This is a genomic window from Pseudomonas sp. TE3910 (assembly GCF_056279025.1).
The window spans coordinates 4,675,439-4,733,109 of record NZ_JBWBQN010000001.1 but is presented as its reverse complement, the minus strand read 5'-3'; the positions used below and the strand labels follow the sequence as shown (position 1 = coordinate 4,733,109).

The window sequence follows — 57,671 nt, the reverse complement described above, 5'->3', positions numbered from 1 at the left end:
GAGGTAACCGAGCAGGAAGTCGATGTTCAGGCTGCGCTCGTGCGCTTCGTCGACAATGATCGTGTCATAGCGTTCGAGAAAACGGTCGTGCTGGGTTTCGGCCAGCAGGATACCGTCCGTCATCAGCTTGACCAGGGTGTTGGCATCGCTCTGGTCTTCGAAGCGCACCTGATAGCCCACCAGCGCTCCCAGTGGCGTCCCCAACTCTTCGGCAACCCGCGTCGCAACACTGCGGGCGGCAATCCGCCGTGGCTGGGTGTGGGCGATCAGGCCATGCTGGCCGCGGCCCAGCTCCAGGCAGATCTTCGGCAATTGGGTGGTCTTGCCCGACCCCGTCTCGCCGGCAATGATCAGTACCTGATGCTCGGCCAGGACCTTCTTGATCTCATCGCGCTTGGCGGCAATCGGCAGGCTGTCGTCGTAGCGAATCAACGGCACGCTTTGCTTGCGCGCCGTCACCCGGGCAAAGGACGCCTGCACCTTCTCGACCCACTGGGCGAGTTTGGCTTCATCAGGGTGCTTGCGCAGTTCGTGCAATTGCCGACGCAGTCGATGACGCTCGGCGATCATGGCGTGATCAAGGTTTCTCAACAGTTGATCGATAGCGGGATTCTGGTCAGTCATGGAGTCTTTTTAGTCATGCAGGTGAGCCTGCTGTCGCATGATCGGCATATGATCGGCATAGGTAAGGGCTGCGATTGTCGCAGATTTGCCCCCGCTCGGCACGGATACAGGGTCTCACGGCTTTGTTTAGTCGATACATACCTGAAGGTATATAAACACTGATTTAATGAACCTTATCGGCCATGGGAGTATCGGTGCATGACTTCACCCGTGCGCTCGCCCTGCCCTGTATCGCCGCCTTCGTGCTCGAAGGTCAGGGCTCGTTCCGGTGAAAATCCGCTGTTTCACATCATTCTCGCCTTCTGGGCCTTGTGGCATTGCCGCCATGCTCGCCCACCAGACACCCTCGCATTGATCTGACTCCCTACATCGTCAATCACTGGCTGACCTGCCCTGCAGTCGGCACTGTGCGCCTATGGGCGCAAGCGAGACACTCATGCACTTTGCTCACCCCGAGCAGGCCCAGGCATTCCTGGCCGCCAACCCCGATATCGAAATGATCGAGCTGTTCATCCTCGACGCCAACGGCGTGCCGCGCGGCAAGCTGCTGCACCGCGAGGAACTGCTGGCGGTTTATGAGAGCGGTCGCCCGCTGCCCAGCACTATTCTGGGCCTGACCCTTAACGGCGAAGATGTCGAAAACTCCGGACTGGTCTGGGACGTCGGCGATATCGACTGCCGCGCCTACCCGCTTGAAGGCAGCCTGGTGCGCCTGCCATGGCGACAGATCCCTACTGCCGCAGTGCAGGTCAGCATGCACCCGACTGAAGGGCAACCGGCCGCCATCGCCGACCCTCGGCACGTGTTGATCAATGTGATCGACGCGCTCAAAGCCGACGGCTACTACCCAGTCATGGCCTGTGAGCTGGAGTTCTACCTGCTCGACCAGCAACGCGACGCAGCGGGCCGCCCACAACCGGCACGTGACGCCGATGGCGGACGACCGCGAGGCACCCAGGTCTACGGTCTGCGTGAGCTCGAACAGATCGAACCCTTTCTGGCGGACCTGTATGCGGCATGCAAGGCCCAGGGTATTCCCGCACGCACGGCGATTTCCGAGTACGCCCCCGGGCAGGTGGAAATCACCCTGGAGCACGGCGATGCGCTCGAAGCCATGGACCAGGCAGTGCGTTACAAGCGCCTGGTCAAAGGCGTCGCACACAAGCACGGCATGCAAGCCTGCTTCATGGCCAAACCGTTCGATCACCTGGCCGGTACCGGCATGCACATGCACGTCAGCCTCGCCGACCGCGCGGGCAACAACCTCTATGCCAGCGAAGACAAGGCAGGCACACCCCTGCTGCGCCAATCGGTCGCCGGCATGCTCGATGTGCTGCTCGACTCGCTGCTGATGTTCTGCCCCAACGCCAACTCCTATCGGCGCTTCCAGGCCAACAGCTATGCACCGCTGGCGCCGACCTGGGGCGTGGACAATCGCACGGTGAGCCTGCGCGTACCAGGCGGCCCAGCCCACACCCGGCATATCGAGCACCGCATTTGCGGTGCCGACGCCAACCCTTATCTGGCTGCAGCTGCCATTCTCGCCGGCCTGCATCACGGCATTCGCCAGCAACTCGACCCGGGCGCACCGGTTGAAGGTAACGGCTATGCCCAGGCCAAGACACTGCTGCCAACCGACTGGCTGACGTCACTCAATGCCCTGCAAGGTTCGTCTTGGGCGCACGAAGCCTTCGGCGGGGCGTTTCTCGGTGTCTACATGGCAGTCAAACGCGCCGAATACCGACAGTTCATGGCCGAAGTCGGCGAACAGGACTGGCGCTGGTACCTGACCCAAGCCTGACCGCTCACTCTTTTAGTAAGGATTACCCCATGAACGCAGCACTTAACCACGGCCCCGCCCCGCGTAGCGCCTCCTATTACAGCGCCAGCCTCAATGACTTCACCGAGTACCCACGCCTGAACGGCAACGTGAGCGTCGATGTGGTGATCATCGGTGGCGGCTTCACCGGTGTCGCCAGCGCCGTGGAGCTGGCCGAACGCGGCCTGAAAGTCGCCATCGTCGAAACCCATCGGATCGGCTGGGGTGCCAGCGGGCGCAATGGCGGCCAGGTCACCGGCAGCCTGTCGGGCGATGAAGCGATGCGCAAGCAGATGCGTGCGCGCCTCGGCGATGAGGTCGACGATTTCATCTGGCACCTGCGCTGGCGCGGTCACCAGATCATCGAACAGCGGGTAGCGCGCTACAACATTGCCTGTGACCTCAAGCGAGGCCACCTGCATGCGGCGATGAAACCGTCGCATCTGGACGAACTTCAGGCGTCCTATGATGAAGCGCTAACCCGCGGCATGGGTGATCAGGTCGAGTTGCTGGACCGCCAAGGTGTGCGCGAACACCTGGACAGCCCCTTGTACATCGGGGCACTGAAAAACCGCCGCAACCTGCATGTGCACCCACTCAACCTGTGCCTGGGTGAAGCCCGTGCCGCTCAGCAACTGGGCGCGCTGATCTTCGAGAACTCCGAAGTGCTGGACATCGTCCATGGCCCTCGCCCAGCCGTGGTCACTGCCCATGGGCGGATCGATGCACGTCAGGTGCTGCTAGCAGGCGACGTGTACCACAAACTGGAAAAACGCCAGCTCAAAGGCAAGATCTTTCCCGCCATGGGCGGCATCGTCACGACCGCCCCGCTGGGTGAGTTGGCGCACCAGATCAACCCACAGGACCTCGCGGTCTACGACTGTCGCTTCGTACTCGACTACTACCGCATGACCGCCGATGGTCGCCTGCTGTTCGGCGGTGGCGCCAACTACTCCGGACGTGATTCACGGGATATTGCCGGGGAACTGCGCCCATGCATTGAGCGCACCTTTCCGGCCCTCAAGGGCATACCGATCGAGTTTCAATGGAGTTGTGCCATGGGCATCGTGGTCAACCGCATCCCGCAATTGGGCAAGCTGTCGGAGCACGTCTGGTACTGCCAGGGCTACTCCGGCCATGGCATCGCCACCAGCCATATCATGGGCGAGATCATGGCTGAGGCCATGACCGGGACGCTGGAAAAATTCGATACCTTTGCCGGTTGCAAACACATCAAGGTGCCAATGGGCGATGTGCTGGGCAATCCGTTATTGGCGGCCGGCATGTGGTACTACCAGATGCTTGAAAAGCTGCGCTAAACCCATTGCGGGCCAAGGCCGGCTCCCATGGAGCCGGCACAAGTGCCTCAGGCAATCTTCTTCAGACCCAGTTTCTTCAGTTCTTCATCGCGCAGTTCGCGGCGCAGGATCTTGCCAACGTTGGTGGTCGGCAGTGCATCACGAAACTCAATGAAGCGCGGCACCTTGTAACCTGTGACGTTGGCGCGCATGTGCTCCATCACCTGCTCCTTGGTCAGCGTGACGCCGGGGCGGGCAACGATGAAGAGCTTGATCACTTCACCAGACTTCTCATCCGGCACGCCGATTGCCGCGCACTGCAATACACCCGGCAGCGCAGCCAGCACATCCTCAAGTTCGTTCGGATAGACGTTGAAGCCAGACACGAGAATCATGTCCTTCTTGCGGTCGACGATGCGCATGTAACCGTCTGCCTGAATCACGGCAATGTCGCCGGTCTTGAGCCAGCCATCGGCATCGAGGATCTCGGCCGTCGCATCCTCGCGCTGCCAGTAGCCCTTCATCACTTGCGGGCCTTTGATGCACAACTCACCCACTTCGCCCAGTGCCAGCTCATGCCCGTCATCATCGATCACCTTGCAGAGTGTCGAGGGCACCGGAATGCCAATGGTGCCTATCTGGTTGCGTTCGGCCGGGTTGACGGCGGCTACCGGGCTGGTTTCGGTCATGCCGTAGCCTTCACAAATGGCACAGCCTGTGACGTCTCTCCAGCGTTCGGCAACCGACATCTGCAACGCCATGCCTCCCGACAGGGTGATCTTCAGCGCCGAGAAATCCAGCTTGCGGAAATCGGCGTTGTTGCACAGGGCCACGAACAGGGTGTTCAAGCCGACAAAGCCGCTGAACTTCCACTTCGACAGCTCCTTGACCATGGCCGGCAAATCACGCGGGTTGCTGATCAGGATGTTGTGGCTGCCAATCAGCATCATCGCCATGCAATGGAAGGTGAAGGCATAGATGTGATAAAGCGGCAGCGGCGTAATCAGGATCTCGCAGCCTTCATTGAGGTTGGAGCCCATCAGCGCCCTGCACTGCAGCATGTTGGCCACCAGGTTGCGGTGGGTGAGCATCGCCCCTTTGGCCACCCCGGTGGTGCCGCCGGTGTACTGCAATACCGCCACATCGGAACTGGCCGGATTGGCTTCCTTGATCGGCTGACCACGGCCCTTGTTCAAGACATCATTGAACTTGACCGCCTTGGGCAGGTGATACGCCGGCACCATCTTTTTCACGTACTTGATGACGCTGTTGATCAGCAAACGCTTGAGCGGTGGCAACAGATCGGCAACTTCGGTGACAATGACGTGTTTGACTTGGGTCTTGGGCACAACCTTTTCCGCCAGGTGCGCCATGTTGGCCAAACAGACCAGCGCCTTGGCGCCGGAATCATTGAACTGATGTTCCATTTCCCGTGCGGTATACAACGGGTTGGTATTGACCACGATCAGGCCGGCCCGCATGGCACCGAACACTGCAACGGGGTACTGCAATACATTTGGCAACTGCACCGCGATACGATCGCCGGGCTGCAAGTCAGTGTGCTGTTGCAACCAGGCGGCAAATGCCCCGGAAAGTTCGTACAACTCGCCGTAGGTCAAGGTTTTGCCCAGGTTGCTAAAGGCCGGTTTATCAGCGAAACGTTGGCAGGACTGCTTCAATACCGCCTGGATATTCGGGTACTCATCCGGATTGATCTGCGCGGCAATCCCGGTTGGGTACTTATCCTTCCAAAAGTTCTCGATCATGGAAGCCCACTCCTCCAGCACCAGCGAATTCTTCACCGCAGTCGATGCGATTATTATTGATATTAAGTTCCGGTTTATTGCAAACCGAATGCTCAGAAGCGCGCCGAGAGTAGCAGCTTTGCCAAGGCCCGCCTAGGGCTAAAGCAGCCTAAACAGTCACAAAAATGACTTATAGACCATCAATAGTCACTTTTAGAGTAATTAGTCTACAGCTGGGGTTTTGTTCCCGTCACATCGTCGGCAGCGCATCTCGCGCAATAGGCTGCATTGCCGACGATGCGCATCACGTCACGCGATGTCACGCAGCTCGCGGCGCAGGATCTTGCCCACCGCCGTCATGGGCAACGATTCGCGCAGCACGATGTGCTTGGGCACTTTATAACCGGTGAAGTTGGCCTTGCAGTAGGCCTTGAGCTCTTCCAGGCTGATGCCCGGTTCACGTGGCACCACGAACAGCTTCACCGCTTCGCCAGAGCGCTCGTCCGGCACACCAATGGCTGCGCAGTTGGCCACCTTCGGGTGCGCCATGACCACATCTTCGATTTCATTCGGGTACACATTGAATCCCGAGACAATGATCATGTCTTTCTTGCGATCGACAATCCGGGTGAAGCCATCCGGATCAATGACCGCGATATCACCCGTCTTCAACCACCCTTCGGCATCCAGCGTCTCGGCAGTAGCCTCTGGACGCTGCCAATAGCCTTTCATGACCTGCGGCCCCTTGATACACAGCTCGCCACGCTCCCCCAAGGGCATTTCATGCCCCTCGTCGTCGATAACCTTGAAGGCCGTACCCGGCACCGGAATACCCACCGTCCCCAGACGGGCCTGCTGACCATACGGGTTGGTACTGGCCACCGGTGAGGTTTCGGTCAAGCCGTAGCCTTCGACGATACGGCAGCCCGTCAGGCTCTCCCAGCGCTCCGCCGTGGCCTTGACCAGGGCCGTACCACCCGAGTTAGTGACCTTCAATGCAGAAAAATCGAGCGTCTTGAACGCCGGGTGCTCCATCAGTGCAACGAACAGCGTGTTAAGCCCCAGCAGACCGGTGAAACGCCACTTCTTCAGCTCGTTGATAAAACCGCCAATATCTCGCGGATTGGTGATCAATACGTTGTGGTTGCCCGTTACCATCATGCACATGCAATTCGCGGTAAACGCATAGATGTGATAGAGCGGCAACGGCGCGATCATCACTTCCTGGCCATCCTTGATCATCTTCTGGCCGTCCGGGCCAAGCTGGGAAAAACACGCCAGCACCTGCAGCATGTTCGCCACCAGGTTGCCATGGGTCAGCATCGCGCCCTTGGCCAGGCCCGTGGTACCACCGGTGTATTGCAGCACCGCGACGTCGTCCAGGCCCAACGACACAGGCCTCAAGGCATGCCCCTGCCCCAGCTTCAACGCGCGCTTGAAGGGCACCGCTTGTGGCAAGTGGTAGCTTGGAACCATTTTCTTGACCGTGGCGACAACCGTGTTGACCAGCCAGCCTTTGACCGTTGGCAAGAGGTCGCCCATCTTCGCTTCGATCAAGTATTCGATCGCTGTGTCGGGCAGAACCTCCTGAACCAATTTGCCGAACATGTTCAGGTAGACCAAGGCTCGGGCACCCGAGTCCTTGAACTGATGACGCATTTCGCGGGCGGTGTACAGCGGATTGGTATTGACCACGATCAGCCCCGCACGCAGGGCACCAAATACTGCAATGGGATACTGCAGTACGTTGGGCATCTGCACCGCGATGCGATCACCGGGGACCAGGTCGGTATGCTGTTGCAAGTAGGCAGCAAAGGCTGCCGAGTGACGATCAAGCTCGGCGTAGGTCAACGTCACCCCAAGGTTGCTAAATGCCGGGCGGTCGGCAAATCGCTTGCATGAGCGGTCGAACACTTCAATGACCGACCTGTAGGCGCTCAGGTCAATCTGCGAGGGAACCCCCGCAGGGCGTTTATCATTCCAGAAATCAGCTTGCATTTATTCTTGTCCTCATACCTGAGCCGTTCCGGACCGTTTCGTCTCCAGACAACGGTGCTTTGCCGACGTTAGCAGGTATGCCTCGGACGGCAAACACGCCAAAGACGGCATATCTGACAAGCTCTGTAACTAAGGATGTGAATCCTGTTGCCAGTGGCCAGTCCCCCTCCCGACTGAGATATACACTGAGCAGATCACGCGATATGCGCAAAAGGAGCCGCCATGCACCATGACGCCTTCTGGCTGCCGGCCAGCGATCATTGCAGCCTCTATGTCTATCAGTGGCTGCCAACCGGCCCGGTCAAGGCCGTAGTACTGCTGGCCCATGGCATGGCCGAGCATGCAGGCCGCTACCAGCGACTGGGCGAAGCGCTGAGTGCCGCTGGCTACGCCCTTTACGCCCATGACCAACGCGGTCACGGTCGAACGGCAGAGCTGGGTACGCGAGGTCTGTTCTCACAACATGAGGGCTGGAGCAAGGTGGTCAATGACCTGGGGCTGCTCAATCAATACATTGGCCAACAATACCCCGGTACACCGGTGTTTCTGCTCGGCCACAGCATGGGCAGCTACATTGCCCAAGCCTATCTGCTGCACCACAGTGCGAGCCTGCAAGGGGCGATTCTCAGCGGTTCCAACTTCCAGCCACCGGCGCTGTACCGAGCGGCCTGCCTGATCGCTCGGTTCGAAGCCTGGCGCCAGGGGCCCGTGGGCCGCAGCGCACTGATCGAGTGGTTGTCATTCGGTACCTTCAACAAAGCCTTCAAACCTAACCGCACAGCGTTCGACTGGCTTAGCCGCGACCCTGTAGAGGTCGACAAGTACCTCTCCGACCCCTTGTGCGGCTTTCGCTGCAGCAATCGCCTGTGGATCGATCTGCTCATGGGGCTGGAGCAGATCAGCCAGCCGAGCAACCTCGCACAGATCGATCCGAACCTGCCAATCCTGATCATTGGCGGCGAATGTGATCCAGTCAGTGCCGGCAAGCGTCTCAAGGATCTGGCTGGTGCATTGCGTCTGGCCGGCAACCAGCACGTGCAGCTGCAACTGTATCCGCAAGCCCGGCATGAGCTGTTCAACGAAACCAACCGCGACGAAGTTACGGCTACAGTTATTGACTGGCTCGAGCGGGCCCTGGCCCTTGGCCGCCCCCCTCGTTGTGAATAACCCCTGCCTCGTCGAACCTGAAGGACTCCACCTCAATGACCCAGGTCACCAACACGCCTTACGAAGCCCTCGAAGTCGGCCAAACCGCCAGCTTCAGCAAGACCGTCGAAGAACGTGATATCCAGCTGTTCGCCGCCATGTCCGGCGACCACAACCCGGTGCATCTGGATGCAGAGTTCGCCGCCAAGAGCATGTTCAAAGAGCGTATCGCCCACGGCATGTTCAGTGGCGCACTGATCAGCGCCGCCGTCGCCTGCGAGCTGCCTGGCCCGGGCACGATCTACCTGGGTCAGCAAATGACCTTCCAGAAGCCCGTGAAATTCGGCGATACCTTGACCGTTCGCCTGGAAATTCTCGAGAAGCTGCCGAAGTTCAAGGTGCGCATCGCCACCCGCGTGTTCAACCAGAACGATGAACTGGTGGTAGACGGCGTGGCCGAAATCCTCGCGCCACGCAAACAGCAGACCGTAGACCTGGTGAGCCCACCACCGATCACCATCGGCTAAGCCCGGACTACTGGCCTGGACGGCGCACGCAAAAGCGCCGCCCAGGTAGCTGGTGTCAATCCGGCCTCTGATCGGTAACCAGCGCCACCAACCGCTCGACACTTTCCCCCCAGCCGCGATGAAAACCCATGTCATCGTGGGCCTGGCAATCTGCAGCATTCCAGTGCCAGGCACGGGCGGTATAGAGCGTCTTGCCGTGGAATTCCTCGAACGTCACCACGGCCGTCATGAAGGCCTTGGTCGATGGCACCCACCCCGGCCCGAAGGCATCGGTAAAGACAATGCGCTCGGGAGCAACGATCTCCAGGAACACCCCTTGGCTCGGATACTCCGTGCCGTCTGGCGCAGACATGACTGTGCGAAACAACCCGCCGGCCCACAGCTGCATCTCACACAGTGGCGTAGTCATGCCATGCGGCCCCCACCACTGACTCAACAATGCTGGTTCCGTCCAGGCACGGAACACCTTGGTACGCGGCGCATCGATCAGGCGTGTCAGCGACAATTCGTGCGCGACCTTGCCGGGATCAGGCGTTAGAGGGCTCATCGTGTTGTTCTCCTCAGCAATCAAGGTTGAAACTCACGCACTGAACAGGCTGCAGTACACGCAGCCCATGCAGCGAAAATGCCCCCAGAACGCTTCGACTACCGGGCTTTCAGTGGCAGCCAGATTTCAACCACATTGTTATGGCTGCCCGGATCGTAATCGGCACCTCAACCCAGCGATGTACTCGAAACTGCTTTGACCATCAGCATTACAGCATAGGCCATAGGTGTCGTGACCAACCTGCCCACATGCCTGCCGGATGACTCACAGGGCGGTTGCGGGCACCGCCAGGATAAACTCGCGGTAACCGGAGACGATCACGTACACCGCGAAATAGCAGAAGATCCCTGCCGAGGCCAGGTACGACCAGGTCAGTAAACGGTCACCAAGCAACCGCCCGCCGTGGCTGGCGACCAGGCACAACGAGAGGCTCCAGAGCACCCCGGCAGCGAAGAACCCGGCCAGGAACACACCGGCCTCCAGCAGGCTGCCGCCACCAGAGCGCGAGATAAGTACACCGCCTACCGCAGCGAACCAGAGAATCGCGCTAGGTGAGGACATGGCCAGGAAAACACCGCGCATGAACTCACGCCACGGTGACTCCACGACCACCTCATCACTGGTGTTCAAGTGCGCGTCACCGCGCAGGGCAGTTATCAGCATCCGAACGGCAAACCACACCAACAGTAGCGATCCCGCGACCCACAACACCCAACGTACTGCCGTGTACTGCAGCAGTACCGTCATTCCCGCCAGCGCAGCCACGGCATAAAGCAGGTCGCCGATACAGGTTCCCAAGCCCAGCCAAAAGCCCTGAAAGAAACCGCGACGCATGGCCAGGGTAATCATGGCGATGTTGGCCACACCGATATCCAGACACAGTGACAAACTCAGAAGAAATCCATTGGAAAAAGGCATGAACCGTCCGTGATAGGCTTCGTAAACAAGCGCTTATTAAACCCTTTTGTATGTATTGCGTGTTGGAAGAAATGGCCTGTCCCCGGACGTCGCCAGAACCTCAACTCAACCCGCCAGCACCCGGGCATAGCGTTCACGGTCGACATTCGCCCCACTGAGAATCACGGCAACCTTGCGCCCCTGCTGCCGCTCACGCTCCTGCACCAACGCCGCAAGGCCTGCAGCTCCAGCGCCCTCCGCAGTATTGTGCGTGTCTTCATGAAAAACCCGCATCGCCTCGGCGATTTCCTCGTCGCTGACCCGCACAATCCGTGCAGCACCCGCACGCACAATTTCGAACGCTTCAGGCTGCGGCATACGGCAAGCCATGCCATCGGCAAAGGTATCGGCGCTCTCGGTGGTGACGATACAACCCTGCTCAAGGCTTTGGGCAAAGGCATCGGCCTGCGTTGACACCACACCGACGATCTCGGTGCGCAAGCCCAGCAGATCACGGGTGCGAATCAGGCCACAAATCCCCGACCCCATACCGATGGGCACGTAGATACAATCCAGCTGGTCAACGCCCTCGAACAGCTCCAACGCATAGGTGGCGACGCCGCGGATCAGTTCCGGATGAAACGCCGGTACCAGCTCATAGCCCAGTTCCCGTGCCAGCCGGGCCGCCTCACTGCGCGCCTGATCGAAATCCTGGCCGAACTCGATCAACTGGGCGCCCAGGGCCCGCATTGCTGCGTTCTTTTCCCGCGAGTTGCCCACGGGGACGACAATAATGATCGGCAACCCGGCATTACGTGCCGCCAGCGCCAGGCTCTGCCCATGGTTACCGCGCGTGGCGGTGACCAGCCCCCGAACACCGGGTGAAGTCGCCAACAGCGCCTGAACATAAAGCAGGCCGCCCCGAACCTTGAATGCACCGGTAGGGGCATGGTTTTCATGCTTGACCCACACCTCACAACCCAAGCGCTCGGCCAGACGCGGCCAGGCATACTGAGGCGTGGCAGGAATGCTGGGGCGGATCAAACGAACAGCATCGCGCAGCGCAGGTAAATCAAACATGGCAATCACCTTCTCGGGTCAGGGTTTGACCCGATCTTAGTCATCACGCATTGTATGGGTAAAACCTTATATTGCATGGCCGACAATACATGTGGATACCGCTCCTGCCCAACACCCCCCAGCCACGCTACCTGGCCTTGGTCGAGGCCATTGCCGAGGCTATCGAGTGTGGTGAACTCAAGGTAGGTGATCGTCTGCCGCCACAACGGCGCCTGGCCTGGGCACTGGGCCTCAACCCCAGCACCACCCAACAGGCGTACCGCGAGGCCGCCGCCCGCCATCTGGTCAGTGGCGAAGTTGGCCGGGGCACCTACGTGCTGGCGGGAAGCAAGGAGGCCACGCTGTTCTGCCTGAAACAGGGCAAAGCGGCCCGCATCGACCTGTCGACCAACGTACCGGCCGTCAATCAACACAACGACGACGTCAAGCGCGCACTACAGACGTTGATAGACAACAACCAGACCCAGCGCCTGGAACACTACCTGACCGCCGATGAGCTTCTACTGGGGCGCGCACTTGGCGCCACCTGGCTGCGTAACCGTGGCCTGAGCCTTTCGCCGCAACAGGTGCTGCTCTGCGCGGGGGCCCAACAAGGCCTGTTCAGTCTGCTGTTGTCGCTGTGTCAGGCGGGCGACCCGGTACTGGTCGAAGCCCTCACCGCCCCCGGCATCAAGGCCGCCTGCCGTCAGTTGCGCCTGCCCTTGCACGGCGTTGCGCTGGATCAGCACGGCATCCGCCCCGATGACCTGGAGCGCATGGCCCGTGCCACCGGTGCCCGCGTAGTGGTGCTGACACCCACCCTGCATAACCCGACCGGCAGTTGCCCATCACCGCAGCGGCAACGCGAGATCGCCGCCGTGGTCAGGCAGCATGGGTTGTTGCTGATTGAAGATGATGTCTACGGCGCACTCACCGATAACCCGCCGCTTTTCCCTTTGCTGGGTCGACAGGGTGTATTGGTGACCAGCCTGTCGAAAACCGTCGGCGCTGGGCTGCGCCTGGGCTGGATTGCGGCCGACACTGAGCTGCTGCAACGGATCGATCCACATACCCAGGCGACCCATTGGCCTGTATCGCCGCTCAGCGTGCAGATTGCCAACCGCTGGCTATCCGACGGTACAGCCGAGCGGCGCCTGGCCTGGCAGCGCGAGGAAATCGCACAGCGTTGGCGCCTGGCGCGCAAGGTCCTCGGCGCGGCACTGCAGGATGGCAACACCCCCTCCCCCCATCTCTGGCTCACCGGGCAGCGACCTGGTGCCGTGATGGCGGCGGCCTGTCGGGCCGAGGGCGTGGATGTGGTGCCGGCAGAAGTCTTTGCCGTCAAACAAGGGGATCTGCCCGCGATTCGGGTGAGCCTTTCGGCGGCCACCGACCGGGCAGTACTCAAACAGGCACTGGAACGTATTGCACATGTGCTCAATCAAAAACCGATTAAAGAACCCTGCACAACATAACCAACGCAGTTATTTATACCCTTAACAATAAAACCCCCGCTGCTGCGGGGGCTTGAGAACATCTGGCAATGCCTATTAACCGTTGCTGCAACCGTCACCCATGGCGCGGTATTCAATGGTATGACGCTGGCCCTGATGGTCTTCATAAGTCATGGTTGCTGGCACGACTTCACACACATTTGGCAGGGTCGACAGGCTGATTACCTTGGCAATATCGAGGTTTTGCGAGTAATCATACTGCTCGGCAACAGGTTGAGCGGCTGCCGTTTCAACTTCATCTGCCAGCGCAAATGTAGAAAAACCGATCAAGGCGAATGCAAGTAATTTTTTCATGTTAGTTGGCCTGCAAAGCAATCAAACAAACAAATTCACTTCATGCGCCGGATGGGCGGGGAGAAGTTGTTACATCACAGGTTGATGTAACACGAAGTACCGATCCCAATTAACTATTCTGTTTGGGATGTGCTTAGTTTACAGCGCAACTTCCGTCGTTAAATCCCGAAGCCGTACATTCACTATTACCGATTCCGTAACAATAACCACCTTGCACAGGGCTCGACGGGCCGACACCCCTGGTGTAAAACCGCGAGATAGAGCCTTGCGTGGAAACCCATCGTGCCTCAGATCCACTACTGCCTGCTGCCTGCCCTTGAGCAGCCACTGCTGAATAAATTCTACAAAAGCCAGGGTTCATCGATGCGTGCGGCTCCCGGCGGGCAACACTGGGTTGCACGCGCACCACAGCTCATCGCCGCGCTGAACCTTACGGCGGTGCCCGGTGGCAGTTGGTTGACCGGATTACTGGTGGGCACAGAATGGCGGGCGCAGGGCATTGCCCGAGGCCTGATAGAAACGGCAACGCGACAAGAGGAAGGCAGCGTCTGGTTGTTCTGTCATCCTGATCTGCAGGCGTTCTACGCTCGGCTGGGCTTTGCATCAGCCCACACGTTGCCCGCCCCACTGGCGGACCGCCTGGTGCGCTATCAACGCAGCAAAGCCTTGCTGGCGATGGTTCGGCCTCAATCGTCCTGATCGACCAAGCCTGGAAACAACACCTCGGTGTAACCGAACTTGGCGAAGTCGTGAATGCGCGAAGGGTACAGCCGACCGATCAGGTGGTCGCATTCATGCTGCACCACGCGGGCATGGAAGCCTTCAGCCACTCGCTGAATCGGCATGCCCTGAGGGTCAACGCCTTCATAACGAATACGGGTATAGCGCGGTACTACACCACGCAGGCCCGGCACCGACAGGCACCCTTCCCAACCGTCCTCGACTTCAGTGCCTAACGGTGTGATCACCGGGTTGAGCAGGATGGTCTGCGGCACGGCCTCGGCATCCGGGTAACGCTCGCTGCGCTCGAAACCAAAGATGACCAACTGCAGGTCAACACCGATTTGAGGTGCAGCCAGCCCGACCCCGCCAACATGGCGCATGGTCTCAAACATGTCAGCAATCAACTGCTCCAACTCGAGGCTGCCATACAGATAGGCTGGCACCGGTGGTGCGATGCGCAACAGGCGCTCATCGCCCATTTTCAGGATTTCACGAATCATGGGGCATTCGACTCAACGTTCGGGATCGGATTCAGGCTGGAGCGAATGATCGCGACCAAGTCCGGAAACATGCTTTTTATCATGGCTATGATCGTCATCGGTAAACGCCTTTTTGCCGAGGGTGCTGATCTCCTCGCACATATGGTCGATCACCGCGTTCATCTCTGCGCCCAACAGCAACACCGCTGCCGAAATATAGAAGTACAGCAACAGCACAATGATCGCACCGATACTGCCGTACATGGCGTTGTAATCGGCAAAGGTCTTGACGTAATAACCAAAGCCCAGAGACGCAATGATCCATACCACTACCGCCAACACCGACCCCGGTGTGATCAGACGGAATCTCTGCTTCACATCTGGCATCACGTAATAGATCAATGCCACCGCCACCATCAACAAAATGACAATGGCCGGCCAGCGCAGCACCATCCAGAGCGTAACGATGAAGTCCTCCATGCCCACCTGCGACGCGACCCAGGCCATCACCTGCGGCCCGAGCACCATGAAGGCTGCGGCAGCCAGCAACATACCGGCAATGCCCACGGTGTAGATGATCGACAGTGGAAAACGCTTCCAGATAGGACGTTGCTCGACCACATCATAGGCCGCGTTCATCGCACTCATCATCAACCGTACGCCCGCCGATGCCGTCCACAGCGCAACAACAATACCAATCGAGAGCAACCCACCCTTGGACTGCTGCAACTGGTCAATCACCGGGTTGACCTGTTCCAGCGCCTGCGGCGGCAGCACCAGCTCAGACTGCAAACGCAACCAGGAGAAAAAGTCCGGCAGGTGCAAGAACCCGATCAATGCAATCAGGAACAGCAGGAAGGGGAACAGCGAAAACAGCATCTGGTAAGCCAGTGCCGACGCATAGGTGGACATCTCATCATTGAGAAACTCGCGGACCGTTCTCACCAGCACACGGTGAAGCGGCAAGCCGCGCAAGTCGGGAAATATCATGGCGTCTCCTGTCACTGCTCGACAGTCATCGGCAGGTTCCATGTGCGCGGTAACAGTGATCAACTCACGTTAGTCTAAATGAGCAACGGGCAAGCAGCACAACGCAACTGCAAAGAGATCAATCGCCCCATTGACCCATACCACGACCTCAACGTTCCATTTTTTCTTGCCGTGCGCTCTCTGTGGGACGCAGGCTTGCCTGCGATGCCTGCGATGCCTGCGATGGCTTCAGCGCAGATGCCAGTGAGTACCCGGTGCCCCAGCAGGGACTTGGCGCGAGATAACCCTTCTGAAACCTTCATTTCGCCATCCCCTCCGGCATCAGAATGCTACGCCCTTTCAACTGACTGGAGACTACGCGGCAGTTCTGGAACCTGCTTTTCAAGAAACGCCAAGATAGTGTCAAACTCTCGCCGCCGCGCATACAGCGGCGCAGTGCTGATTTTACTGATGTTCAGATAGTTGTCATACCAAGCAAACTTCAAGCCGACCAATTTTTGCTTATGATCAACTTCTACCTCTGTAAACTCAGACCACTCAAAGGTTCTCAGATGAAATATCGTGTGTACCCCACGATAGACTTTCGAGTTCATTGAGGCGCGCAACAGCATCACTTTGGCTGGCCCGATCACGGCATAAATCAGATAACTAGCGTCGCGGTCGAGGCTTGCCATGCAGGCAAAGAGAATCGCCGTAACAATCGCGAGACACGTCAAGAACCTCAGCGCCCACTCTGGAAAATTTTTCCACTCACAAAATTCTGCGCCAGATGCTGTAAAGCGATAGGCAAAATTCATGCGCTGATGGGTCATGCATACCGCAGGTGTAGATATCAAGGCGAAGACAAATACATGCGACAGCGCTCTCCAAGGCTCTTCTATAAACTCGGATGAAAAATACAAAACCAGCGCAATCGCTGACGCAATCATCAACATAACCAGCAATGCCAAGTTAGCAACCGTTGTATTGTAGTTCCTGGCCTTGATTCTCCAGCTCAGCAGTTCAGATTCATGTCCATACTTCCACGTCAGTTGAGACGGAAGCTCTCGTGGCGTGGCCCAGTGGCTCACCAGGGACTTCACGCGAGACAAGCCTTCTGAAACATTCATTTCGCCACCCCCTCTGGCATCAGAATGCTACGCCCTTTCAACTGACTGGAGACTACGTGGCAGTTCTGGAACCTGCTTTTCAAGTAACGCCAAGATAGTGTCAAACTCTCGCCGCCGCGCATACAGCGGCGCAGTGCTGATTTTACTGATGTTCAGATAGTTGTCATACCAAGCAAACTTCAAGCCGACCAATTTTTGCTTACGATCAACTTCCACCTCTGTAAACTCAGACCACTCAAAGGTTCTCAGATGAAATATCGTGTGTACCCCACGATAGACTTTCGAATTCATTGACGCACGCAACAGCATCACTTTGGCTGGCCCGATCACGGCATAAATCAGATAACCAGCGTCGCGGTCGAGGCTTGCCATGCAGGCAAAGAGAATCGCCGTAACAATCGCGAGACACGTCAAGAACCTCAGCGCCCACTCTGGAAAATTTTTCCACTCACAAAATTCTGCGCCAGACGCTGTAAAGCGGTAGGCAAAATTCATGCGCTGATGGGTCATGCACGAAACTGTAAATGCCATGAAACAGAAAAAAAACACGCAGGACAGTGTTCTCCAAGGCTGATCAGTACCTTCATAGACGTCATACATAATGAAGCACAATGCCAAGGTAAAAAAAAGCATGAAAACAAACATCCCATTAGCGACAGCGGTATTGTAGTTTCGCGCTTTTATCCTCCAACTCAGCAGCTCTGATTCACTTGCATACTTCCACGTCAGTTGCGGCGGAAGTTCTCGTGGCGTAGCCCAGTAGCTCAGCAGGGACCTCACTCCAAACAACCCTTCTGAAACCTTCATTTCGCCATCCCCTCTGGCTGGCACCTGAAACTTCACTCCGTAAATACTTACGTCTCCAAAACCTACTATTCAGTCATCCCTGTCTATGTGGCGAGCGACGCGAGGAACGTGTGGAAGCCGCTCTTCGAAAAAGGCCAGCAAATGATCAAACTCACGACGCTTCGCAAACAGCGGCGCGGTACTTAAAGAATCTTTGTTCATATAATCGTCATACCAGCAAAACTCCAAGCCGACCAACGTTTGTTTCTTATCGACCACCACCAACGTAAATCTCGACCACTCATAGGTTCTGTGATGAAATTCCGTCTGCAAGTCGCGATAGGCTTTCGAGTTCATTGAGGCACGCAACAGCATCACGTTGGCAGGCCCGATCACGGCATAAATCAGATAACTAGCGTCGCGGTCGAGGCTTGCCATGCAGGCAAAGAGAATCGCCGTAACAATCGCGAGACACGTCAAGAACCTCAGCGTCCACTCTGGAAAATTTTTCCATTCACAAAATTCTGCGCCAGATGCTGTAAAGCGGTAGGCAAAATTCATGCGCTGATGGGTCATGCATACCGCAGGGGTCGATATGAAAAAGAAAAATAGAACATAGATCAATATCTTCGAAAAACCAGGTTCGAATACTGAAGTAAAATATTGGTAAAGTGCGAGCCCAAAAACTATCGACAACATCACAACCAATAGGCCATTGGCGATGGTCGTATTATAGTTTCGAGCCTTGATCCTCCACCCCAGCAGCTCTGGTTCATGTGCATACTTCCACGTCAGTTGCGGCGGCAGTTCTCGTGGTGTGGCCCAGTTGTCCAGCAGGGACCTTACGCGAGACAACCCTTCTGAAGCCTTCATTTCGCCATCCCCTCTGGCACCTGAAGGTTCAACCCGTAGAGGCTGTGTTTCTCCAGCTTCTGGTCGTCAGGCAGCATGTCCGTGAACAGCGTATTTTGGCGCTCGGCCTCACGCAAATCGTCGCGTAGGGCCACGCGGAACATGTAGCCACGGGCGTCTGCGCGCTGATTGAGCGGTGATGGGTAATGCACCTCCAGCTCCAGCGCTGTATTGCTCTTGGGTGTCGCCACCCAGGCCTGCCATACGCGGTGTTGATCCTTGGCCTGATAGGCAAAGTCGCTCTGTAATTGCTGGCCACCGGCGGCCTCCGGCAGTTGTCCGGCCAACTCAGGATCAACCCAATGGCCGCGCAGAAAGTGCTCGTAGAGTGGGCTCTGCTGCTGCGGCGTGTGATAGACCGGCGAGCCTTCGCTGTCGATCACCACTGGTTGCAGCTGGACAATACTGCCTGCCAGGGTGGCGGGGAGCAGCAGTTGTACCCAGAACCCCAGGCAGCGCTGTGGCCCACGGTCCGGGTAGGTGTACACCGCCCGGGCCCAGACGCTGGGCCGCTGCAGGATCTCCAGCAAAGCCATCAGTTGGGTTTTATGGCCATCAATGCCAACCCAACTGTCCTCCGGTGCCTTGCCCCAGCTACAGCGGTACAACCAGAGGCGCAAGCCTTCGCGCTTGTACCGGTTGGCACGTGCAGAGAACAGTAAATAGGCCATACCGAGTGCGGCCAGAATCATGGTGACCGGTGAGGACATGATCCAGGCAAAGTTGAACCAGTAGCCTGCAATCGCTCCCGCAAGCTGAAAACTGGCAACGCCCGCCATTCCGAGCAGCGACAGACGCTTCCATTCCAGTGCTTCTTTTTCATCTTCATTGCTCGCCCCCGCAATATCCTTGGACACCTGCCACGCCTCAACACCCGCTGCAATTGCACCGAGCGCCGCCCAGGTCGCAGTTCGAGCAATCAGCCGCTTGGCGGTTTGCGCGAAGTTGATATTGCCTTGAGCCAGCCATGCCTTCGCGCCCGCCTTTGTAAGCTGCTTGATTTTTTCGCCCAACCGCGCAGACATCCCCTGCGCACGATTCCACGCCGGCCCCACGCACACGGCCATCATTGCGTTACCGGTATAGGCCGCATTGGCGGTCATCATCCGCAGTTCGCTGTTGTTGAACAGGCCGTCGGCACTCGCTTGTTCAAGGCTGTACAGGGTGTTCCAGACATTCAGCCCGACCAGCATCAGCGGCAGCGACTGGCCGAAGTGCTTGCCCATCCATTCGCGGCTGCGGGCGTTGAAGCGCTCGCGTTGTTGGCTTTTGAGGCGGTGCTGGGCCAGGGCCTCTTGCTGCCCGAGGTCGCCCAGTTGTTGGTGCAGGTGATCGACATGCACGTTCAGGCGGTTGACCGGGAACAGTGTGAACAGCAGTTGATGCGGCCGGCTGAAATGCAGGTCCTGCAGTTGCAGGGTCAAGCTGCGTAGCGCGGTGCGGGTCGCGGCCTGATCGTGAGGCGCGCCGGGACGTGTCAGCGTGCGCTGCTGGGCGTCGATCTGCCGTTGCAAGCCAAGGACCTGCTGCTGCCAGCCGCGGAATTGCGCCTTGAAGTCGGGGTTGAAGCGCAGTTGGGTAGCGTCAGAGGCCTGGGTCGAGATCAAGGCCTGAGTAGCCACCTGAGAGAGCACGTCCGTCGCGCTGGCGTAGGCCCGTTGCAGGGCCGGCGCCAGGGTCATGCTCAGGGTGTGCCAGGCCCCTTCGGCACTGCTGTTAGCCACCGTTACCAGGGTGTCGAACGCCTGCCGGGCCGTCGTGCTCAGCGCCTGGTAGGCCTTGCTCTGCTTGACCGAGGGCAGGTCGAGCACGCCTTTGAGTTCGTTCGCACGGGTGGCAACGCTGGTGACATCTGCCGGGTTGCCGGGGTCGACGGGGAGTGTGCTGCCATCGCCCTGGCTACGGCCATCGAGCAAGCCGGTGGTGGCGAAGTTGTGCGCGACCGTGCGTACCAGCGCGGCAATTTCCGGGTTGAAGTTGAACAGCGCCGTGCCCAGCAGGGTGCTCGGTTTCACCGCCTGCCGGCACAGCCAGTCCTGCCCGGCCTCGCCGCCGCCCAACAGGGTTGCTAGGCCTTCGGCAGTCTCCAGCAAGGCGCGGCTGTGGGCTGGGTGGCAGGTGTCGAAGAACAGGGTGTCGGCATTCGGTGCAAGCCGCTCCAGCCAGTTGAGCAGGTCGCGTTCGCTGCGCTGGGCATGGGCCTCAAGCTGGGCCGCCTGGGCCGTGGCCCGGCTCAGGAAGCCTTGCAGTTCATCGAAGTGGACGTCTTCGCGCCACAGGCGTTTGTCGCGCCACTCGGCCAGCGTGCGCCGCCAGGTACCGGGGTGCGGTAGTGTGCCCCAGCGCTGAATGAACTTCGCCTCGAGTGCCTCGATCTCCCAGCGCCACGTCCCTACCAGTACCGATTCGGGACCGTCAACCACGTCCCGACCCCGCTCGACGCCATCATTGGCCTTGAGCAACGTGTACAGGTCATCGGTGTAGGCACGGGTCAGTGCCGGGTCCTGGGCGACGTGCGCGGGTAGCAGCGGTGTGCAATCAAAGCCGCACAGTGCTTGCACCGCGGTGGCCGTTTGCAGTTTCTCCTGGTGCTCCTGCTCGAACAGTGCCTGTTCCAGGCGCCGCCCGGTGAGGTTCAGGCTCAGGTCGTCAACCAGCGCCAACGGGTCGTCGAGGGCGATGAACAGTGCCGTGTTCTGGTCTGGCACGTAGCCACGAATCAGCGCTTCCTCGAAATCCCGCTTGAACGGCCGGTCGGGGTCGGATGGGTCGGCATCGGTGGGCAGCGTGGTGCTGAGCAGGTTCGGTGCAGGCTGGTCCTGTACGCGGATATCGGCCACGCTCTGGCCCAGTTGCACCAGTGGCGCACCGTGGGCAACCTGGTAGGTGTCGCAGTAGTCCGGCAGGTCGAGGTCGCGCAACCAGGGCGTTTGCAGGCCACCGGAACGCATGGCCTCGCACAGCCGCCAGGTCCATTGCACCGGCGAAAAGGCCAGGCGCAAGATGCTGCGGCGGGGGTACAGTAGGTACGGCCGTGATTCGCCGGGGTTGGTTCGCAGGTCCTGGCCAATTTCCAATGCGGTCCAGGTGTGGCGGGTAAACATCCGCCCGATGACCTGGTATTCGTGGAAGGTCTTGTCGACGCTGTCCCAGACATACAACCAGCCGTCCCGCAGTTGGCGCAGGGTGTAACTGCGGGTTTTCAAGGTGGGCTGGAGTTTGGGTGCCCAGCCTTTGGGCAGTGGATGCGGGCCTTGTGCCTGGCCTTTTTCCGGGGACGCGTCAATCGCGTAGCGCACCGGGAAGATGGCAACCTCCGGGGACTTCATCGGGCAACAGCCGCGCCCCACCGGAACATCGTCAAAGGCTTGCCGGAGACGTACGTGCTCAAGTTCTGCCTGACTGGCTTCCTGATTCATGTTGCATCCTTGTCTAATTCGATTGCCAGGCAGTGGTCATCCAGCCGTCGCATGCGTTGATCCGCAGGCAGCCTGAGCGCCTCAGGGTTGTGCGCCAGCCAGCGTCGATAGGGGCTGTGGGGGGGCTCCGTAAAGTCATCGCCCCAGCGCAGGCTGTACTTCAGCCAAATCACCAGGCCCCGCTCTGTCGTCAGCCCCCAGGCCTCGCCGTCATCCAGGCGGGCGTCAAACCACTGCGCGAGGGTGCGTTGATCGCGCGCGGTCAACGATGGCGCAAAATACTGGACAAGCTGTGCATACAGCCGTTCGATAAACCGCCAGCGCCCGGCATTGCCCAGTGCTTCAAGCTGCGCGTGACTGAGCCGTGCGTGGTCATCCGCCCATGTCGGTGGCGCTGCTGTACGGACAAAGGTGCGCCAGCCAGTGGCATCGCACACCACCCAGGCATGATGGGGTTCGGGCACCTGCCAGGCATCGAGTGGCCCCAGCACCTCATCCAGATGCACGGCGGGGTAGCTGCCCAGCCAGAAGTGCGCGACCAACGGGTCGGCGAAACGCAACAGGCCAGTGCCGCCCAACGTATCGGGCGGCGCGATGAAATGGCGCAGATGCTCTGCCACCACCTTCATCGGCTGGGTGCTGTACAGCAGGCTGACGCTGTTGGCCCAGCCGTTGTCTGCAGTGCTCGCGTGCTGGAGGAGCGTTGAATGCGCGGGGGCCCTCACCAGTATCGGCCCCAGGTCCGACAACTCGGCCCAGCGCGTTCCGGCGTAAAGCGGTACAACCTCCAATGGTTCGTGATAACCCTGCAGCCTGGCCAGGGCTTCTGGCCTGAGCACGCCATCAATCAACAGGTAGTCAGCCGGGCGCTCTGAAATCATGCTTGCTGCGCCCGTGCTCGGGCCTGCTCACAGACCTCGCAGCGCGCTGGAGCGCCCGACAGCGCCTGCCGTTGTGCCTGTACCTGAGGCGCCGACAAGGCACTGACCACACCCGGCAACTGCGGGCTGGCGGGCATAGCGGCAACAGGCGCCCCGCCCAACTGAATGTCCGTGCTGCTGAAGATGCCGCCAGCGCTGATCAACACCTGCTGACCGCCGCCTCTCAGGGCCAGGCAGGCACCTGCATCGACCACCACAGAGCCCCCCGCCGTCAGGTGCACCTCCTGCCCCGCCTCGACCACCAACACCTGCCCGACCTGCGTATGACAATTGTTAGCCACTTGCCGGTAGTCGTTGGCCTTGAGATGTACCTTGCGGTCGCCACTGACACGGTGATGCTGCTCAGCATCCAGGACCGTGATGCAGTTGCCTTTCACGGTGGTCTTGCGCTCATGACCGATGTCCAGCCGGCTGTTGTGCTCGATCTTCTGTTCCATATCACGCTGGGCGCGCAGGTAGATCAGTTCCTGGCCCTTGCGATCCTCGATATGCAGTTCGTTGAAACCACTACCGTCCGGCGTACTGCGGCTGCGAAAGACGCTGCGGGTATTGCTTGCCGGCAATTCATGAGGCACGGGATTCATGCTGTTCGGTAGGCAACTGCTGACCAGCGGACGGTCCGGATCCCCCTCCAGGAAAGTGACCAGCACTTCCATGCCCACACGGGGAATGACGACACTGCCAAAATGGTCACCCGCCCACCCTGAGGCCACCCGCAGCCAGCAGCTGCTGTGGTCGTTGTTCTGGCCTTCACGGTCCCAGTGGAACTGCACCTTGATCCGGCCATAGGCATCGCAATAGATCTCTTCGCCTTTCGGGCCGGTCACCCGGGCGGTCTGGCTGCCCGGTATACGGGGTTTCGGATAGGCCTTCGGCGGGCGGTAAAACACATCACAGGGCGTGGCGGTAAAGTGGTTACGGTAACCTTGCGAGAACTCGCCCCCGTCGTCGTGGGTAACGTATTCCTCCAATACCTGGGGCTGCTTGCCTTCATGCTCAATTGAGGTCAGCAGCCATAGGCCGTTCCACGCCTTGCGCGGGTGCTCGGAGAGTTCCAGCAGATAGCCGCTGACCAGCGCAGGTTGATCGCTGTGGCCTTCGGCCTGACGGTAGTCGGCGCGGTGACGCTCCATGGTCCGCTGACTGAGCGGCTTGCCACGCTCGCCCGTCAGGAAGCCGCCGGGGTAGCTGTAGTCTTCCAGGTCCGGCTCTGGAAACAACGCATCCGCCGCAGCCTCGGCCTGCAGCACATAACTGGATTTCTCAAAGTCATAGTCGCGCAGTGCCGTCCGCCGAGTGCGGGCCTCCAAACGGACCTCGAAGCGATTGATCACCGGCTCATCGGCCACCATGCCGCTGTCCTGCTGGTAAGGCGTGGGCCGGCCGAGTTTGGGGAAGAAGGTCTGATGGTCGCTGAACACCACGACATGCCCCTCTGGGCCATGCGCAAAGCGGTAGCTCACGCCCTCCTCGTGGCATAGCCGCTGAATGAAGTACAGATCGGTCTCACCATACTGCACGCAGTATTCACGTGGTGAGGCGGTCTTCTCCAGGTGCATCTGGTAGCCGTTGCTGAGAATGCCGTGGTCTTTGAGCACCTGCGCGATGATCTGCTCCAGGGTGTGTTGCTGAAAGATCCGGTGGTTACGGCGCAACGCCAGGTAGGCCAGTTGCGGCACCAGCGTCAGGTGGTAGTGGGTCAGGCGTTTGCCGGACTCACCCCGTGCGATGCGAAACACCTGCCCGTGAATGCCTGCGCCCTGATCATTGAACGCCAGAAATGCCTGCCTGTGCAGCAGGTGCTCAAGCGCCAGATCGGCACGCTCACTGACCAGTTCCACCTCGAAGGCATAGGGTGTGCTGATGGCTTCCTGGCCATTGAACGCCAGCACCTGAAAGTCGTGGTCGACGTCGTTGAACGTCAGGCTGAACGCGGTTTGATTGGCGCAAGCGAACATCCGTTGTTCCTTTCGCAAGTTCAATAAGCAGGGCGCTTGCGCGTACGTAAACGGCCCGAATTCAAGAAGGAAATAACGCTACCAGAGACGCTTCCAGAAGGATGTAGGACGCGTCTGAAAGTGCGTTCCAGCCACACCGCATGCCGCCTGTTTCCCGCGTGAGCTCACGGTCTGCGGTGGCATCACCACCACTGCCCTTGCCAACGCGGGCGCCAGAACGGCACACGGCTCAATACAGCCTGAAGGTCAGAAACGCTGATGGTTCGCCGTGAGGCATCCAACGCCAACGCGGTGCGCAGGGCCGACCAGCAATGCCTGGGCAGATTGTTCGGCGCACGCAGTGCTCGCTCCAGGCCCTCGGCGCAGGCCTGGGTTGCTGGCAAACGACGATAGGGATGCTTGCCCCCGGCCAACTCATACAGCACACAGGCCAGCGCAAACAGGTCGGAGCGGGCCGAAGGCGCTGCCCCTTCCAGCAATTCAGCGGCGGCATACCCTGGGGTCCAGGCGTTGAAACGGGTTCGACTCAAGCGTGCAAGGCCAGGCATCCCTTCCTCGGCGTGCCCAAGGCCAAAGTCGAAGAGCCGCGGACCATCGTCACAGAGCATCACATTGCTGGGCTTGAGATCACCGTGCACGACACCGCGCTGGTGTGCATGAGCCAGGGCATCGAGCAGCGGCAAGGCAATACTGCGCAATATGTGCCACGGCAGCCCCAGCGGATGCTCGCAAAGCAGCCTGTCCAGCGTCAGGCCCTGCATCAGCTCCATGCTGATAAAGGCACGCTGGCAATCGGTGTCGACTTCAAAGGTGTACAGGCGCACGACATTCAGATGGTGCAGGTGCCGGGTAAGCGCAAACTCGCTGTACAGCAGCGCCGCGCCATCCGGCGACTCGTCGAGGCTGTCCGCGAGAAACTTCAGCGCAACAGGGGGCGCAGGATCGCCGAACTGTTCATGCAGCAAGTCCCGCGCACGGTAGACACACCCCATGCCTCCAACACCGAGCAGGCGTTCGATGCGGTAACGCCCGGCAACCACATCAGGCAGCGCTTTGCCACGGATGCTGGCAGGCGCGCATTGAACCTGGCCGACAGGGGCAAAGCCCGAGTACAGGCTGGCGTCGCTCTCCGGTTCGCTCATCGACGGATCACCACGGCTGTCAGGTTGTCCTGAGCACTGCCACACAGCGCGGCCTCGAACAACCGTTTCAACGCCATATGCGGTGTAGAACGGCTTAGGGCACTGCCCAGCGTTTCACACTCCAGCGCCTGATAGAGGCCATCACTGCATAGCAGCAAGGTATCACCGGGATAGACAGTGAACTCGAGCATATCCAGCGTCAGTTGCGCCCGTGCACCAACGGCCTGAGTCAGGGCATTCGCCGACGGGTGGGCGCTGGCCTGCTCGGCACTCATCTGCTGCTGCTCAATCAGTTGCTGTTGCAGCGAATGGTCTCTGGACAACTGGTACAGACGCCGCTCTCGCCACAGGTAGCAGCGACTGTCGCCGGCCCAGATGCATGCCGCGCGGCTACCCTCAAGCATCAGGGCAACCACGGTACTGCCCATGATGCGCTCAGAGTGCCCCTCGGTAACCGTCAGTTCCTGGCTCAGGCGCCGGTTAATCCAATGCAGACACTGGCGTACCGCCTTGACCCGCTCATCAAGGCTCAGGGTCACCGGCAGATCGGCCAGGCTGGTGACGATCAGTTGGCTGGCCATGGCGCCGCGCTCGTAACCGCCCATGCCGTCGGCAACAACCCAGAGCCCCTGCGCGGGGCAATCGAGAAAGGCGTCTTCGTTGTGTTCACGCACCTTGCCAACCTCGGTGTGCCCCGCGCTACAACACGCCCTTTCAGACACCATCAGAGCTGCACCGGCATACGGAAGGTGCGCAACACGCCCATATCAAATGGATTCGGCGTACGTTGGCTCATCAACAGGTAATTGGCTCGCAGGCCGCCAACGTCGGCCTTGAGTACCAGCACATCACGGCCACTGAGGTACTCGGTCTGCATCAGGTCAAACAAGCGGAACAATGACCAAGGCCCCGTATTCTTCTCGATGCCGATCGGCCGTCCGACCGCGCGTTCGAGCACCAGGCTGCTGCGTCCATCCTGCGCATCGGTTGGCCAACTGAATGCCGTTGGCACGATGGGGCCATGGCGGTACTCGACAACCTGATGACCAAAGCGGAACTCGGCCCGGCTCACCGACGGATCAAGGGTGTAGGGTTCAAGCTTGAACTGAACTTCGGGCTCGTTCGGGTTGTGGGCAAAAAAGCTCTGTCGAATGACCTGAAGCGCAGCCATCTGGTCCAGATAGGCATTGGACGCAGGCAAGCTCTGGCCATCGATACTGCGTAGGCGATAGCGCCCCGGATCACCACTGACGAAGGGCCGCATGTAGGTCTCGAAGAAGCGCTCGGCAATCCCCTGGGCTTTGAAGAACTCGCGAAAGTCCACCAACGCGACATCACTGGCACTGTGGGCGTCAAAGGGATAACGCTTGTGGACAGCCTTGCGGTAGAAGCTGTACAGCTCGCTCTGGTAGCGCTGATTCAAGTAGCGGTAGGTATCGTCAAGCACCAGACGCCAGCTGTCCTCGGCCAGTACACTGAACCAGGCACTGACCGGGCGCGGCAAACGCCCCGACGCGTTGCGCAAACTGCTCAAGGCATCGCGCTGGCCAATCATGCGGGCCTTGGCCATGTCGAATGCCGCTTGCTCAGGGGCACTGGCGCGGGCCAGGCTGGCCAGTTGCAACTGCACATCGTTAAGGGCTTGCAAGGCTGGCGTCAGGTCGCCAGCCGGGCCATTGCTGCTATCAAGCAGCCGGTGCAGAGGTTCGAAGCGCCGCTGCAGCGCCTGTTTCGCCGTGTCCGGCAACGCCTTGGCCAACGCGCCCTGGGCCTGGCCTGCTGCAGCGACAGTCAGCTTGCCCAACGCACCCGCCTTGTCGCCCACACGGTCGGCAGGCGTCGGTAGGCTGCCCAGCGTGTCTGCAACCAATGCAAAGCGGGTGTTTTCTCGGACTTCTTGCAGCAATAGCAGCACCGGCGAATTGGCCGAAATCAGCCCGGCCAGCAACTCGGCGGCTTCGCCAGCATCGTTCGAGGGCCGTAACGCCACCCGGCCGAGCGCATCCCCCCAAAAGTTGGCATAGTCACGGAAGTAGCGCTGCTCAAGCTCGACCATCAGCCGCCGCAGGTCCATGGCGCTGATATCACTGCCCTCACCCAACACCCAATTGTCCCGCAGGATATCGGTCACCAGGTTAACGCCCTGAGGCGCAAAGTACTGCTGATAACCCTGCTGGGTGTAGAAGCCCGGTATCGCATGGTCCGCGCCAACAAACAAACCGCCCTGTGAACCCAGGTGCTGGCTTAAGCGATAGTCCGGCATGCTCCGAGCCTGCTCGCGCAGCACGCGGTAGACCACATTGGCCAACGACTCGCCACGCAACACATGGCGCGCTTGACCAACCAGCGTGTCGTTGAGCGGGTAACTGAATGGCCGGGCCAACAAACGCTGCAAATGAGCATTGAGGCCTTGCTGAAGCGCCGTGTTGCCGGAATAACGCACAGACCATTGCGACGCCAGCCATTGTTCGAGCCACGCGGCATCGCGACGCGTCGTCAGGTTCAGCATCAGGTAGGCACGCAGATTGTTGAGCAAGCGTGTGCGGTCCTTCAGGCTGCCACGAATCTGCCCTTCAAGTTGCGCTGCCAGCCAAGGCAGCAACCGTTCCTCCAGCTCACGCTCATATGCAGCATCGAGCAGTGGTTTGCTGGCGCGGCCCTGATACAACCCAGTACGTTCAAAGGGTGAGACCTGCGCAGCCTCAGGGAATACCTCGGTTGCCGCAAAGCGCAGGTCAAGCGCCTTGAGCAAGGTTGCCGGGTCATTCGCAGCCAGCGCCTGTGAATCCTGTGCAGCCGATTGCCTGGCCAGTTCACGCAGGTGTTCAAAACGCTCGTGGTTGGCCGAAAAACCATTGCTCCACAGCAGCCCGAGCCCGACCAGCACCGCCAACGCGGCGAGGTAAACCGCCCGTTGTCCCCAATGAATACGACGGCGCTCACGCGAGTCCAATCCTGCAAGATCGGCTTCGGGAAAAATGACCTTGCTGAACAAATGATGGATAAACCATGAACGCCCCATGGAGGCAGCAGCTGTCGAATTGACTGGCACGTGCTGGTTTGCATGAGCACTCGGCTGGGCCGGAGCGGTTGCAGCGCTGGTCAGGTAAAAGCCGCGCAAGGGGATAGCAAGCTGATAGCGATTACCGCCAAAGGCCTTCTGAACGAACTCGCACAACCCATCCCCCAGTGCCCCCAACTGATTGGGGAAGTCGAGAATCAACCCGCGCTGCTCGATATCACGCTCCAGGTGCACTCGCTGAATCACCTGGCTGTTCAACCGGTGCAGTAGCGCTTCAAACTCCCCACGCAGTACCCCTGCATCGTTTCCGTCCTGATCGGCGCGCAGTGTACTCCCCAGCACCTGCTGGCTTTCCTCGTGGGTCAACTGACTAAAAAAGGCGTCGAAGCCGGGTAGCAGATCAGCCTTGGTCAGGACCAGATAGACCGGAAAGTCGACCTGCAGCCGTTGATGTATCTCATGAAGTCGACCACGCACCTGTTGCACGGCGGTCGTGAAGTTATCTCTGTCAACGCTCAGCAATAGGCCCACAGGCACCGTCACGACCACGCCATTAAGTGGACGATTACGCCGGCGGTTACGTAGCAGGCCAAGCAAGGTAGACCAGGCACCGCCATCGACAGCAGCCTTGGATTGCTCCAGATAGCGCCCGCTGGTATCAATCAGAATGCCGTGATCGGCAAAGTACCAGTCGCAGTGCGGGGTGCTGGTGACATCGCCATTGGCCTTACGGTCAAAGGTGTTGAGAGGAAACTCAAGCCCCGAAAGCTCCAACAGGCTGGTCTTGCCGCTGGCCGTGGGACCGATGAGCAAGTACCAAGGCAAATCGTTGCGCCATCGTTCGCTACGGCCACGGTAGAGGCTTGACGCTTTCAAGGTGCGCAACGCCTGCTTGAAACGGCGGACGACTTCACGCCGCTGCGCATCCATCGCCTCGCGGCTGCTGCGACGTGCCTCGGAATCTTCGAGGGTTTCGGCCAATTGCTTGCGTACGCTGGCGCGCCAATTGCTGAAGACCAGCCCCAGCCCCCACAACAGAAACAACACACTGATGCTCAGCAGACGGGACGTCGCAGGTGCCCAGAGTTTGTAGTCATCAACCGCCAACAGTGGCCCGACAAACCACACCAGCAGCGCCAGGCACAGCACCAGCAAAAGCGACCAGACCCAGGTCCTGGACAACCAGGTACGTATGTTCTCGAAAAAGGTTTTCATGGCATGTCTCTGTATGGCGGTTGAAGCTGAACCGCTGCCGAGTCCGTCGGCAAATAAGGCTGCAGCGCGCGCTCACGCTGTTCGCCGAGTACCCAGGCAAATCCCGAGTACATCACCCCAAGGCTGACCAAGGTGAACATCGCGACCATCCAGGTCGGTACGATGCGCACCAGATTTCGCCGCTGGGTACCCAAGCCTTTCCATTGCGGCGACAGTTCGCGCGGTACATCGCCTCGCAACTGACGGATACGCTGGTACAGGTCATCGCGAATGCCATCGAGCCCCTGCATGCCGCGGTCGGCCACTCGGTACTTGCCCTCAAACCCGAGCGCCAGGCAGAGGTACATCAACTCCAGCATCTGCAAATGTCCGGCAGCCGCTTTCAACGACTGTTCAAGCAGCCAGAAGAACTTCTCGCCACCGAAGGTTTCGTTATGGAAAGTGCTGAGCAGGCTCTTCTGAGACCAGTCGCTATTAACGCCCCACGACGTCGTGACCACTGCTTCGTCGGCCACCGTGCACAGCACATAAGAGGCCATCGAGACCTGACGGCTTTCCACCCCAAGCTGACCCGCACGCTGCTCAAAGGCAGTGACATGGTTCTGCAGGCGTTTGTTAAGTAATGTGAGCTCTTCGCCAATACGGCTCTGTTTGATCCTGATGACCTCGGACAGCAGCTCGGAGGCCGCAGCAACCAACGTGTTGATACTCAGGGTAAAACTGTGGGTTGGGCGCGCAGTGGCGCTGAACACCAGCCGATCAGCAAGCGCCTCGACACGTACCGCGCCTGCCTGGTCGGTCAATGGTGCCCCCTCTGGCAGGCTGCCATTGTGGGAACTGGCAAGAACGGTCAAGTCCTGATAACGGTGCTTTTCTTCAGACATACCGTTCAATTCCTGATCGCCCAGAAAGCCAGTTCAAGTTCGGCAAACTCACCCGACACATGGAAGGCGAAACCACCCGAGCTCTCCAGCTGGGAACGCTCTTCAACACTCAGTTCCAGGATGAAATAGCTCTTGTTGGCGTGAAACGGAATTTGCCGTGGGGCCACCGGCAACGGCCTGACCTTGATACCCGGCAGGTGCAGGTTGACCAATTGTCGAATCTGCTCCACGGCGCCGACCTTGAGGTGTGCAGGCAAACGCTGGCGCAGTTCGTCACCGTCACAATGGGCACTGGCAGCCAGCACAAACGAGGCCGAGTCCAGTAGCGTAGGGTCATTCAGTGGGGAGACCAGAACACCGTATTGGCGCACTTGCAGCTCAAGTTCGATGGCATGCTGCTCAAGCACCATCGACAGCACCTGACGGATGGCATTCATCACGCTGCGAAAGCTGGAGCCCTGGTCACTGTGCTGATAGCGGCTGTCCAGGTGCGGGCGTTTGTGCTCACTGGAGAAGGTTGCAAGGTCCCCGAGCATCGCCAGTAGCGTGCGGTACAAGACCTCAGGATGCACCTGCTCAATATCCAGAAAGTGACGCAACACCAACTCGGTTCGGTTGATTAACTGCAGCATCATGAAGTCCCCCACCTCGGCGCCGCCCACCTTGCCGTTAGAGCGGATCCGCTCCGCCAGGGCGTCCCCTCGATGGGCCAACAGGCTGATGACTTCCTTCAGGCAGGACAACAAATAGCCAGACGCCTGGGCATTGATGAAGGTCGGAACAAAGTCCTCTGCAAGCGTGATGGCTCCATCCGCCGAGGTGTCGAACACTTCGCATATTTTCAATTTCACATAGGCCTGATCGCTCTGTTGCTCACCCAGCAACAAGCGAAAATCCGGACGTGCGCAACTGATCACCCGGCTGGAATCAGCACCGGCATTGGAGTCTGCGACCTCGGTTTCGTAGTGGGTGTAACGCGCCAGCACATCGGATTGTTCCGGCCGGCGCGCCTCGATGTGATGACCCGTGATCAATGGCAATGCCAGGTAGACCGGCGTATTACCCGTACTGGGTGGAACATCGAGCACCAACGGCTGCCCCTCGCCCCCCAGTTCAAACAGACTGCCATCCGGCAAGATGCCGGACGCCTGGCTAATCGCCAGCTTCCCCATCTTGAGAAACTGCTGGTCGATCTCCAATCGCAAAAATCCCCACATGTAACTGCCCAGCAGGTGGGTTCGGCTTCTCATTTGATAGTCGTAGTAACGGTCGTTGTGCTGAAGGTGCTGCGGGCGCAGCAACATGCCTTCCTGCCAAATGACTTTGTCCCTGTTCATGATCAGTTATCCGTGCTTGCTAATGGGTCGTTACGGGAGCGAATACCTGCCTGAGCAAGCACCAGCTCAACCTCGGTCAAGGCCTCTGGCGCGAGAGGAACCACGTAACTCCAGCGGGCTTGCGACAAGTCGCGGTAAGCCGCCACCACGCCGACATAGCGACTGCCCTGTTCGACACTGAGCTTGAGCTCAATGGATTCCCCCGGACGCAGCTCCAGCTCTTCACTGGCCAACAAGTCCACCGCCAGGCTTTCCTTGGCACGCTCGTAGAGGCTGAAAAAATCCGCGTTCTCAAACGCCACCGGATGTTTGAGCGCCATCAGGCGTACGACGATCGGCGACGGGCGTCCGTGGAGGTCTGGGTTGAGCTGATCGCTGGCGGTCAGCTTCAGGTTCAGCTTGGTCAGGTTCGAATACGGCGAGAGCGATGCACAACCTGCCAACAGCAGCAGTGCCGTCAACGCGGCAATCGTCTTGAAGCATGAAGTCAAGCGAGGCATAAGCATCATCCTTGGTGTGGGTGATGGAGGGTGGTGATCAGGCGGACCTGCTCTTCGTAGGCACGGGCGAAGTCTCGCGCCAGCAAGCGTTCACTCCACTCGTCATCTCGACACAGCGCATGGTGGTAACGCTCAAAAGCTTTCCAGCGACTGAACGCAGTCGCAAACAGTGACTGATGCCCCTCACGCTCGAAACACAAGGTCAGCTGTTGGGGCGAAAAATGCTGAAGGGCGCCACGCAATGCCGCTCGCGTTGCCCCAAGCAACGCCACCTGATGTGCTTGCAGTTCGCGAAACGCAAACGCCAGCGCCTGGTCAGCAGGCAGTTGCCCTGGCGTTCCCGGTGACAGCATGAGGCTCAACGCGCCACTGGCATCCGCGGTGTGCTTGAGCGGATTACGGCTGGCCCCCTCCGTGGTCACAGCCAGGCGCAGCTCTCGCTTCAACGTACTGCGCGTATGCAAGCCCTGCTGGATACCGTCGATACTCTGCTTGAACAGCGCCGCAACCTTGAGCGCCAGCGCCTCCCGGCCCGAGTCATCGAGCGCGTTGACATCAACGCCCAGAGCAACGCCAAACTGCGTCCAGAACCCTTCGCTACGCACCTCTGGAGTGAGCGGTAGCTCCTCACGAGCGGCCATGTCCTGCGGCGCCTGAAGCGTCGGTACATGCAGATGCTCATGCGTGATGGAGGCATAGTCCGCACCCGGATGCACCGGATAAGACACGGCCGATCCCTCGTCTAGCCGTTGAAATTCTGCATAGATCTGGTCGTCGTCATCGTCGGAGCCAGACAGATCGAAACCGAACAATGCCCCCTGTGGAATGTGATTGTCTGCCTGCGGGGGACGCTCAGTCGGCTTGGGGTCGTCAACATCAGCACCCACCAGGGTTGCACGGAGCTCGACGTCACCCACGACATACGTAAAACCATGCTCGATCGGTAGCGACTCGCCCGCGCGCAAGCGCTGGCCAGTGTCCTTGACCAACGTGCCATTGGTGCTGATATCGATCAGCATGAACTTACCGTTATCGAACGTGATCAGCGCGTGCTGCTTTGATAACGTCAACGCAGCACACGAAAGGGGCCAGTAACAATTCACACCCCGTCCGATCACACCGCCGAACGCCCCAAAGGTTCTACTGCAAGAGACTCCAGCGGCAGGCTGGGGTGGATTCAGCCAATCGAAAATCAGTTCCATGATGAGGCTCCTTGCGATCACTTGCCGCGATTGAATGCCTGCGGGTCACCCAACGGGCGATACGCGTTGTCATTGAATTTGTAGTTACCGCTGCAGCCGCCCAGAACAATCAGGACCAGCAACACCGGTGGCCAGTGACGAACAGACATCAGAAAATCTCCTTGAAAAAAGCGTGCAGAACCCCTGTCCTTTCAGGGCTACCGGAAAGAAAAAAGGCGTAAAAAGGTCATGTGCTGCTAACCGTCAAAACCGCCCTGCGGGATGCTCAAGCGTCCGAGTCGATACAACAGGGTGCGGCGTGGCAGGCCGAGTTCGCGTGCCACCAGGGTTTGGTTACCGCCATGCTTGCGCAGGCAATCAAGCAACAATGTGCGCTCAACCTGCTCCAGGCATTCACGCAGGCTACGGGCAGGCGCCTGCGGCAACGTGTCGGTAGTCAAGGTGAAGTGCTCGCTGCACAGTTCACCGCCGTCGCACAGCAATACGGCCCGTTCGACCAGGCCCTTGAGCTCTCTGACGTTGCCCGGAAAGCTGTATCCGCCAAGGCGTTCAAATGCCGCATCCGACCATTTCAGTGGCTCACGCTGCAGGAATGCGCAGGCCTTGTCAGCGAAGTGCAAAGCCAGCTCACGCAAATCACCTTCGCGTTGGCGCAAGGCCGGTAGCGTGATTGGAAACTGCGCCAGGCGGTAATAGAGGTCTTCACGAAACGCCCCTTCACGAACCCGTGCCAATAGATCACGGTGGGTCGCGGCAATGATCCGCACGTCGATCCGTTGCGTCTGATTGGCCCCCAACGGACGAATCTCGCCTTCCTGCAATACGCGCAGCAACTTGGCCTGAAGGGTGAGCGGCATGTCGCCAATTTCATCCAGCAGCAAGGTGCCGCCATTAGCAGCCTCGAACAGCCCTACCCGGTCACTGTTGGCACCGGAAAACGCGCCCTTGCGATAACCGAACAGTTCACTCTCCAGCAGTTGCTCCGGAAGCGCCGCACAATTCTGCGCGACAAAGGCCTTTGATCGGCGCGGGCCATAATCATGAATTGCCCGTGCCACCACATCTTTTCCGGTACCCGTCTCGCCTTGTAGCAATACGGTATATGGGGTGTGCAACACCTTGCTGATCAACTGATAGGTCTGGCGCATTCCGGCACTCTTGCCGATCAGGCCATAAGCACCCGAACAGATCACCGGCTCTGATGCCGGTGGCACATCACTGGAGGACCACAGGCGCCGTTGCAATAGATGCAACTGGCCGAGCACAAAGCGCCCAAGGACGCTCAGGGAACAGGCAAAGCCCTGCAGATCGACAGGCCTGCAACTGGCACACAGCAGAACGCCTGCAACGGCCTGCTGGCGATTGCTCAGCGGCACACACAACAACGAGCGCCATGCCTTGGCGTGCCGTGGAAGAAAACTGATTTCATGGATGCCACCGCTCAGGTCGCTGATACTGACCTCTCGGTTTTGGCACAGCGCAAACTGCAACAATTGCTCACCGTTGTAGTCTGCAGGCAACGTGGCCATTTCCCGAGGCTGGAGTACACCGTCCAGCCACTCTGCACTCAGCCCTAATGTGGTATGAGTGGCATCAAGCAGGTACAACTGGCTCAACTCACAACCACTGAGCGAAGCGGTGGCCCGGACGAAATCGGCCAACAACGCACCTTCGTCTGTCACACGCGACAAGCTGGCAAACTGCGCCAGCACCGCCTCGGCATAGATCAAGGGTTGCGCTACTCGCGTAAACATCTGCGCGCCCTCAGACAAACTCACACACCACGCCTGCGCTATTGTCGAACGTCGCATGCACCCGTGAGAGACGTTCACCTGTGGCCATCGACGCCAGCAGACGGTCGGCCACGTGCGGCAACAGGTGCCGGTCAAGCAGGTGATCAATCAAGCGCGCACCGCTATCACTCTCGGTACAGCGCTCAGCCAGGTGATCCACCAGGCAAGGGCTGTAGCTGAACGTCAATTGCCGCCTGGTTAAACGCTCGCCCAGGTACTGCAGCTTGATTTCAATCAGCTCACGAAGCACCGTTGCGTCCATCGGGTAGTACGGCACCACACGCATGCGCGCGAGCAACGCCGGCTTGAAGTGCTGACTGAGTGTTGGCCGAATGGCGTCTTCCAGCGCCTCGGCAGTAGGCCGCTCGCCGTGCAGACAGAGTGCACTGATACGCTCGCTGGCCAGGTTCGAGGTCATCAGAATCAGGGTGTTGCGAAAATCGATTTCGCGCCCCTCACCATCATTGGCAACGCCCTTGTCGAAGATCTGATAGAACAGATTCAAGACATCGGGGTCGGCCTTTTCGACTTCATCGAGCAGCACCACCGAATAAGGCTTCTGTCGCACAGCTTCGGTGAGCATGCCCCCCTCGCCATACCCCACGTAACCTGGCGGCGCTCCGATCAGACGCGAAACCGTGTGTTTTTCCTGAAACTCGGACATGTTGATGGTGGTGATGAACCGTTCGCCGCCGTACAACAGGTCGGCCAGCGCCAATGCAGTCTCAGTCTTGCCGACACCACTGGGCCCCACCAGCAAAAACACCCCTGCCGGTGCATCGGGTTTGTTCAACCCTGCAGCAGTGGCACGCATGGCACGGTCCAATGCCTGTACGGCCTGCTCCTGGCCACGAATGCGTGCTCGCAGGTCAGTGGCAAAACGAGCGACCTTGGCGTTGTGCTCCCAGGCCAGTTGTGCCAACGGTACGCCCGTCCAGGCGCTGATCACTTCCGCCACCAAACGAGGGCACACCTCAAAGCTGACCAGGCGTTCTTGAGCCTGAGCCTCACACAACGCCTGGTGGGTATCATGAAGTAGCGTTTCCAGCGCCTCGATGCTGTGTTGCTCCGCGGCGGCGTCCTGAGCTTGCTCGTGCATACCGATTTCGCGAGCCTCGGCTAATCGCTGGCGCAGCTCCAGAAGCCGTTCGGCCAGGCTGCGCTGCTCATGCCAACGCTCCGCCAATACCTGCTGTTCTTCGTCCACTTCTGCCAGATGTACCCGCAATGCGTCCAGAGCCGACTGCTCAACAAGCAACCCTGCTTCGGCATCGCGGCGCAACGCCTGATACTGTCGCTTGCCTTCGGCCAGCTTGCCGCGCAAGTGTTCCAGGCGCTCTGGCGCTGCGGCCAAACTGATCCGAACCCTCGCACACGCGGTATCGAGTACATCGACGGCCTTGTCCGGCAACTGTCGGCCGGCCAGGTAACGGGCCGACAATTCAGCGGCAGCCACCACGGCATCATCACGCAGGTAGATGCCGTGGCTTTTCTCATAGACCTGCGCCAGCCCACGCAGAATGGTCACCGCCTCGCTGACCGTTGGTTCATGCAATTGCACCGGCTGAAATCGCCGTGCCAGGGCGGGGTCTTTTTCAAAGTATTTTTTGTACTCGACCCAGGTAGTCGCTGCGATGGTGCGCAACTCTCCCCTGGCCAACGCAGGCTTGAGCAGATTGGCAGCGTCCGCCCCACCTGCATTGCCACCGGCACCAATCAGCGTGTGGGCTTCATCGATGAACAGAATGATCGGTTTCGGCGAAGCCTTGACCTCATCGATCACCCCCTTGAGGCGGCGTTCGAATTCGCCTTTGATACTCGCTCCGGCTTGCAGCAGGCCCATATCAAGCGACAGCAGTTCAACCCCCTGGAGCGCCGCTGGCACCTCTTGGGCAACAATGCGCGAAGCCAGTCCCTCCACGATGGCCGTCTTGCCGACGCCAGCCTCACCGACCACGATTGGATTGTTCTTGCGACGCCTGGCGAGGATATCGACCATCTGGCGAATCGCAGTATCGCGACACAAGACCGGGTCAAGCGTGCCGTCACGCGCCTGCTGCGTCAGGTTATGGGTGAAACGCTGCAATAGCGACTCACCCTGAACACCGGTTTTTTCATGGGTAGTGGTGACCTGTTGCGACAGGGCGAATGACTTCAGCCGCTCAACGTTCAACCTGGCCAGCAAAGGCTGATAGCGGCTACCGGCATAACGTAGCGGGTTGCGCACCAAAGCGAGAATCAGTGCGGCCTGCTCGACCTGGCTCTGCCCCAGATCCAGGTTTGCCACAAGCAAGGCGTCCTGCAGCCATTGCACCAGTTCAGGAGCGAACACAGGATTACGCGAAGCACTGTGCTCGGCCTGCACCTGTAACACGGCACTCAGCTCACCCGCTTCGACTTCAGCGTCTCTCAACGCTCGTGCAAGCAAGCCGTGCGGACGCTCCAGCAACCCCAATAGCAAGTCTTCAACCAGAACCTTGCTACCACCACGGGAGACACAACACTCAGCCGCGCATTCAAGGTCTCGGCGGGTTTCGGTGTCCAGGGCCTGGATGAGTTGTTGCAGATCTACGTTAATCATGAGCCTCTGTCCTTAATGAGTTTTGCTGCCCAGGGTGACCACGCCGTCAGCGTGTTCAGGCCCCAGCCAGCTGGTCCAGCCCAGGTGGCAGACGTTCGATTCACCGATACGCAGTTCGCGGATTTCCTCCTGGCGCAGCACCAGGCGGATGTCGTAATCCAATGGGTCACGCAGCGTGAACCTCACCAGCGCGCACAATGGCTGGTAGCCGGCGCCGATCGGCAGGAACTCGTGGAAGCGTGTCCAGTCGAGCTGACGGATATGGATACGAAACTTGCCACTGTGGTCGCGTACCGATTCGCCAAGAACCAGGTCTTCGTCGAACCGGCTATTGCATCGGCCAAGGCCATTACGCTGCTCGTCGAGAACGTCGACCCGGCGCTCGATGCATTGCTCGATCACCAGATGCGCATGCTTGAAGTAGTAACGCAGTACCGACTCGATCAATGCAGCAGAGTGCGCCCGCAAGCTGAGGAGGCCGAGGTAAGGTAACAAGCGCTTCCAGTTCAGCTCCCGCGCCTCGCGAATATCCCTGCCTCCCAGACCGATCAGGGCGAACAATTGCTCGGAAAACGGATCAAGCGCACCACTCTTGAAACTCGCCCGATAGCGGTACTTGCGCCAGATGGGCAACATCAACCGCTGCAGGCGATCATGAAAGAGGTCAAGAAAGTGGCGGGTCGCGTTACCCTCTTCACCATCACCCAGTGCCTGCTCACCGTAAAATGCAGGCAGCGGCGAACCGGAACCAAAGAGGCTGATCAGGTTGAACCGTAAACGTGCGCGCAGCTTTCCGTGCTCGTAAAAGAACACCACTTGTTCGACGTCACTGCCGGGAAAACCCAGGCTTGGATTGGCCTGAAACTCCATCTGTTCGTAGAGCTCGTCGTCGCTCAGTTCTGGGTGATACTCCCGCAGCCGGTCGATCACCAACAACACAGCCTGGAACAGCGAGTACTCTCGAATTACCCGGCTCAATCCGGTTAAAGCGGGGGCTGTAACCCCATTCGCGGTATCCATTGGTACACCTCTCCTTGTGTACTTTTCACTCGTAACTCGTGGTACGAATTGAGACTGGCGTAAAGCGCAAAGAACTCGTTCAGCACCGAGGCGAAAACAAAGAGATCGCCCTCGCCGATGTAACCCTCCGGGTCAATGGTCAGTTCAGTACGCAAGCCACGCAGAGGCAGCCCACGGTGTAACCTGTCCACCGGCTGATGACGAATCGACTTGAGCCCTCCCAGCAGCCGCTTGCTGACCTTTTCTGCATGCTGGTCGTAGTAACGCGGCAAATCGTAGGTTTCGAGAATCACCTTGAGCGCATCGACGTTGGCGAGCGACAAGTAGTTGAGCGACATGTTGCTGATCAACTTCCAGAGGAAATCGCGATTCAACGGGGGCGCAAAACTTGAGGTCGTAGGTGTGATGTTGCGGAAGTTGAGAAACTCGGGTGTCCCTTCACAGGTCAGGCAAATGTCCCCCAACTTGAGGCGACGCGGCAGGTTCTGGTTGGTACAGGTCAGCTCGATGGACAGTGTTTCCTGCACTTCAGCCTGACGAATGGCAAAGCTCAGGTAAGTATCCAGCCCCTCATGCAGCAGCGACGACCGCTGCCGAACACTGTAGTGCGGGCGGCTCTGAGGTACGTCGAAACTGGCGTCATGCTCGAACGACTCAAACAGCACATAGTCCCGATAACCGACACCTCCGGTACTCCAGCCCGCCACACGGTCGACCGAAAACACCCCACAGTGCTCAAGGTCATAGCTGGCCGGCAACAACAGGTACTCGTCCTCCTTGCCATCAAGACGAATCGGCAATGCATCGTGGTCAAACAGGTTGGCGATGGGCGTACAGTAGAGCTTCACATTGTCCAGGGTCGGTCGCAGACGCTGGATACCACTCTTGCGAATATCGAAACGCAACTCCAGGCCTCGCGTCTGTGCCAACAGCTCCTGCGGTAGCGTCTGCAGCACCTCAAGACCATCGAGGTCAACAAACAGGAACTTGTCCTGGAATGCAAAATACTCCTGCAAATAGCGATAGCCACGAAAGGTATTCAGCGGATAGGGAATCAGTGCCTCTTCTTCGGCAAACCCTACGGGCTGCACCCGGTCACCGGGTAATTTAAGGTTCAATTCGCCAGCGGCATTGACCAGCGGTTGACCATCACTGTCCAGCGGTACCAGTTCGATATGGTCCAGGTTGCGCAACAGGCTCAGGTAGAGCATCTGGGCGATGTAACGATCATCACCGGTCAGGAACAGCCGCAGCTGCCTCAGGTTCAACTCGCCGACATGCCCCTCGCTGCTCATCTCCAGGCGCAAGCCCAACAGCGCTCCATCACCCTTGACCGAGTAGTTCAATGCACTCAGTTTCAGCGGCAGGACATCGGTTGGGTAACACGTGCGAAAGCGGCATTGCACGCCGTCGACGGGAAGACTTTTCACCCCCGTGTGACGTTCGACCCGAAACGCCGGACCGGGCCGCTCCATGGGCTCGAACTGCAAAATGCTGAAGGCCGGTAGCGGCCGCATGTAGTTCGGCCACAGCAGGTGCATCAAGGAGTGACTGAGTTCCGGAAGCTCGTCATCAAGCTTCTGACGCAAACGCCCAGTAAGAAACGCGAACCCTTCAAGCAAACGCTCTACATCCGGATCCCGCCCGGCCTGCCCCAGAAAAGGCGCCAACGCCGGACTACGGTCGGCGAAACGGCGCCCCAACTGGCGCAATGCTGTCAGTTCACTCTGGTAGTAATGGTTAAAGGCCATGATCTACCCGCCTTTCAGCCTGCTGTGCGAGGACCGCAACACGTGGCGCATACACGACAGTCCTTCTCAAAAGCTTTTCATCCATGATCACGTCACGCTCACTTGTCCGCCGCCATTGATGTGCGCGGAGAAACTGGCCTGCCGCTTGACGCCATCTACGTCAAGCAGCCCTTCAATACTGAAGGACAGCTTGAGTTGATCGTGACAACGCGGCTGGGACACAACACGCACGCAGGAGAGACGCGGTTCATAGGCCTCGATAAAACGCTCGATGGCGCTACGGGCCTGGCTCAGAGCATCGTGCAAACTCAGGCGCATGTCGTTCAGATCAGGGAGGCCATAATCGGATAGCGTTTGCACACTGCCCGCACGGGTACTGAGCATCTTCGCCAGATGGGTGGCCACTGAAGCGGTGACACACGCTTCACGGCTCCAGCCGATGCGCTTGTCAGCCTCACCACTCAACCGCTCAAAAAGGCTGCCGTTTCCATTCATGGCCCGAACCCCGGTTACTCTTTGTCCAGCTTGCCAACCAGCGACAACGTGAAGTCAGCCCCCATGTACTTGAAGTGCGGGCGCACATTCAGACTCACGCGGTACCAGCCCGGCTCACCCTCCACATCGCTGACGATGATCTGGGCTGCTCGCAACGGGCGGCGACCACGCACTTCAGCGCTGGGGTTCTCCTGGTCGGCGACGTATTGGCGAATCCACTTGTTGAGCTCCAGCTCAAGGTCGGTGCGTTCCTTCCACGAACCAATCTGCTCGCGCTGCAGTACCTTCAGGTAGTGGGCCAGGCGATTGACGATCATCATGTATGGCAGCTGGGTGCCGAGCTTGTAGTTCAACTCGGCCGTCTTGCCTTCGGCGCTGATGCCGAAAAATTTCGGTTTCTGCACCGAACTAGCAGAGAAAAATGCGGCGTTGTCGCTGCCCTTGCGCATGGTCAGGGAAATGAAGCCTTCCTCGGCCAACTCATATTCGCGACGGTCAGACACCAGCACTTCGGTGGGGATCTTGGTCTCGATCTCGCCCATGCTTTCAAAGTGGTGCAATGGAAGGTCCTCCACTGCGCCACCGCTTTGCGGGCCGATGATGTTCGGGCACCAGCGGAACTTGGCAAAACTGTCAGTCAGCTTGGTGCCAAAGGCATAAGCGGTATTACCCCACAGGTAATGCTCGTGACTGTTGGCGACGGTTTCCTTGTACAAAAACGACTTCACCGGGTTTTCTTCCGGATCGTACGGGTTACGCAGCAAGAAGCGCGGCAGTGTCAAACCGAGGTAGCGCGCATCTTCGGACTGCCGGAAGCTCTGCCATTTGGCGAACTGCGGGCCTTCAAAGTGGTCTTTCAGGTCCTTCAGGTCCGGCAAGCCGGTAAAACTTTCCAGGCCGAAAAACTTCGGGCCGGCAGCCGCGATGAATGGAGCATGCGACATGCAGGCAACGCTGGAGACGTACTGCATCAATTTGACGTCAGGCGAGCTGGGTGACAGGAAGTAGTTGGCAATGATCGCCCCCACCGGCTGCCCGCCAAACTGGCCGTATTCAGCCGTGTAGACATGCTTGTACAGGCCTGACTGCATCACTTCGGGCGAATCCTCGAAGTCATCCAGCAGGTCTTGCTTGGAAACGTTGAGAATCTCGATCTTGATGTTTTCACGAAAGTTGGTGCGTTCCACCAACAACTGCAGGCCTCTCCAGGCAGACTCCAGCGACTGGAAATCGGCATGGTGAAGAATTTCATCCATCTGCCGGCTGAGCTTGGCATCGATATCGGCAATCATGCGATCGACCATGGCCTTCTTCACCGGCTCGCCGCTATTGTGCGGCTTCAGCAACTCCTCAATAAACGCCGAGACGCCACGTTTGGCGATGCCATAGGCATCATCGTCGGGCGTCAGGCGGGTTTCGGCGATGATGCTGTCAAGAATGCTGTACTCGCTGTTTTCAGGGCTGTTCTGTTGTGTCGCAGTGCTGCTCATGGTGATGACTTCCTTGGCAAATGGGAGGCTCAGGCGTCCTGGGCCGGGGCGGTGTTCAGCCCTAGCTCACCCAGTACACGTGCACGCGACTCATCGTCGGCAAGCACGCCTTCGATAGCCTTGCGAAAGGCCGGTGCGTTACCCAGCGGGCCTTTGAGGGCTACCAGTGCGTCACGTAGTTCCATCAACTTTTTCAACTCAGGCACTTGCTCGACCAAGCTGGCCGGGTTGAAGTCCTTCATCGAGTTGACCCGCAACTGCACAGCCAGCTCATCAGTGTCGCTGTCGTCCTGCAGACGGTTAGGCACACTCAGCGTCAGGCTCAGCTCCTGCTTGGCCAACACTTCGTCGAAGGTCATTTTGTCGATACTGATCGGCTTGCGATCCTCAACCTTGCGCTCGTCCACTCGCTGGGTATAGTCACCGATCGCCATCAACTTCAGCGGCAGTTCGATCTCCTCCTGAGCCCCGCCTGTAGCAGGCTTGAAGGTGACGTTGATGCGCTCCTTCGGCGCTACCGAGCCTTCTTTGGCCATGGTGTTTCTCCTTTCGGTTGCGGCCCTTGGGCCTATTCGAGTACCACTTCAAGATCGAGATGGCACAGCCGTCGATAAATCTCGTCCTTGCGCTCGCGGACGGCATGGTTCTGCGGCAACAACTCACAGCAGCCGTGCAGCAGGTTCAACACCTCGAGCACAAGGTCAGGCTCCCAGGCATGCACACCCGAACGCTGGAGTTCCTGGTCGAGGGTTTCGAGCTGAGTCTTGGCCAACTCGTATTTCTTGGCCATGAAGCACAGTCGAGCCATGCTCAACTGCCAAAAAAAACGCGTGCGCCCTCCATGGGCACTTCTCAAGCCTTGCTTGAGATGGTGTACGGCAGCCTTCAGCCCCTCCTTGCGCAGGATGGGCTGGGCAGCCTCCAATGCTTCTTCCCATTCAGGTTGATCGCTACCAACTTCAACCTTGCGCGGCACCTCAGTACTGTGCAAATGAGGCATCACCTGCGCACTGATCCAGCTACGAGTGGCAGGGTCGGCAAACGGTGTACTGTCGTAAAAACGCAATTCGACTACGCCTGGCAGGCGCTGCAGCAACAAGGCAAAGTGAACTTCCACTTCACGCATCGCCTGCTCAGCACCTAGCGCCTGCAGGCACTCCCAGACCAGGCGCTGGCCGTCGAACCAGAATGGCGCCCTGGCCAGGCTGGCTTCCAGCTCAAGCAGAAGATCAGCGTACTGCCCCTGCTCAAACTGCTCCTGATAAGCTCTCAACTTGTCGCCCGGCAGCCCGCGCAAAGCCGTGACCTGCTCGGCATTGCGCTCTGGCATTACATCAATCGGTAGCCACAACAACGTACGGTTCAGGCGCAAGGCACGAAGATCAGTCGCTTTCTGACGCAGCCACCAGGCACACAGCGGACGTGCACCCTCCTGCTGTGCACGCAGCGCTTTGTGGGCATCCTTCTCGTTGTCAATCGGTGCCCCGGGCGTAAACAGCTGTGCCGCCGCCTGTTTGACCTGAGCCACTACCGCACCGACAGTGCCGGCCTCATGCCGATCATCGTCGGCACGCTTAAGCATGCTGTTCAAGCGTCGGCAGACAGGTAACAGCAACGGTGCGTCGTCACCCAGGTGTACCGTCAGCGCCTTTTCCAAGCCCTCCAGATGCTCAAGCACGCAGCGGAACAGTGGTTGCTGCTCCTTGACCGGAATCGTCTCGCTCAAAGCCTGATCAAGGCGCGGCACCAACCAACGCATGGCGGCACTGCGAGTACGCAGCTTCTGTGGATGAATATCCGTCCAATACTGCTCACAGAACACACGCAACAAACCAATGCCCGCCAGAAGCCCCGGAAAGGCTTCACGCTGATACAAGGCCCACGTCAACCAGACCGCAACCCGCAGATCCTTGGACTGGTCACGCAACAGCGTTTCACTACGCTCAAGCACTGCCATCCAGTCGACCTGACCACTTTCATGCATGGACTGCGCCTTGCCCAGCTCAGCCTCCAGCGCCTCGAACTCAACCGAAAAGCGCACATCCTCTCCCGCAAAGCCCCCTGGTGAAACAGAACGCTTGGCAAGTTCAAGGTAACGAGCAGAAAGTTTAGATGAGTACGACATCCACCAACTTCATAAAAAGGAATCAATCGTCTGAATGCACGTAACTGCAAACCGAGCGGACTGATTCTTAAAAATAAAAACAGCAGCAAGCAGGCGCCAGGCATGCCAGTAAAAAATATCAACCTGAAAGTAAAAAACCTGACACCGAAAAGAATATCCCCCCAATAGATATTTCCTTAAAGAGGATGTTTCCCATGGAGCTGTAGGAATTTTCTTTAATTCAAAGGAAATACCTAAGAAAATGCCGCATGACCTCCCCTGACACAGCGCTGCGCGGTTCGCAGAGCCAGTGGATAATCCGCCCCACTAACACTAGCGAATGACTGCGCCACGAGGACCGCTGGCAATCAAATGAGCCCCGCAAGCGGTTTTCATGCCATCGAGTGCAACGGGGACACCCTCAACGGAATAAGTGCTACTGCCTTCGACTATTGGGAAAATACCCTTGCAGAGCGGGCAACTGACATTGTGACCGACGCCCGCAATGGGCTTGCCGTTGAGGTTAGTGTGGGTAAAGGCTTCAAGTACAGTTCCACCATGACTGGTGGTGTCGCCTAAGCGGATGATGTCCTTCATCGTGCTACCTCCTTTCTTACGAAGTCGTTCCCTATTAATTGTGCGGTGGCAACATCACGTAACAGGCTCTGAATGCCTTTATGCTGAGCACGCCAGACGATCTCGCCTTGTTGGTTGGTCAGCTCCTGCGGGGGTACTGAGGTGGTCGCATTGGTACCAGAGCAGTTCAGCGAAAGGCATAGCCTTGGGTTGGGTGGTCAACAGCGGGTCTTCGTCGAGGCGGTAGTGATCGCTGTGCGCTGGTTATCTATGTAGGCTCATACACCCATGACCGATAGCCTGCACCACAAAAATCGCTGATCTCAAGAATCCTCAAACATGCTCTTGTACCAATATAAGCCAGGATCCTTGATCCAAGAAAATTTTTTACTATCCGCCAAAACAGATAATGGAGCCAGACAAATCCCATAGCGACTGAGTAACGCAATAAGCTCCTTTGTCATTGCATTACTAAGAACCCTCCGATCAATTTTCACAACCAAAAAACAGCCTAATCCGCTACAGCTTTTTACTGCTAAAATTTCATTCAAGCCCAAAAAAATCGCCGCTCATCACCCTTCGATAAAAATCTGACCAATTTAATTTTAACTTCCATCCCTCATCGCCTCCTACCACCGGGATAAACATTTTCATAGTCCCCACCCGGCATTTGAACATCCCAGTGAGGCCCACTATGAGCATCTGGGCCTTGACCAGTAGGCACCCATACATTGTCCTCTTTATCTACCCAACCGGCACCGCGACCATCATCAAGCCTTGCCCACGCTTCTCCATTTTTACAATCACAAAACCCTTCAGTATTACCAGGCTCACCAGGAGCTTTCGCCCCCTTTGAATCATATGCATCTTTGGATGGATTTTTTACTTTGTACCGACAGCCTTATGCTCATTTAGTTTTTACCAACCCTAGCAAGCTCTGCCGCACGGAAAGATTTTGGCCGACGCCCGCAACGGACTTGCCATTCATGTTAATTTGGGCAGAAGTTTCAAGCTCGATGCTACCATAATCGATGCTATCACCCAAAGGGGCGAAACTCTTTATAGCCCTGCCTGCTTTCCTGCAGAATCTTCTTGTTTTCCCTTAGGCAGTGATTCGGAACTCCTAGCGAAAGAAGAATCAACCATGGCTAATACTCTTCAAAAAGCTTACGACCCTGCAATCCAGCCAAAAACAAAAACCTCTATCTCTGAGAGATTTTTTACATTACCAATCACAACCAATTCCTCACCACCAGACTTAGCCTCACCATACGATACAACATCCACCACATCATCACTAACAACAACCCTCAGAGAATTACCACTAACTTTGTTTTTAGCTGAAAAAATCGGATTACCATCTTGAAATGACTGACCATCCGTAAAAGCAGCCCTATAAAACGGAACCAAAAAATCAGATCTATCCCCTCCTAAAAACTCCAAACTAGAATAAAAAAAATTTAAAAAATAACGCTCCAAAGACATATAAATCAAACTGTCTTCCAAATAACTCTCAAACATATAAACTACTCCCCAAAAGCCTTCCCAGAGATGACCTCTATATCTACGCGCTCACGCCTAGCGCCCTTAACCATAAAAGTTTTACTCACCGGAGCATCTACCCCACCACACTTGCAAGCACTCAAAACAAAATTATCTGCCTTTTGAAATGCTTCCTCTCGCACAGAGAGACTTCCTTTATCTAATTTATTTTTTAACTCCTCGAGCTTCGCCCTAGCTTCAATTGCTGTTAGAGGGGAGTCTTGATTCCAAGCCACAGATTCCTCTAGCTTTTCGCCCTGCGCTTGAAACCTACCTCTATGCGCAGCCAGCCCCAGCGGATCAATCCAAGAAACCGGATTCGGCGCATACACATACAGGTTCAGCCCACCCGCATAACCAATCGGATCCTTGCTGATAAACCGCCCGACCAAGGGATCATAGTACCGATAGCGGTTGTAGTGCAGGCCGGTCTCGTGGTCGTGGTATTGCCCCTGGAACCGTAGCGGGTTCTGGATGCCTTTGTGCTGTGCCCAGTCCGAGCGCTGCACCTGGGTTTAACCCCAGGCCGTGTGCTGTGCGCGTCAAATAGTCAACAGGTATCCTGTTGAAAACCGATCTAGAAATTCTCTACACTCACCCGTCAGTATCACCCAAACGACTTACAATTATCACTGCATGCAGAGATTAATTGGCTTCATAGAGATAGAACCTGCTATTTAACTGGCAGCTTCAATGATTCAACCCACTTATTAGGAACACCATTAAAATAATCACGCAACCTATCCTCCACGTGCACCGGATCCCACACAGCAGCTCGTTCTAACCCCTCGCACTGCTGCCGACACGCTGGAACCTCTGCACCATCTTGATAAAGAGAGAACTTCTTACTAATAGGATCAATCTTAAAAAAAACTGGACTTTCAAGAAGGCTTACATCCAATGGAGAATTACCTATCACCTCCCAACCCCCAGATGAAAAAGCTTTTTTCATAACCCATATCTTAAACAACTCTTTTGACGCTACAACCTGATTAAGCGGGAGCATTTTTTCCGCAAAAATATCGTAAAATAAAACCAATGGAAAATCTAACACCCGAGCAAAGGCAAAACTTCCATTACCCAAGTCAATTCTCAAAATATCACCCGCCACCCACCCCTTCCTATCCACACTCACTCTCCAAATTCACTATTAGCTGAATCAATATAGTGTCCAAGTTTTTTATTTTTTGGCGATATGCCATTTATAGCATTACCTGATGTCCCACCCATTGATTTAGCCCTCCCATTAGCTTCAATAAGCTGCTGCTCTCGACCACGAATTGCATCTGCACTCTCTGAGCTTTTATCAAGAATCGCTGGACCATATCCCTGTTTGTTCATATGGTGACCGCTATCTCGTCTCGCAATGTTAATCTCTGGCAAGTCACACCCACATGTTCGACCGGAATAGACCTGCTCAGTAGCTGGATTCATTTTTATATATGTTTGGTATGTCTTATTCGCCAACCCAAACGGATCAATCCAAAAAACCGGATTCGGCGCATACACATACAGGTTCAGCCCACCCGCATAACCAATCGGATCCTTGCTGATAAACCGCCCGACCAAGGGATCATAGTACCGATAGCGGTTGTAGTGCAGGCCGGTCTCGTGGTCGTGGTATTGCCCCTGGAACCGTAGCGGGTTCTGGATGCCTTTGTGCTGTGCCCAGTCCGAGCGCTGCACCTGGGTTTCGCCCCAGGCTTTGTGCTGCGCACGCCAGACGATCTCGCCTTGCTGGTTGGTCAGTTCCTGCGGGGTACCGAGGTGGTCGCATTGGTACCAGAGCAGTTCGGTGAACGGCTGGGCCTCGGGTTGGGTGGTCCACAACGGGTCTTCGTCGAGGCGGTAGTGGTCGCTGTACACCGGCTGTTTGTGCAGACTCATGTTTCCCAGGCGGATGGCTTGCACCACGGGTACGAAGCTGCCCGGTTCGTAGAGGTAGTGGATGATCCGCCCGGTTTCGCCGGCATGGCGCACGGGGCGGTGTTCCCAGGCCAGGGTGTCGCCGTCCCAGCCGTACAGGGTGTAGCCACAGTCGAAGTGCTGCTGGCGTTTGATCCGTTCGTTTTCGTTCCAGCCGGAGCCGGCCAGCGGGCTTGGGTTGAAGTGTGCGACCGAGCGTTTGGACAGGCGCCGACCGAGGGCGTCGTAGGTGTAGTCCACCCGCAGGCGTTGGTCTTCGAATTGCACCAGGCGGTCGAACAGGTCCCAGCGCAGGCGGCTGTGGTCGCCGGTCTGCCAGCGTTCGACCAGGTTGCCACGGGCGTCGTAACGGTGGTGTCGGCCGGCGTATTCGCGCAGCAGGTTGTCCACCTGTTGCGTGGTCCGCGGGTTGGCTTCCAGCGGGGGTTGCGGCTGGCCGTGGGTGTCGTCGAGCCGGTTGCCCGCCGGGTCGAAGGCAAAGGTCTCGCGGCCATGGCGGGTGGTCGCGCTGAGCAATTGCCCGACCCGGTCGTAGTGGTAGCGCTGCGGACCGCGACGGCTGTCGTCCAGGTGGGTCAGTTGGCCGGCACGGTCGTAGTGATAGTCGCGTTTGAGCAGGGTCTGTTGGCCGCGCTGGAGCGTTTGTGCCTGCAGGCGCCCCATCGGGTCCCATTGCTGGGTGTGCAGCAGTTCGTTGCCTTGCTGGCGTTCGATCTCTCGGTGCAGGTCGTCGCGCCGGTAGTGGAGCAGTTCGTGCGCGTCCAGGCGCAGGGCCAGCAGGTGGCCGCTGCCGTAGGTCAGCCAACTGACCCGGTGGCCGTCCGGGCGGACGGTGGCACAGCGTTGGTTGAGGGCGTCGTATTCGTGCTTCCAGACGGCTACCGTCGGGGTCTTCAGGTCCAGGTAGTGCTGGTGTTCACGGGTCAGGTTGCCGGCCAGGTCGCGGAACCATTGCACGCGGCTGTGGGCGTTGCTGGCCATGATCAGTTGGCCGTTGCCGTCGTAGGCGTAGGTTTCCCGCTGTTCCTGGGTGCCCAGCCGGGCGCGGCGTTCGAGCAGCCGGCCCATGGGGTCGAATTCAAGGTCGGTGAGGTGTTCGCCGTTGACGATGCGGGCCAGGCGGCCGGTGTCGGCGGCGTATTGGTAGCCGAGGGCCTGGCCGTCAAAGCCGGTTTCACTCAGCAGGCGACCGACTGGGTCGTAGTGAAACGTGGCGCGCCGGCCGTTTTCGTTTTCCAGGCCGGTCAGGCGGCCGAGGCGGTCCCAGTGGTAGCGCAAGCGCTGTTCGTTGCCGTCGACCCGTTCGGCGATCAGCCCGGCACCGTTGTACTGCCAGGTGGTGCAGCGGTCGAGGCCATCGACATGGGTCAGCAGGCGCCCCTCGGCATCGCGGGCGAAGCGCTCTTCGCTGTTGTCCGGGTGACGGATCAGTACCAGTTGGCCAGCCTGGTACTGGTAGTCGGTGTGCTGCCCGGCGGCGTCACTGAAGCGGGTCATCTGCCCCCGTTCATCGTAGGCCCAGTGGCTGACCTTGCCGGAGCAGTCGGTGTAGCGCGTGAGTTGGCCGGCGGCGTTGTAGGCGAAGGTTTTCTCGTTGCCATTGGCGTCGGTGACCCGCGTCGGCAGGCCCGCCAGGTTGTAGGCGTACTCGGTCTTGTTCTCCAGCGGGTCGGTGGTTTCGATCAGGTTGCCCCGGGTATCGTAGTCACGCAGCCACTGGCCACCTTCGGCGTCGCAGACCTTGGTCAGTTGGTTCAGCTCGTCGTAGGCGTAATACACCACGTGGTGGTCGGGAAGGATGTGTTCGAGCAGGTTGCCGTGGCGGTCGTAGCCGTAGCGGTCGTTGCTGCCGTCGGCGTGTACATGGCGGATGACATTTTTCGCGGCGTCACGGAACAACCACTCCGAGCGCCCGTCGGGGTGGCGGATGCGGTAGGTGTAGCCCTGGCGGTCGAGGTAGTGCCAGGTTTCCTGGCCGTGGGCGTCGGTGACGTAGGTCAGGCGCAGGTGCGGGTCCCAGGTCAGGCGGGTGTCGAAGCTGCCGTCATCGGCCCATTCGCGCACGGCACGGGCCTCGGCGCCCTCGCCCTGCCACTGCAGGTTGAGGCCGCGCCCGGTGCGGTCGGTGTAGCGGTTGAGCAGGTGCTGCTGGTACTGGTAGGTCCAGGCAGCGGCGTGTTCGTCCTCGGCGCGCACCAGATCGCCGGCGTCATCGTAGTGGTAGGTGCAGAGCCGCCGCTGGGCCACGCCGTCGCGGTATTCCCAAAGGCTGCGCAGGCGGCCTTGCTCATCGAGTTCGGTGCCCAGGTGGCGGTGCAGTTGCGAGAGGTCATCCTGGTAGGTGTACAGGTCGGATAGCCGCGCCGCCTCGCCGTACCGATGCTCATAGCGCAGTAACAACCCGGCGCCGCTGCGCAGCAGCACGTTGTTCAGCCGGTAGTGTTGCCCGTGCTGTTCGTAGACTTCCTTGCGTTCATGGCCGTAGATCAGCACCAGCAGGCCCTTGCGGGCGTGCATCAGCACGCGGTTTTCCACCCCGTCGACGTGCGCCTTGCCCACCTTGGGCAACGGGTAGGCGTGGCTGCGACCGTCGGCATCGTGGTACAGCAGGCCGTCGTCGACGCAGTCGAAGCCGGTGGTGAAGGCGCTGATCCAGCGGGCACCGAGCAGGCCCTGGTCATAGGCCGCCAGCCGCGAGCAGTAGGTGCGGGTCCAGTTGATCGGATAGGTGCCCGGCAGGCTGAAGTCGGTGTGGCTGAGGGTTTCGGTGCCCAGGGCAAAGCTGATGCTGTTGCAGGTGCCGCTGCACGCGCCGTTTTTTCGCGGGTTGGGGTTGGCCGTCACCGGCGCCTGCTGGCGGGTGGTTTCCAGCAGGCCGTTGGGGAGTTGGTGGCGCACCTGGGTAACGCCATGGGGTTTGATGTTGATGCTCTGGCCATGACGGCGGCGATGCCGCCAGAGGCTCACGGCCTGTTCCAGGCGCTGCAGCAGCCAGGCCAGCGTGTGGGGGCTGCCCGGGTCGGTCTGAGTGCTCAGTTGCTGGCGCAGTTGCGGGCCCATCGCACGCAGTAACCCGACCTGACGCAGGGCATGGCTGCGGGCCTGTTCGGGCAGCAGGTGCTGCGCCGCAGTATTGCTCACACCTTTACCGGCGGCCTTGTAGACGCTGTAGGCCGCGTTCAGGGCGTTGTCGATCGACGCCAGCGGATCATGCAGCAGTTGCTGGCTGGCACGGTGCATCTGGTGCCCGGCCAGGTGCAGATCTCCCTGGGCGTCGAGCGTGGCCGTGACCACCCGCTCCAGGCTGCCGGCGATTTCTTCCAGCAAGCGTTCGCCAAAGGTGCTGGCATCGTCGAGCAAACCCGGCAGCTTGCCCCGAGCCTGGCTGACGAAGTCATCGAGGGTGCCGGCCAGGGTGCTGTTCAAGTGCCCCGCCAGCAGCCCGACTAGGGCATCGCCGAATGCCGCCGTCGGGTTGTTGCGTACCTCCTGACGCAGCAGGAACAACGCCGGACGCAGGCTCATGCGCGCAGCGGTCATGCCCGGTGGCAAGGGCATCATGCCGATCAGGTTGATGCCCAGGCTGACCCAGTCCAGCGGGTCGGGCGGGTCGCTTTCCATCAACGTGACGATGTCATTCAAGGCATCGACCAGGGCAATGATATTGCCGGTGATCGGCAGGCCTGCGGCCGCGTTCTTCAACCGCTCAAGGGTAACCAGGCCGCCGCTGATCGATTGCAGCCAGGCATCGAAACGCCCGGCGCTGAGGCCGACGTCTTCAACGGTCAAGGTATTGAGCGGGACGACCGCGATCTGCGGTTCGCGAGGGGGTAGCGTGGAGGAGGGACCGGTCATGAGGTGAGCTCATCCTGGAGCACGTTGTGAATGGAGTCGGGTGGCAAGATGTCAGGGGAAATCTCACTGGCCGCACGGGGTAACAATGCCCCGATGTGCGGTTTGAGTAATCCGCTCTGCAGTGCTGGGAGTACCGGATCGAGCAGCATCTGTACGTCGTTCAACGTCGCCTCGAGCGCAGGTATCTCCTGCATCCACTGCGGCCTTTCGACCAGGCTTGCATCGAGCCAACTGCTTGACGGATCCGGGCCAAACTGCACGCTTCCCGGCCCAGCGGATGCTCCCGAAGCCCCCATGAATCCGGTCTCATCCAGGCATCCTTTCAGCGGCTTCCCCATCGCATCCGCCACCTCGAACCCGCCGGCCTTGATGCCTTGACGGCTGGCATAGCGGTTAAACAGCTCGAGGCTACCCTGAGCCGATAGCGGCGAAGTCGGGAACACTGCAACATTGGTTTTGGGGCTTACGTGAGCAAAGTTGCTGGCATGAGCGCTGTACTGACCACTGGTGGCATGGGTAATACCCGACGCGTTGTAGGTGGTAGCACTGCCGCCGCCCTGGATCACCAATTCCGTCTTGGCCTTCAGGGTGATGCGTTCAGCTGTCGCCGTGACATTGAGTTTTGCCAACAGGTTGATACTGTCCCTCAGGGCTCGCACGTCGATATCACCGGAGGCTGCGACCAGGCGCCAACCCAGGCTCTGCACGAACAGGCGCATACCTCGGCTGGCACTGACCAGCAGGCGCTTACCGATCGCCAGGCTGGTGTGTTCGGTGCTACTCAGCGCCAGGTGCTCGCCGGCAGCCAAGTGCATGGAGCCTGGTGTGGTCAACGCAATGCCGGCGGGGCTGGCCAGCACCAGGTGCGGCTCGACAAACTCTGGAAATATCTCGCGAGCCTGAGTGGTTGGCCCTCGCCCGGATATTCCTTGGTGCTGTCGCTGCAACGCTTTGGCGACTTCGTCCTGATCGCCATGTTCCTGCGCCTGCACATCGCGGGCTTGGTCGGCAAAGCCATCCTGTTGGTCGCTGGCTGTGGCCAGGCGATCTACCGTTTCCGGCAGGTCTTTGTGGTGTTTGCTTTCATGTGGCCGCGGCTCCGTGGTCAACAGTAAGCCGGCGGCGGCACGGACGGCACCGTGGCGATCCGTACGCAGCTCAAAGCCCTCCCCCCGCGGCTTGCCACCCGAGGGCCGGGGATGGGTAAGGTAGCCGAGGTTCAGCGCGCTGGCCCCGTGGTCACTGCGCAGTGCAATACTGATCTCTCGGGTGGTGTCGTCAATGCGCAGCTCGTTGCTGCGGCTACCCTTGTGCTCCTTGCTCTTGACCGTCGCGACGGTCTTGAAGTCAGGTAGCCGGTAAGGCGGAAGATGAACCCCATGAAACAGGCAACCGGTGACTAACGGCCTGTCAGGATCCCCCTCCTGGAAGCTGATCAATACTTCCATGCCAATACGCGGCAACGAGATAGCCCCGAAACCCTGACTGGCCCAGTTGGAGGCCACACGCATCCAGCAGCTGGTGCGCTCGTCGGCCTGGCCTTCACGGTCCCAGAAAAACTGCACCTTCACCCGCCCATAGGCATCGCAATAGATCTCTTCGCCTTCGGGACCGGTGACAACTGCGCTCTGCGTGCCGAACAACCTCGGTTTGGGGTGCTCAAGCGGTGGACGGAATGGGGTATCCCAAGGCGTGGCGACGAAGTGATTACGGTAGCCCTGATGAAAACCGTCGAGGTCAGCCTCGAAATCACTGACGATGGCTTCTTCAAGCACCTGAGGCTGTCGGCCTTCATGGGTGATTTCGGTCAACAGCCACAGGTCGTTCCAGGCAGGGTTGCCATGCTCGGCCAGGCGCAGGAAGTGCCCGCTGACCAGCAAGGGCTGATCACTGTCGCCGTGTGCTTGCTGGTAATCGCTGCGATGGCGCTCCAACGCTCGCTTGGCCAGCAGAGCACCCTGCTTGTCCTGATTGAAATGTCCAGGGTAGCCGTAGTCCTCAAGGTCTGGCCTGGCCTCGCTTTCGGCCTTGCCCTCCCGTTCGAGGCGCGGTGTCTTGAAGTCGTAGTCACGCCGAGTGACGCGGCTGGTACGCGTCTCTACCCGCAGGCCAAAGTGCTTGATCACGGGTACTTCAGCGACCATGCCCGAGTCAGGCTGATAACGCACAGGAGCAAGAACCGGAAACACCGTCTGATCATCACCGAACACCAGCGTGTGCGCTTCGACGCTGTGCTGAAAGTGATAGTGCAAACCGACCTCTTCACTCAGACGCTGGATGAAATGCAGGTCAGACTCGGCGTATTGAACGCAGTACTCGCGCTCGGGATAGACCCCACTCAGGTGAAACCGATAGGTGTTGCTGAAGATGCCGTGCTCTTCAAGCACACGAGCAATGATTTGCGGCACCGTCAGGTGCTGAAAAATGCGTTGGTTACTGCGGTGCGCCAAATAGGACAGACGCGGTCGCAGCGTGATCCGATAGCGCGTCAGGCGCTTACCGGCATCGCCCACGGCAACGCGGTAGATCTGCCCATGTATGCCATGCCCATTGGGCGAAAACTGCAAAAAAGCAAGCTTGTGCAACAGGCCCTCCAGATCGAGCGAGGGTCGTTCACTGACCAGTTCGAGCTCGAAGTGAAACGGCCGGCTGATCGCCTCCTGCCCGTTGAAGGACAGCACCTGAAGGTCATGTTCCAGACCTTCTATGGTCAGGCGGAAATGCGGTTGATTGGCCGGTGCGAACATCCAATGTTCCTCCGTCAGGGTATCGGCAGCGCCAGGCAGTGCGCAGCGGGCGACACGAAGGCCGACCGCTGCGCAGTAAGATCAATCAGCCTTAGCCGGCAACCGGCGCGCGCCAGTCATCAGAGCCGGAGGTACCCGAGACCTCATGCGTCCAGGTGATCTTGCGGTAGGTGAAATGCACGTCTTGCAGATGCGTGAAATGCGCGTTGCTTGGGTCCTGGCAGTTGTGCATGTAGTCTTTGATATAGACGATGATCGCGTCTTCCAGGGTGGTGGTGTAGTAATGCTCCTGGGTGCCGGACGCCGAGGTGCGGTACCACTTGATCTCGACCTTTCTAAGCACCTCACCGGACGTCAGTGCCGCCAGCAGCAGCGGCGAAGCCTTATCGAACACTTTGGTGACGACTGCGGGCTTGTGTACGCGCTGACCTGTAGGCTGGCCAGATTGCGGGTCACGGGGAATGATCACTTCGTGCTGGAAGCCCTGAACCATGACCTCATGCTCATGACCTTCCTGGTAGGTGTTGCCGACGGAATCTGCGGTAAAGGCACTGTCCGTAACCAGGCCTTGTTTGGTGCCCACGACGGACATGTATGCAGGAGTAGCCATTGGTATTTTCCTTGCTAAAAAGTCATTAAAACCGTGGGCGAAATCCGCCCCACGACGAAATGACTAATGCCAAGGATCGTGCCAACTTTTTAAAATGCTTTAAAATCATAAGCTTAAAAACAAACCAAACAGAACTGGTCGTTTTTTGCACAAATAATCAGGAAAAAGTGCGCAAGAAGTTGCGCAGTGCTGCGCAACTTCTTGCGCACTCGTCTGTACACACCGAAATATATGGCCTACGCAAATCTATACACAGGGTTATCCACATTTCAGTGCGCAACTTCTTGCGCACAATAGCCTAAAGCCATCATGCAAAAAAATGTGATTAACAGGCTGTTTTTTGCCCGAGAAAATCATCGTTCGATGGGCATCCAGAGTGCAGCAATCAGGGCTCAGGAATTAACCCCAGCAACGCACAGAACGCGTAAAATGCCCGGCATCTTTGACACCGTGCCAAAGCGTCACCCGTAGGAACCCGCAATGAAAATCGACAAACCCACCGCTATTGCCCGCCGCAACCAGCAATTGGGCACACCGGTGCTGAGCGCCGACAACTGCCTGTTCGCCGCGCTCGATCACAAGCGCAATATCTGGTGGTTTGATGTACCGGTGAAGCGCCTGCACACCGGCCTGGGTGACTGGATCAACCTGCTGTTGCACACTCCGGAGAACGACCAGTTGCAGCACTTGAAGGTGCCGACCAGCTTCCTGCGCACACGCCTGGAGGAAATGGAGGTGCGTAATGCGCACAAGCGCCGTACCACCATCAGCCTGGCGCTGAGCGCCGACCGCGATGCGTGGCTGCAGGATCAGCGTCCGGGCGGCAACAATGTCAGTTTCGCCCGGTTCCTGCAGAGCTGATCAGACCCGTTCGATACGGTCAGCGTGGATCACGATCAGGCCGTCCTTATACAAGGCGCCAATGGCCTTCTTGAAGTTGCCCTTGCTGACCCCGAACAGGTCGCTGATCAGTTGCGGGTCGCTCTTGTCGCTGACAGGCAACACGCCGTTGGCCGCCTTGAGCTTGTCGAGGATCAGGTCGTGCAGGCTGTTAACGGCCTGCTGGCCAATTGGCTGCAGGCTGAGGGCGATCT

Annotated in this window: 45 protein-coding genes and 2 pseudogenes (2 of these 47 running past the window's edge); 7 read left to right on the top strand and 40 right to left on the bottom strand. The window is 58.7% G+C overall.

Features of this window, described 5'->3' with window-relative positions:
• Positions 1-624, bottom strand: the beginning of a protein-coding gene (gene hrpA / locus ACZ9H3_RS21630) for an ATP-dependent RNA helicase HrpA (RefSeq protein WP_065760695.1). It extends 3,288 nt beyond the left edge of the window; the window shows 624 of its 3,912 coding nt (coding positions 1-624); the start codon lies at positions 622-624; the stop codon falls past the left edge of the window.
• A 436-nt stretch (positions 625-1,060) separates the two neighbouring features.
• Here hrpA and ACZ9H3_RS21625 point away from each other — a divergent pair, with 436 nt between their 5' ends.
• Both ACZ9H3_RS21625 and ACZ9H3_RS21620 read left to right on the top strand, forming a co-directional pair.
• Positions 1,061-2,425, top strand: coding sequence for a glutamine synthetase family protein (locus ACZ9H3_RS21625; RefSeq protein WP_065760696.1), 1,365 nt, complete (start codon positions 1,061-1,063; stop codon positions 2,423-2,425).
• Between the two features lie 29 nt (positions 2,426-2,454).
• Positions 2,455-3,762: an NAD(P)/FAD-dependent oxidoreductase gene (locus ACZ9H3_RS21620; RefSeq protein WP_476222476.1), complete on the top strand. Its 1,308-nt coding sequence runs from the start codon at positions 2,455-2,457 to the stop codon at positions 3,760-3,762.
• A 47-nt stretch (positions 3,763-3,809) separates the two neighbouring features.
• On the opposite strand, the gene fadD1 is transcribed toward ACZ9H3_RS21620, so the two are convergent.
• Together fadD1 and fadD2 are read right to left on the bottom strand one after the other, a co-directional pair.
• A complete protein-coding gene (gene fadD1, locus ACZ9H3_RS21615) occupies positions 3,810-5,507 on the bottom strand; it encodes a long-chain-fatty-acid--CoA ligase FadD1 (RefSeq protein WP_330523504.1) in 1,698 nt (565 codons plus the stop codon).
• A 288-nt stretch (positions 5,508-5,795) separates the two neighbouring features.
• Entirely contained in the window at positions 5,796-7,484 is a 1,689-nt protein-coding gene (gene fadD2 / locus ACZ9H3_RS21610; protein WP_330523503.1) for a long-chain-fatty-acid--CoA ligase FadD2, read from the bottom strand.
• 222 nt (positions 7,485-7,706) lie between these two features.
• On the opposite strand from fadD2, the gene ACZ9H3_RS21605 reads away from it, so the two are divergent.
• Together ACZ9H3_RS21605 and ACZ9H3_RS21600 are read left to right on the top strand one after the other, a co-directional pair.
• A complete protein-coding gene (locus ACZ9H3_RS21605) occupies positions 7,707-8,651 on the top strand; it encodes an alpha/beta hydrolase (protein ID WP_330523502.1) in 945 nt (314 codons plus the stop codon).
• 35 nt (positions 8,652-8,686) lie between these two features.
• Positions 8,687-9,157, top strand: coding sequence for a MaoC family dehydratase (locus ACZ9H3_RS21600; RefSeq protein WP_099773846.1), 471 nt, complete (start codon positions 8,687-8,689; stop codon positions 9,155-9,157).
• Positions 9,158-9,212: 55 nt separating this feature from the next.
• Here the strand turns inward: ACZ9H3_RS21600 and ACZ9H3_RS21595 are convergent, their stop codons facing one another.
• The 3 genes from ACZ9H3_RS21595 to ACZ9H3_RS21585 all read right to left on the bottom strand — a co-directional run bounded on the left by ACZ9H3_RS21595 (position 9,213) and on the right by ACZ9H3_RS21585 (position 11,681).
• Complete coding sequence (locus tag ACZ9H3_RS21595; RefSeq protein ID WP_476222472.1) at positions 9,213-9,704, bottom strand: SRPBCC family protein; 492 nt, start codon at positions 9,702-9,704, stop codon at positions 9,213-9,215.
• Between the two features lie 264 nt (positions 9,705-9,968).
• Positions 9,969-10,622, bottom strand: a complete 654-nt coding sequence (locus ACZ9H3_RS21590; protein WP_330523500.1) for a LysE family translocator — start codon at positions 10,620-10,622, stop codon at positions 9,969-9,971.
• A 105-nt stretch (positions 10,623-10,727) separates the two neighbouring features.
• Positions 10,728-11,681 carry a threonine dehydratase gene (locus ACZ9H3_RS21585; RefSeq protein WP_476222469.1) on the bottom strand — a complete coding sequence of 318 codons (954 nt, stop codon included), beginning with the start codon at positions 11,679-11,681 and terminating at the stop codon, positions 10,728-10,730.
• Between the two features lie 89 nt (positions 11,682-11,770).
• Between ACZ9H3_RS21585 and ACZ9H3_RS21580 the strand changes: the two genes are divergently transcribed.
• A complete protein-coding gene (locus ACZ9H3_RS21580) occupies positions 11,771-13,135 on the top strand; it encodes an aminotransferase-like domain-containing protein (RefSeq protein ID WP_476222467.1) in 1,365 nt (454 codons plus the stop codon).
• Positions 13,136-13,210: 75 nt separating this feature from the next.
• Here ACZ9H3_RS21580 and ACZ9H3_RS21575 read toward each other — a convergent pair whose 3' ends face one another.
• On the bottom strand, positions 13,211-13,468 hold the full coding sequence (locus tag ACZ9H3_RS21575) for a DUF2790 domain-containing protein (protein ID WP_065761764.1): 258 nt from the start codon (positions 13,466-13,468) through the stop codon (positions 13,211-13,213).
• Positions 13,469-13,750: 282 nt separating this feature from the next.
• Here ACZ9H3_RS21575 and ACZ9H3_RS21570 point away from each other — a divergent pair, with 282 nt between their 5' ends.
• Positions 13,751-14,167, top strand: coding sequence for a GNAT family N-acetyltransferase (locus ACZ9H3_RS21570; protein ID WP_065761765.1), 417 nt, complete (start codon positions 13,751-13,753; stop codon positions 14,165-14,167).
• On the opposite strand, the gene def is transcribed toward ACZ9H3_RS21570, so the two are convergent.
• The 32 genes and pseudogenes from def to ACZ9H3_RS21410 all read right to left on the bottom strand — a co-directional run bounded on the left by def (position 14,155) and on the right by ACZ9H3_RS21410 (position 56,577).
• Positions 14,155-14,691 (bottom strand): peptide deformylase, encoded by a 537-nt coding sequence (gene def, locus ACZ9H3_RS21565; protein ID WP_099773844.1) that lies wholly within the window; start codon positions 14,689-14,691, stop codon positions 14,155-14,157. The two genes, ACZ9H3_RS21570 and def, sit on opposite strands and share 13 nt — an antisense overlap.
• A 12-nt stretch (positions 14,692-14,703) precedes the next feature.
• Positions 14,704-15,660, bottom strand: coding sequence for a YihY/virulence factor BrkB family protein (locus ACZ9H3_RS21560; protein WP_065761767.1), 957 nt, complete (start codon positions 15,658-15,660; stop codon positions 14,704-14,706).
• Positions 15,661-15,989: 329 nt separating this feature from the next.
• Complete coding sequence (locus ACZ9H3_RS21555) at positions 15,990-16,769, bottom strand: hypothetical protein (protein ID WP_476222465.1); 780 nt, start codon at positions 16,767-16,769, stop codon at positions 15,990-15,992.
• 27 nt (positions 16,770-16,796) lie between these two features.
• Positions 16,797-17,576 carry a hypothetical protein gene (locus ACZ9H3_RS21550; protein WP_476222463.1) on the bottom strand — a complete coding sequence of 260 codons (780 nt, stop codon included), beginning with the start codon at positions 17,574-17,576 and terminating at the stop codon, positions 16,797-16,799.
• Positions 17,577-17,645: 69 nt separating this feature from the next.
• Positions 17,646-18,428 carry a hypothetical protein gene (locus ACZ9H3_RS21545; RefSeq protein ID WP_476222461.1) on the bottom strand — a complete coding sequence of 261 codons (783 nt, stop codon included), beginning with the start codon at positions 18,426-18,428 and terminating at the stop codon, positions 17,646-17,648.
• Positions 18,425-21,886 (bottom strand): T6SS effector BTH_I2691 family protein, encoded by a 3,462-nt coding sequence (locus ACZ9H3_RS21540; protein ID WP_476222459.1) that lies wholly within the window; start codon positions 21,884-21,886, stop codon positions 18,425-18,427. Before ACZ9H3_RS21540 ends, ACZ9H3_RS21545 begins: the two co-directional genes overlap by 4 nt.
• Entirely contained in the window at positions 21,883-22,767 is an 885-nt protein-coding gene (locus ACZ9H3_RS21535; protein ID WP_476222457.1) for a DUF4123 domain-containing protein, read from the bottom strand. The genes ACZ9H3_RS21540 and ACZ9H3_RS21535 overlap by 4 nt, the downstream gene beginning before the upstream one ends.
• Complete coding sequence (locus tag ACZ9H3_RS21530) at positions 22,764-24,785, bottom strand: type VI secretion system Vgr family protein (RefSeq protein ID WP_476222455.1); 2,022 nt, start codon at positions 24,783-24,785, stop codon at positions 22,764-22,766. Before ACZ9H3_RS21530 ends, ACZ9H3_RS21535 begins: the two co-directional genes overlap by 4 nt.
• Positions 24,786-24,967: 182 nt before the next feature.
• Positions 24,968-25,927: a serine/threonine-protein kinase gene (locus ACZ9H3_RS21525; RefSeq protein ID WP_476222453.1), complete on the bottom strand. Its 960-nt coding sequence runs from the start codon at positions 25,925-25,927 to the stop codon at positions 24,968-24,970.
• Positions 25,924-26,652 carry a PP2C family protein-serine/threonine phosphatase gene (locus ACZ9H3_RS21520; protein WP_476222451.1) on the bottom strand — a complete coding sequence of 243 codons (729 nt, stop codon included), beginning with the start codon at positions 26,650-26,652 and terminating at the stop codon, positions 25,924-25,926. The genes ACZ9H3_RS21525 and ACZ9H3_RS21520 overlap by 4 nt, the downstream gene beginning before the upstream one ends.
• Entirely contained in the window at positions 26,652-30,164 is a 3,513-nt protein-coding gene (tssM, locus tag ACZ9H3_RS21515) for a type VI secretion system membrane subunit TssM (RefSeq protein ID WP_476222449.1), read from the bottom strand. The genes ACZ9H3_RS21520 and tssM overlap by 1 nt, the downstream gene beginning before the upstream one ends.
• On the bottom strand, positions 30,161-31,048 hold the full coding sequence (icmH, locus tag ACZ9H3_RS21510) for a type IVB secretion system protein IcmH/DotU (RefSeq protein ID WP_476222447.1): 888 nt from the start codon (positions 31,046-31,048) through the stop codon (positions 30,161-30,163). The genes tssM and icmH overlap by 4 nt, the downstream gene beginning before the upstream one ends.
• Before the next feature lie 5 nt (positions 31,049-31,053).
• Complete coding sequence (tssK, locus tag ACZ9H3_RS21505; protein ID WP_065760333.1) at positions 31,054-32,385, bottom strand: type VI secretion system baseplate subunit TssK; 1,332 nt, start codon at positions 32,383-32,385, stop codon at positions 31,054-31,056.
• Between the two features lie 2 nt (positions 32,386-32,387).
• Positions 32,388-32,885 (bottom strand): type VI secretion system lipoprotein TssJ, encoded by a 498-nt coding sequence (tssJ, locus tag ACZ9H3_RS21500; RefSeq protein WP_065760332.1) that lies wholly within the window; start codon positions 32,883-32,885, stop codon positions 32,388-32,390.
• A 5-nt stretch (positions 32,886-32,890) separates the two neighbouring features.
• Positions 32,891-34,087, bottom strand: coding sequence for a type VI secretion system-associated FHA domain protein TagH (tagH, locus tag ACZ9H3_RS21495; protein ID WP_454240959.1), 1,197 nt, complete (start codon positions 34,085-34,087; stop codon positions 32,891-32,893).
• 17 nt (positions 34,088-34,104) lie between these two features.
• On the bottom strand, positions 34,105-34,236 hold the full coding sequence (locus ACZ9H3_RS21490) for a type VI secretion protein (protein ID WP_065760330.1): 132 nt from the start codon (positions 34,234-34,236) through the stop codon (positions 34,105-34,107).
• 87 nt (positions 34,237-34,323) lie between these two features.
• Complete coding sequence (locus ACZ9H3_RS21485; RefSeq protein WP_476222810.1) at positions 34,324-35,841, bottom strand: sigma-54 interaction domain-containing protein; 1,518 nt, start codon at positions 35,839-35,841, stop codon at positions 34,324-34,326.
• Between the two features lie 10 nt (positions 35,842-35,851).
• Positions 35,852-38,461 carry a type VI secretion system ATPase TssH gene (tssH, locus tag ACZ9H3_RS21480; RefSeq protein ID WP_476222443.1) on the bottom strand — a complete coding sequence of 870 codons (2,610 nt, stop codon included), beginning with the start codon at positions 38,459-38,461 and terminating at the stop codon, positions 35,852-35,854.
• A gap of 12 nt (positions 38,462-38,473) precedes the next feature.
• Complete coding sequence (tssG, locus tag ACZ9H3_RS21475; RefSeq protein ID WP_476222441.1) at positions 38,474-39,481, bottom strand: type VI secretion system baseplate subunit TssG; 1,008 nt, start codon at positions 39,479-39,481, stop codon at positions 38,474-38,476.
• The gene (tssF, locus tag ACZ9H3_RS21470; RefSeq protein ID WP_330522150.1) at positions 39,445-41,232 is read right to left on the bottom strand and encodes a type VI secretion system baseplate subunit TssF; all 1,788 of its coding nucleotides are present in this window, start codon (positions 41,230-41,232) and stop codon (positions 39,445-39,447) included. Before tssF ends, tssG begins: the two co-directional genes overlap by 37 nt.
• 87 nt (positions 41,233-41,319) lie before the next feature.
• On the bottom strand, positions 41,320-41,727 hold the full coding sequence (gene tssE / locus ACZ9H3_RS21465) for a type VI secretion system baseplate subunit TssE (RefSeq protein ID WP_065760326.1): 408 nt from the start codon (positions 41,725-41,727) through the stop codon (positions 41,320-41,322).
• 14 nt (positions 41,728-41,741) lie between these two features.
• On the bottom strand, positions 41,742-43,217 hold the full coding sequence (gene tssC / locus ACZ9H3_RS21460) for a type VI secretion system contractile sheath large subunit (RefSeq protein WP_476222438.1): 1,476 nt from the start codon (positions 43,215-43,217) through the stop codon (positions 41,742-41,744).
• A gap of 29 nt (positions 43,218-43,246) precedes the next feature.
• Positions 43,247-43,753, bottom strand: a complete 507-nt coding sequence (gene tssB, locus ACZ9H3_RS21455; RefSeq protein ID WP_065760324.1) for a type VI secretion system contractile sheath small subunit — start codon at positions 43,751-43,753, stop codon at positions 43,247-43,249.
• A 32-nt stretch (positions 43,754-43,785) separates the two neighbouring features.
• The gene (gene tssA, locus ACZ9H3_RS21450) at positions 43,786-45,342 is read right to left on the bottom strand and encodes a type VI secretion system protein TssA (protein ID WP_330522149.1); all 1,557 of its coding nucleotides are present in this window, start codon (positions 45,340-45,342) and stop codon (positions 43,786-43,788) included.
• 312 nt (positions 45,343-45,654) lie between these two features.
• Positions 45,655-45,918, bottom strand: coding sequence for a PAAR domain-containing protein (locus ACZ9H3_RS21445; RefSeq protein ID WP_065760322.1), 264 nt, complete (start codon positions 45,916-45,918; stop codon positions 45,655-45,657).
• Between the two features lie 598 nt (positions 45,919-46,516).
• Positions 46,517-46,732: pseudogene (locus tag ACZ9H3_RS21440) on the bottom strand (polymorphic toxin type 37 domain-containing protein); the annotation flags it as partial.
• Between the two features lie 332 nt (positions 46,733-47,064).
• Complete coding sequence (locus tag ACZ9H3_RS21435; RefSeq protein WP_476222434.1) at positions 47,065-47,418, bottom strand: hypothetical protein; 354 nt, start codon at positions 47,416-47,418, stop codon at positions 47,065-47,067.
• A 305-nt stretch (positions 47,419-47,723) separates the two neighbouring features.
• Positions 47,724-47,978, bottom strand: a pseudogene (locus tag ACZ9H3_RS21430) (RHS repeat-associated core domain-containing protein); the annotation flags it as partial.
• Positions 47,979-48,112: 134 nt separating this feature from the next.
• Positions 48,113-48,550, bottom strand: a complete 438-nt coding sequence (locus ACZ9H3_RS21425; RefSeq protein WP_476222432.1) for an immunity 26/phosphotriesterase HocA family protein — start codon at positions 48,548-48,550, stop codon at positions 48,113-48,115.
• Positions 48,551-48,570: 20 nt separating this feature from the next.
• On the bottom strand, positions 48,571-53,220 hold the full coding sequence (locus tag ACZ9H3_RS21420; protein ID WP_476222430.1) for an RHS repeat-associated core domain-containing protein: 4,650 nt from the start codon (positions 53,218-53,220) through the stop codon (positions 48,571-48,573).
• The gene (locus ACZ9H3_RS21415) at positions 53,217-55,967 is read right to left on the bottom strand and encodes a type VI secretion system Vgr family protein (protein ID WP_476222428.1); all 2,751 of its coding nucleotides are present in this window, start codon (positions 55,965-55,967) and stop codon (positions 53,217-53,219) included. Before ACZ9H3_RS21415 ends, ACZ9H3_RS21420 begins: the two co-directional genes overlap by 4 nt.
• A 91-nt stretch (positions 55,968-56,058) precedes the next feature.
• A complete protein-coding gene (locus ACZ9H3_RS21410) occupies positions 56,059-56,577 on the bottom strand; it encodes an Hcp family type VI secretion system effector (RefSeq protein WP_065760319.1) in 519 nt (172 codons plus the stop codon).
• A gap of 480 nt (positions 56,578-57,057) precedes the next feature.
• Here ACZ9H3_RS21410 and ACZ9H3_RS21405 point away from each other — a divergent pair, with 480 nt between their 5' ends.
• On the top strand, positions 57,058-57,438 hold the full coding sequence (locus tag ACZ9H3_RS21405; RefSeq protein ID WP_476222426.1) for a hypothetical protein: 381 nt from the start codon (positions 57,058-57,060) through the stop codon (positions 57,436-57,438).
• On the opposite strand, the gene ACZ9H3_RS21400 is transcribed toward ACZ9H3_RS21405, so the two are convergent.
• On the bottom strand, positions 57,439-57,671 hold the final stretch of the coding sequence (locus tag ACZ9H3_RS21400) for a CvfB family protein (RefSeq protein ID WP_065761668.1). It continues 604 nt past the right edge of the window; 233 of the gene's 837 nt are visible here — the last part of the coding sequence; its start codon lies off the right edge, out of view — the gene reads right to left on this strand; its stop codon occupies positions 57,439-57,441.

Coding starts and splice junctions, on each gene's coding strand:
- ACZ9H3_RS21625 (WP_065760696.1), top strand. CDS start 1,061: ATGCACTTTGCTCACCCCGAGCAGGCCCAGGCATTCCTGGCCGCCAAC.
- ACZ9H3_RS21620 (WP_476222476.1), top strand. CDS start 2,455: ATGAACGCAGCACTTAACCACGGCCCCGCCCCGCGTAGCGCCTCCTAT.
- fadD1 (WP_330523504.1), bottom strand. CDS start 5,507: ATGATCGAGAACTTTTGGAAGGATAAGTACCCAACCGGGATTGCCGCG.
- fadD2 (WP_330523503.1), bottom strand. CDS start 7,484: ATGCAAGCTGATTTCTGGAATGATAAACGCCCTGCGGGGGTTCCCTCG.
- ACZ9H3_RS21605 (WP_330523502.1), top strand. CDS start 7,707: ATGCACCATGACGCCTTCTGGCTGCCGGCCAGCGATCATTGCAGCCTC.
- ACZ9H3_RS21600 (WP_099773846.1), top strand. CDS start 8,687: ATGACCCAGGTCACCAACACGCCTTACGAAGCCCTCGAAGTCGGCCAA.
- ACZ9H3_RS21595 (WP_476222472.1), bottom strand. CDS start 9,704: ATGAGCCCTCTAACGCCTGATCCCGGCAAGGTCGCGCACGAATTGTCG.
- ACZ9H3_RS21590 (WP_330523500.1), bottom strand. CDS start 10,622: ATGCCTTTTTCCAATGGATTTCTTCTGAGTTTGTCACTGTGTCTGGAT.
- ACZ9H3_RS21585 (WP_476222469.1), bottom strand. CDS start 11,681: ATGTTTGATTTACCTGCGCTGCGCGATGCTGTTCGTTTGATCCGCCCC.
- ACZ9H3_RS21580 (WP_476222467.1), top strand. CDS start 11,771: ATGTGGATACCGCTCCTGCCCAACACCCCCCAGCCACGCTACCTGGCC.
- ACZ9H3_RS21575 (WP_065761764.1), bottom strand. CDS start 13,468: ATGAAAAAATTACTTGCATTCGCCTTGATCGGTTTTTCTACATTTGCG.
- def (WP_099773844.1), bottom strand. CDS start 14,691: ATGATTCGTGAAATCCTGAAAATGGGCGATGAGCGCCTGTTGCGCATC.
- ACZ9H3_RS21560 (WP_065761767.1), bottom strand. CDS start 15,660: ATGATATTTCCCGACTTGCGCGGCTTGCCGCTTCACCGTGTGCTGGTG.
- ACZ9H3_RS21555 (WP_476222465.1), bottom strand. CDS start 16,769: ATGAATGTTTCAGAAGGCTTGTCTCGCGTGAAGTCCCTGGTGAGCCAC.
- ACZ9H3_RS21550 (WP_476222463.1), bottom strand. CDS start 17,576: ATGAAGGTTTCAGAAGGGTTGTTTGGAGTGAGGTCCCTGCTGAGCTAC.
- ACZ9H3_RS21545 (WP_476222461.1), bottom strand. CDS start 18,428: ATGAAGGCTTCAGAAGGGTTGTCTCGCGTAAGGTCCCTGCTGGACAAC.
- ACZ9H3_RS21540 (WP_476222459.1), bottom strand. CDS start 21,886: ATGAATCAGGAAGCCAGTCAGGCAGAACTTGAGCACGTACGTCTCCGG.
- ACZ9H3_RS21535 (WP_476222457.1), bottom strand. CDS start 22,767: ATGATTTCAGAGCGCCCGGCTGACTACCTGTTGATTGATGGCGTGCTC.
- ACZ9H3_RS21530 (WP_476222455.1), bottom strand. CDS start 24,785: ATGTTCGCTTGCGCCAATCAAACCGCGTTCAGCCTGACGTTCAACGAC.
- ACZ9H3_RS21525 (WP_476222453.1), bottom strand. CDS start 25,927: ATGAGCGAACCGGAGAGCGACGCCAGCCTGTACTCGGGCTTTGCCCCT.
- ACZ9H3_RS21520 (WP_476222451.1), bottom strand. CDS start 26,652: ATGGTGTCTGAAAGGGCGTGTTGTAGCGCGGGGCACACCGAGGTTGGC.
- tssM (WP_476222449.1), bottom strand. CDS start 30,164: ATGAAAACCTTTTTCGAGAACATACGTACCTGGTTGTCCAGGACCTGG.
- icmH (WP_476222447.1), bottom strand. CDS start 31,048: ATGTCTGAAGAAAAGCACCGTTATCAGGACTTGACCGTTCTTGCCAGT.
- tssK (WP_065760333.1), bottom strand. CDS start 32,385: ATGAACAGGGACAAAGTCATTTGGCAGGAAGGCATGTTGCTGCGCCCG.
- tssJ (WP_065760332.1), bottom strand. CDS start 32,885: ATGCCTCGCTTGACTTCATGCTTCAAGACGATTGCCGCGTTGACGGCA.
- tagH (WP_454240959.1), bottom strand. CDS start 34,087: ATGGAACTGATTTTCGATTGGCTGAATCCACCCCAGCCTGCCGCTGGA.
- ACZ9H3_RS21490 (WP_065760330.1), bottom strand. CDS start 34,236: ATGTCTGTTCGTCACTGGCCACCGGTGTTGCTGGTCCTGATTGTTCTG.
- ACZ9H3_RS21485 (WP_476222810.1), bottom strand. CDS start 35,841: ATGTTTACGCGAGTAGCGCAACCCTTGATCTATGCCGAGGCGGTGCTG.
- tssH (WP_476222443.1), bottom strand. CDS start 38,461: ATGATTAACGTAGATCTGCAACAACTCATCCAGGCCCTGGACACCGAA.
- tssG (WP_476222441.1), bottom strand. CDS start 39,481: ATGGATACCGCGAATGGGGTTACAGCCCCCGCTTTAACCGGATTGAGC.
- tssF (WP_330522150.1), bottom strand. CDS start 41,232: ATGGCCTTTAACCATTACTACCAGAGTGAACTGACAGCATTGCGCCAG.
- tssE (WP_065760326.1), bottom strand. CDS start 41,727: ATGAATGGAAACGGCAGCCTTTTTGAGCGGTTGAGTGGTGAGGCTGAC.
- tssC (WP_476222438.1), bottom strand. CDS start 43,217: ATGAGCAGCACTGCGACACAACAGAACAGCCCTGAAAACAGCGAGTAC.
- tssB (WP_065760324.1), bottom strand. CDS start 43,753: ATGGCCAAAGAAGGCTCGGTAGCGCCGAAGGAGCGCATCAACGTCACC.
- tssA (WP_330522149.1), bottom strand. CDS start 45,342: ATGTCGTACTCATCTAAACTTTCTGCTCGTTACCTTGAACTTGCCAAG.
- ACZ9H3_RS21445 (WP_065760322.1), bottom strand. CDS start 45,918: ATGAAGGACATCATCCGCTTAGGCGACACCACCAGTCATGGTGGAACT.
- ACZ9H3_RS21435 (WP_476222434.1), bottom strand. CDS start 47,418: ATGTTTGAGAGTTATTTGGAAGACAGTTTGATTTATATGTCTTTGGAG.
- ACZ9H3_RS21420 (WP_476222430.1), bottom strand. CDS start 53,220: ATGACCGGTCCCTCCTCCACGCTACCCCCTCGCGAACCGCAGATCGCG.
- ACZ9H3_RS21415 (WP_476222428.1), bottom strand. CDS start 55,967: ATGTTCGCACCGGCCAATCAACCGCATTTCCGCCTGACCATAGAAGGT.
- ACZ9H3_RS21410 (WP_065760319.1), bottom strand. CDS start 56,577: ATGGCTACTCCTGCATACATGTCCGTCGTGGGCACCAAACAAGGCCTG.
- ACZ9H3_RS21405 (WP_476222426.1), top strand. CDS start 57,058: ATGAAAATCGACAAACCCACCGCTATTGCCCGCCGCAACCAGCAATTG.